The sequence below is a fragment of the Terrisporobacter mayombei genome (genome assembly GCF_020748465.1).
GTDB lineage: Bacteria > Bacillota > Clostridia > Peptostreptococcales > Peptostreptococcaceae > Terrisporobacter > Terrisporobacter mayombei.
Window position 1 is genome coordinate 230,686 of the sequence record NZ_JAHZMP010000004.1, and the last position, 56,630, is coordinate 287,315.

Genomic DNA, 56,630 nt, shown 5'->3' on the forward strand with positions numbered 1-56,630 from the left:
TAGCTATTTTTTTCATTTCTGCTTCAAGTTTTGCAAGATCTTCCATAGTTAATCTTTCTTCTAAATCTATATCATAGTAGAATCCATTTTCTATGCTTGGTCCTATAGCAAATTTAGCCTTAGGATATAATCTTTTTATAGCTTGTGCTAACATATGTGCAGAAGTATGTCTAAAAACATCTTTTCCTTCTGCATCATCAAACTTAAATAAGTTTAATGTACAATCTTCCTTAACCACATGGTCAAGTCCTACTACTTCATCATTAACAGATGCTGAAACAACGGCTCTTGCTAAGCCTTCACTTATTGATTTCGCAATTTCTAAGACAGAAAGTTCATTTTCAAATTCTTTTACTGATCCGTCTTTTAATGTAACTTTTATCATAATTTTTCCTCCTAAAATATATTATTTTAACAATAAAAAAACTCGTCCCATAAAAATTGGGACGAGTTATATCTCGTGGTTCCACCCAAGTTGATATATATAATATACATATCCTCTTGATGACTATAAGGTTGTCAACCGAATACTTTCGCATATACATGCTACTAAATTCTGCTCCAAGTTAGTTTTCAAATAGGATTATTTTGGACGAGCTCACAGCCAAGGCTCATCTTCTCTGTAAAACAATTTATCTATTTTACTTTGTCTCTTCATCGCACTATTTTTAATTAATTTTAATTATATCAGATAGGTATTTATCATTCAACCATAATATAATAATTAATTACTATATATTACCGTTACCTTTCCTTCAAATAATAAGTTCACCATTTCTATAATATCTTTTGACTTATTATTGTTTGAATTATCAAGTATTTCTATTTTCTTAGGGCATAATGTCATTATTGCACTTATTAAAATATCTTCGTTATTTAAATCTTCTGATTTAGCAAGATTCATAATCTCTTCATTATTAAGGTTTTCAACCTCTCTTCCATTTTCATCACTTAGTACAAAGTTACCATCTTTCATAATTGTAATTCTAAGTAGTTCCATCTTTTCTTCTTGTATATCGATAAAATATCTTAAAGAATCTAGAAATTCTTTTTTATCCCTTTTTATTAAATGTTCTTCCATTGCAATATCACTTAATATAGAAATATAACTAATAAAATCTTTCATTCTGAATTTAACAAATCCTTCTAAATTTAAATCGTTATTTTCTATAATAAATTCATTTACTTTACTATATATAGTTTCTTTTATAAAATCTTCTTTTTTGTCAAATAAATTTACAGCTTCTATATATACACTTTTTTTATCCTCTTCACTTATATTAGTGTAAGTTTTCCATATGTATTCTTTTAAATCTCTTTCTTTTATTAAACTTATTATTAAATCTGTAATACCAGAGCAAAGTGTGTCACAACTTTTCATTTTAGACATATCTACATATGCACTGTCTAAAGTTTTATCATAACTAATCATTTTAGAGTAATTCTTTCCATGGAAAAATTCTTTAATTAGTCCTATATCTTGGGGTAAAAAACTTATTTGCATCATTCTGTCTGTCATTGTATCGCCCCTTCCAAATAATTAAAAGAAACTTATTCTAGTTTAATACATTGTTTTTTTATTGTATTGTCATGGTTTTAATACACTTTACCCCGATAAATTATTTATAATTTTACCGATAGTTATATTATTAAACATTTTTTAAAATTTTATAAGTTGAAATTAAATATATTTTTCTATACATAAAAAAGCTATGAAAATTTAATTTTCATAGCTTTAAATTAATTATCTTTCACCTTTTTTGTAAGGATTACCTAAAGCTGAAGGAGCCTTAGAACTCTTAACAAACAATACTAATATTATTAATGTTACAACATAAGGTATCATAGATAATAAGTTTTCATTTATTGTAAACGGTAATGTTGGACTTCCGAAGTATACAGATAACGCTGTTGAGAAACCAAATAATAAGCAAGCAAGTGCTGCCCATTGAGGTCTCCATTTTCCGAATATAACAGCCGCCATAGCTATATACCCTTGTCCAGATACTAATGTAGGTCTAAATGAAGAAACTAATGCAAGTGACATTGAAGCTCCACCAAGCCCTGCTAAAAATCCAGATATTAAAACTCCACTATATCTTACTCTAGAAACATTTATTCCTAATGTATCTGCAGCACCTGGATGCTCACCAACTGATCTTATCCTAAGACCAAATTTAGTTTTATATAAAACATAGTATGCTACTATTACTAATATAAATGCAAGGTATACAGTTGCGTAGTTATTAAATATTGTATCTAATACACTACCTGCTGGAAATGTACCATTAAATATTCTTGGTATTTTATTTTCCATTGGTATTGTTGGAGTTGTAGTTGCTCCATCAAACATTATTTTAGATATAAATAAAGCAAAACCTGGAGCTAATAAGTTTATTGCAACACCTGATATTGTATGGTCTGCATTAAAGTTAATAGTTGCAAAAGCATGTATTAAAGCAAATAATGCTCCGGCTAATCCTCCTACTAAGAAAGCTAACCAAGGATTACCTGTTAGAAAGCCAGCTGCTGCCCCTGCAAATGCTCCTATTGTCATCATACCTTCTAAACCTATATTAACTATACCTGAGTTTTCAGAGAATACTCCGCCTAGTGCTGTATATATAAGGGGAGTTGAATACATTAACGTTGTACTAATTATAATCGCTAAATCTTGCATTATGCGTTACCCCCTTTTGCTTTCTTTTGTTTCATTTTTATATATAACATTCTTAATCCATTACTTAATGCGATAAAGAACACTATGGATCCTATAACTATATTTATTACTTCTGATGGTGCTCCAACAGATTGCATTTTTATTCCACCGTATTTGAATGCACCAAATAATAGTCCTGAGAATATTACTCCTATTGGATTACTGTTTGCTATTAAGGCAACAGCTATACCATCAAATCCATATCCTTCTTGTGCTGCAAGAACTGTTATATTATGAGTTACACCCATAACTTGTATTGCACCTGCAACTCCAGCTAATAAACCTGCTATAGCCATTGACTTTAATATTGATTTACCAACATCTATCCCAGCATATTCTGCTGCATCTTTATTGTGACCAACTGCTCTAAGCTCAAAACCTAAAGTAGTTTTTGTTAATATAAACCATATTACAAATACTAATACTATTGATATAATTATACCCCAGTTAACACTAGTAGCTGGTCCAACTATACCTTTTAACCAATCTATACCTATGCTTGCACTATCTTGTATATTTACTGAAGCTTCACTGTTTGGCACTGATATAAACGAATTTGATACCATGAAGTTACTTAAATAAAAAGCAATCCAGTTTAACATTATTGTTGCTATAACCTCGTTTATTCCAAACTTAGATTTTAGGAAACCTGCTATTGAACCCCAAAGCCCTCCTGCAAGACCTGCTAAAATTATTGTTAATGGAATATGAATTACAGCTGGTAAATTAATGCTATATCCTACCACTGTTGCAACTAATGCGCCTATTATAAACTGACCTTCTGCACCTATGTTAAATAATCCTGTTTTAAAAGCAAACGCTATAGAAAGACCTGTAAGAATATATGGTGTCGCCTTTATTATAGTCCATGCTATATATTTTGGCTTTCCAATTATACCTTCTATCATAGCTCCATAAGCTTCTATAGGGTTGTTTCCTGAAATAATAAGAACTATTGCTCCAACAAGCAAACCTAGAAGGATTGATAAGAATGAAAACTTAACAGCATCATCTATAAAAGATTTTTTCTTAGTTTTTAAGCTATTTTCCATTACAGTCACCTCCTGCCATCATCATTCCAAGTGTATTTTCATCTGCATTTTTTGCATCTAATATACCCACTATTTGTCCTTCGTAAATAACTGCTATTCTATCAGAAACATTCATAACTTCATCAAGTTCTAAAGATACTAAAAGAACTCCATTTCCAGCATCTCTTTGGTCAACTAATGATTTATGAACGAACTCTATAGCACCTACATCTAATCCTCTTGTTGGTTGAGTAGCTATTAATAATTGTGGTTCATGACTGTTTTCTCTAGAAGCTTCTATATTTGTTACTTCTCTACCTATAATTACCTTTTGTTGGTTACCACCTGATAATCCTCTTGCTTTAGCATTAAGATCATTTGGTCTAACATCAAACCTTTTAATTATTTCTTCAGCTTTTTTATTAATTGCTTCTGTATTTAATATTCCATTTTTAGAGTATTTATTTTCCTTGTAATTTTGTAAAACAACATTTTCCGCAACTGTATAATCTAAAACAAGACCTCTCTTTTGTCTATCCTCAGGGATGTTCTTTATTCCCTTTTTGAAGATTTGCTTTGGTTTGTTATTTACTACTGCCTGTCCATTTATTTCTATAAGACCAGACTCAACGTTTCTAAGACCAGTAAGTGCTTCAACTAATTCCGATTGACCATTTCCGTCTATACCAGCTATTCCAAGTATTTCTCCAGCTTTTACTTCTAAAGATAACCCATCAACAACTCTTATTCTTCTATTGTCTTTTACTACTAAGTCTCTAATCGATAAAACTGTTTTAGTTGGATTTGCTTCTTTTTTGTCAACCTTGAAATTAACTTCTCTACCTACCATTTTTTCTGCTAAGTCATTTTCAGTTACATCTGATACTTTTACAGTGTCTATGTATCTACCTCTTCTAATTACAGTACAGTGATCAGCTATAGATTTTATTTCTTTAAGTTTATGAGTGATTATTATTACTGACTTACCTTCTTTTGTTAGATTTCTAATAATATTAATAAGCTCTATTATTTCTTGTGGAGTTAAAACTGCTGTGGGCTCATCAAGAATTAAAGTTTCTGCACCTCTATATAATGCCTTTAATATTTCAACTCTTTGTTGCATACCTACTGTTATATCTTCAATTCTAGCCATAGGATCAACGAATAATCCATACTTTGCCGATATTTCTTTAACATCATCTATGGCTTTTTTTATATCTAGAGCACCTACATTTTTTGTTGGTTCTGTTCCTAGTACTATATTTTCAGCTACTGTAAATGGTTGAACAAGCATAAAATGTTGATGAACCATACCTATACCTTTTGATATTGCTACATTTGGGTTGCTTATATCTACTAATTCACCATTAATATAAATCTCTCCTGATGTAGGATTATAAAGTCCATATAATATATTCATAAGAGTAGACTTACCTGCTCCATTTTCTCCTAAAAGCGCATGTACTTCTCCTTTATGCACAGTCAAATTAATGTTGTCATTTGCTATGAAGTCGCCGAATTTTTTAGTTATATTTTTCATTTCAACAACTTTTTGACTGTAGTCGATGCTATTGTTATTCATAGCTTTTTTTGCCCTCCTTGTCTGACCATATTTTTCATAATAAAAAAACGGATAATATATCTATATATTATCCATAAATCATATAATCTATTTGTTAAGCCAAATTAATTTTTATAGATTTCATATTTATCAGATAAAATATTATATGATTTTTAACCATTTCTATTGTTAATTAGTGTATCACTTAAACATTATATTGTAATTAGTGTATAATATTTAACTAAACAATTATATCATTTTATATACTTTATGCCAACAATTATAAGAATTTAATATATTTTCATTATATGTATTACATTATTTATTGTAGTTGAATATTATATAAAAAAAATATTCCACCAGAGAATATATATTCTTTGGTGGAATATGTATTTTAAGAATTTATACCCTAGGATTTTTATTTTTCGTATAATTCTTTGTATTCTTTATCAGTTGCTGGAACTTTTATTTTTCCGTCAACTATTTCTTTAGTTTTAGCATCAACATATTCTAATACGTCAGCTGGAACATTTTTGTCTGAAGTTGGAGCTATACCAACTCCTCCTGTTGCTAATGAACCTATTATAACTTCACCTGATTTATAAGATCCATCAACAAATGATTTTGCTAAGTTACCAACAGCAACATCTATATTTTTCATAGCTGAAGTTATTACGTTATCTGGAGCTAATCCATTTTGGTCTCTATCAACACCTATAGCCATTTTTCCATTTTCTTTAACTGATTCTATAGCACCAGTTCCAACAGCACCTGCAGCTGGGAATACTACGTCTACACCATTTTTAATCATTGAATTCGCTATAGATTTTCCTAAAGCTTGATCAGAGAAGCTATTTGCATATTGTACTGATATTTTTGCTTTTGGGTTAGCATCTTTAACACCAGCTTTAAATCCATTTTCGAATTTAGATATAACTACTCCTTTCATACCACCTATAAAACCAACTTTGTTAGTCTTTGTCATTTTACCAGCTATTAATCCTGTTAAGTAAGAAGAAGCGTTATCTTCAAATAATAAAGAAGTTACATTTTCTGGTTGTTTTTCGTAAGCGTAATCTATTATTGCAAATTGTTGATCTGGATAAGCTTTAGATGCCTTTTCTATAGCTTTATCTAATTTATATCCAACACCTATTATTAAGTCCATTTCTTGATCTATAAATTGATCTATATTTGAGTCGTAATCTGAGTCTTGTTTTGATTCTAAAACTTTAACTTCAATTTTATCTTTTCCTAACTCTTTTTCAACTGCTTGCAAACCTTCCCATGAAGATTGGTTGAATGATTCATCATGCACCCCACCAACATCAGTTATCATACCTATTTTTACTACCTTCTTTGATGCTTCGTCTTTATTAGATCCACATCCAACTAATAATCCTACAGACATTACCATTGTTAGTGATAAAGCTACTAATTTTTTTAATTTCATAAGTCCCTCCTGAAAATATAAGTATTTCGTCTCTTATGTTTTTTATTTTATACTATTTTTGATATTTTATCTATACTATTTTAAAGTTTTTTTACATTTTTCATCAAATTATTGGTTATTTTTCTAAATATGCTATACTATATTATAATTTATTTACATATTAATATTTTGTTTCCAGAATATTTTTACATTTTATTACATATTTATACATATTTAACTGAATATTTTTACATAAAAAAAGAGGTATTAATACCTCCTTAATTTATCTACTTTTTAAATACCAATATTCCACCTACACCAGGACCCGAATGTGCTCCGACACAAGTTCCTATTATAAAATATCCTATTTTCTTAGGTTTAAATAATTCCTTAGCTATTTCAGTAAGTTTTTCTCTTTCTTTTAAATCGTCACTATATCCTATGTAAACTTCTTCTTGCTCTAAATCGTCTCCTAATCTCTCTTTAATACATTCAATCATTTTACTTAATACATTTTTCTTTCCTCTAACTTGACCTACTTGAGAAACTAGCCCGTCCTTAACCTCTAATATAGGTTTTATATTTAATAAACTACCTACAGTTGCTTTAGTAGAAGATATTCTTCCACCTTTTTTTAGATATTCTAAAGTATCTACTGAAAACATAAGAATATATTTTTCTTTAATTTCATCTAAAACTTTAAACACTTCTTCTATTGTTTTACCTTCATTTATCATTTCAGCTGCTTTAACGACAAAGAAACCTGCTCCAAAAGTTAAATTATTACTATCATATATATATATTTCTCCTTCAGTATCATTTTTAGCCATTATAGCGCTTTGATATGTACCTGTAGCGGCTGCTGATCCCGATATATATAATATTTTCTTCCCATCTTTTGTATATTTATCAAAAGTTTCTTTAAACTGAGCATAAGTAGCTTGAGAAGTTTTTGGATATACATTTTCCTCCCTTAAAACCTTATAAAATTCCTCTGGTTGCATATCTATACTATCTCTATATTCTTTTCCATTAAGTATAAGTGTTAGTGGTACCACATCTATATCGTACTTTTCTAAGTACTCTTTGTTAACATCAGATAAACTATCACATATTATTTTAATATCATTCATCCCGTTAATCTCCTTTCTTTGTCATTATAATTATATTTATAATTATCTCATATTCGGATAACCAATTTGTCTTAAAGCTTCATAAACAACTATCGCAACTGAATTTGATAAATTTAAAGATCTTGCCTTTTCTAATTTTACCATAGGTATTCTCATACATGTTTCTTTATTTTCTGCTAATAAAGTTTCTGGTAATCCCTTTGTTTCTTTTCCAAAAACTAAAAAGCAACCATCCTCAAATTTCATGTCTGAATGAGATTGATTCGTTTTCGTCGTAGAATAGAAATACTTTCCTTCAGGGTATTTTTCAAATAGTTCCTCTAAGCTGTCATAGTATCTTATGTCAGATATATCCCAATAATCTAATCCACTTCTTTTTAAATATTTATCTTCCAATGAAAAACCTAGAGGTTTTATTAAGTGTAAAGTTGCACCTGTATTAGCGCAAGTTCTTATTATATTGCCTGTATTTTGAGGTATTTCAGGTTCTACTAATACTACGTTTATTGACATAACGCTCCTCCGTTTAAATTAACTAATCTATCAATTTTGCTTAATTTTAAGCAACTTCAATATTTTCCTAAATACATTATAACAGAAAATCCCCCTAATTAAAGTTGCTTTTTTGCTCTTTACTTTCTTAGCTCTCTTGTTCCATATACAATAATTCTATCCTGAGGTGGATAATAGCTTTCACCTATATATTCTGTTTTGTTTCCCAATGTACTTTTGTACACCCTGTAAGTTTGAACTTTATATCCTTTTCTACCTTCTTGTTCAATAGTTTTTATGCCTAATTCATATTTTTCACTATTTTTTCTAATTATCCTATTATGAAGTATATCAGTAGTTTCTGTTGTAACTTCAATATCTTTATCATCTTTTTTATTTCCATAAATAGTACAAACAATCTTATTACCTATAATCTGATTGTGTATTAAAATAGGACTATCAAATTTATTTGAAAATTTTAAGTCTATAGTTCCACCTGATACAGTAGCATCTCTTCCCTTTTCAATATAAGGACTTGGTATAGAATGATTTCTCACATTAATGATTTTCATGCCAGAATATAAAGCTGCATTATAAATGGTACTCGATACTTGACACATACCTCCTCCTATTCCTTTTTCTTGTTTTCCATTTATTATTACAGGAGCTTCCTTTAAATACTTATTAATATGAGATTTTTGTATATATGAATTAAAAGAAAATATTTCTCCCTTGTCTAATAATATATTGCTAGTTGCGTTTGCTGCTAATTTAATATTATTTGATCTATTATAATTGTTGGCATTAAAATAAGTTTCAAAACTTCCTAAAGACGTATTAATTTTACTTAAATCACTATAAGAATAAAATGGCTTAACTGATAAAGTGGGTATAATTTCATCTTCATTATCTAAGTCTTTTATTTTTTTAATTATTGTATTTTTTAATTCGCCTTTATTTAATTCATATCCATATTTTTCTTTAGTTACAATGATTTTACCATTTGCTATTCTTATAGTTGCATTTTTGGGTTTTATATATATTTTTTTATTCAACTCTTTTAAATATTTATCTAATTTTTTTTCATCATAAGCAATACTATAATCTAGTATTACCTTTTTCCCCATAGTCAAACTACTTTTAGTCTTTATATTAGCTATAATGCCTTTATCTCTGCCAATACTATATGCTTTCTCAACTACTTCTTTTACATTATAATCTGTTCCTATATCATTTTTAGAAAAAACATATTTTTCCCCATTAAAATTTAACGAAAAAGAATTATTATCATTAAGTATTTTATTGATTTTTTCCTCAGCTTCTTCTTTTGTTAAATTAGATAAATCAATATCTCTAACATAAATATTTTTGTGTATTTTTCCTTCCAGTTCAATTGCATTACTTAAGACTACATTGCTTAAGGATACAATTAATAATGATAAAAATATTGCAATCTTAAGTTTTTTCAAGAGTATCATTCCTTTCCTTGATAAAAATTACAATCATCTTTTATTGGGCATAACTCGCATTCTGGTTTTCTTGCTTTGCACATTCTTCTACCATGAAATATTAATACATGATGAGAATGAGACCACCTGTGTTTTGGTATAACATCCATGAGTGCAAACTCAGTTTTTTCCGGAGTTTTTGTATGAACAATACCTATCCTATTTGAAACTCTAAAAACATGCGTATCTACTGCTATAGCATCTTTATTAAATGCATTGCTTAGCACTACATCCGCTGTTTTCCTTCCCACACCAGGAAGTTTTGTTAATTCCTCTAAAGTATCTGGAACTTCACCACTATAATCTCTACATATCATTTCTGATGTAGCCTTAATTTTTTTGCCTTTACTTTTGTAGAGACCACAAGTTTTTATTTCTTCCATTATTTCCTCTTCAGATAAATTTACAAAATCCTCTGGCTTATTGTACTTCTTAAAAAGTTCCCTTGTTACCATATTAACTCTAACATCAGTACACTGCGCAGATAATATAGTAGCTATTAATAATTCAAAAGCTGTAGTATGCTCTAATTCACAATGAGCATCTGGATAAATTTCCTCTAACTTATCTAATATTTTATTTACATCTTTCATTTATTTTCCCCCTTATTTTATCTTTTACTTTTATTATCTATCAAATTAGTCAATCTATAACAAAGTAATAACTCTCAATTTTTTGATTTTTTGTATTAAAAAAGCAAAAACTTATTAAGTTCTTGCTTTTTATTATATCAATTTATTTATTCCTTTTTTGGTTCTCTTAACTTATTATAACTATCTAGTTTTTCTTTTACCAAATTTTTGATGTCCTCAAACATTTTATTCGTTAAAATTTCTACACTTTCTTCTATTTTGCTCACAGGATAAATTTTAAAACATCCATCTTTTATTGTTTTTTCCATTTCATCCGAAAGAATTAGATTATCCATATTATCTTTTGGCAAAATCACACCATACACTTTATCTTTAAATCCCCTTTTTTTACATACATTATAAAATCCCTCAATTTTTTCTGTTATTCCACCAACAACTTGTATTTCTCCCTTTTGGTTTAAAGATCCTGTAATTGCTATATTTTGTTTTATTGGTATTTCACTTAAAGAAGATAGTAATGCACATAGTTCTGCTAAGGTAGCACTATCACCATCTATTCCCCCATAATTTTGTTCAAAACAAATGTATGCATTTACTGATAAAGGGTATTCCTGTGCAAATTGTTCTGCTAAATAACCTTGCAAAATAAGTACTCCTTTATTGTGTATTGCTCCACTCATTTTTACTTCTCTTTCTATATTTACTATACCTTTATTTCCCATACTAGTAGTTACACTAATTCTTGACGGTCTTCCAAATGAATATTCTCCCATACCAAGAACTGATAATCCATTTATCACTCCAACTCTACTACCTTCAGTATCAATCATTATTGTATTATCTTCAATAAATTCATCAATCTTGTTTTCTATTTTATTTAAACGCTTACGCTTTTCTAAGATAGCTATTTCCACATGTTTCTTTTCCACAAAGTCTTTATTTTCTAGTTTCGCAAAAATATCTGCTTCTGTTATTATCTCAAGTAATTTATTAAAATCTGTTGATAGCTTTTTCTTACTTCCTACTAATCTAGTACTATGTTTTATAACATCCTCCACAGCTTCATAAGTAAAATGCTTCAATTTGTTTTTTTCACATTGAAATGCTATGAATTTTGCCATTCCATATTCTGTAACTTCACTTCTATCCATTTCATTATCAAAATCTACAAACATTTTAAAACATTTACTAAATTCACTATCATATCTATAAAGTACATCATAAATATAGTTACTTCCAATTAATATAATTTTCAAATTTAATGGTATTTCTTCAGGTTCTATTGATACTTTTGTCTCCATAGGAATTTTTTGCGACTGTATAGCTTTTTTTAAAAGTTCCCATGATAGAGGATAAGATAAAAGTTGTTGAGCGTACAGAACTAAATATCCTCCGTTAGATTTTTGCAAAGATCCAGAAAAGACTTTCGTAAAATCAGTTTTTATATTACCACTATTATAATCATACTCAACCTTACCAAATAAATTTGATGGACTTGGATTTGATTCAACAATAATAGGTGCTGTTTCATTATTTTCATTATCTACAAATAAATTTACTGCATATTTTAAGAAAGAATCCTTATTATAATATTCCCTAAGTTCCTCATCATCTAAGTAAAATAGTTCTAAATTTTTTAATATATCTTCTCTAACTTTATTAATATAATTTACAATTTTATCATAGTTTTCATATTTTGCTTTTAGCTCTTGAATATGCGGATCCACAACTAATTTCCCAACTTCATCTTCTATTTCAATCATTATAGTTTTTATATTTTCCTCAATTTCTCTTATCTGATAAACTACCTTTATTGCCATATTTTCTAGTTCTTTTTTTATTTTAAAAAATTCTTCAGAAGATACTTCATCTTCAAAATTCTCATTTAAAGGAACAAAAACCATCCCCACTTTACTACTTTTAAGCTTAAATCCTTTTTCTTCACCATAAGTTTTTATCTTTTTAATTAAATCTTCCTTTTGCATTTCATATTCTTCCAATAATGTATTTTTATTTACCTCATATTCTTCACTATCAAATGCTTCTTTTATTTCTTCAAACAATTTATCTATCATTTCTTCTATATCATCTTTAAATATTTTTCCCATGCCTCTTTCTAAACTTATTACAATAGGCTCTCTTGGATTATCGAAATTATATACATAACACCAATCTTTATGGCTATTTTTATCTTTAGAACATTCATCTAATATTTTCATGGTATAAGTGCTTTTTCCTGTTCCAGGGTCACCTGCTATATATATGTTATAAGCAGGATTATTTATTTTTAAACCCAGTTCCATAGCTGTTACTGCTCTATCTTGACCTAAAAAATCTTTTAAAGGTTCTATTTCTGACGTATTGTTAAATTTTTGCATATTATTCCCCTTTCCATCCCCTATTTATATGAACTAAGATTATACTCTCTTATAAACTTAATTAATTATATGTATTAGCATTCTTTTATTTGACTTAATAATTTTCAAAAAATAAAAAGCCTATGATTTATCACTTCATAGGCTTTTCTTTTAATATATCCATATTTCTTTTTATAATATTTCTTCCTCTCCAACTAAAGGCTCTATCCTTGTATCTTCTCTTAAATTCTTTATTTGATATATTTTTAATTTCTTCTTCATTTAAATTAGTTATTAAATTAATGGTAAATTCTTCAATATTGCTTTCACATATATCCTTATTGTGAGGACAAACTTGTTGACATATATCACATCCAAATATTGATTTATTCTTTTTTATTTTTGCTATTTCTTCTAAAGTAAGTTCTTCTTTCTTTTGAGTTATAAATGAAACACATTTTTTAGGATCCATTTTATAATTTCCCTCTAAAGCATTTCCCGGACAATATTTTACACATTTATTGCACTTTATACATGTTTTATTTGTAGGTTTATCAGGTTCAAGGTCATAATTATTTACTATATATCCAATAAACACGTAAGAACCATATTTATCTGTAATAATATTATTGTTAATTCCATAATATCCAATACCTGCTAAATAAGCTAAATACCTATCTACTAAAGGTCCGTTATCAGCAAAAATTTTATAATTAAAACTTTCATCTATTTTTTTTATTTCCTGACATATATTATTAAGTCTCTCTTCTATTACTAAATGATAATCTAGTCCATAGCAATATTTTGATATATTTGATTCCTGACTTTGTTCTATATAATAAGGAAATGCACATACTATAATTGATGATGCATCCTCCATAATTAATTTAGGATTTATTCTTTTTTCTATATCAGGTTCTTCCATACCTGTTACAAGATTTGCATTAATTTTTTCTTCTAAGGTTTTTCTTAATTCATCATATGGACCTACAGGGGCGACTCCCACAACATCTAGTCCTTTACTATAAAAAAGTTTTTTAATTTCATCTTTATTCATAAAATGTCCTTTCTTTAAATCCTCTTTAGTTTTATAATAAACTAATGATAAGGAAGTGATAATTTGATTAAACTAACAATCCCAGGAAGACCTATTAGTAAATCTAATTTTAAACTGCATAACGTTCATGGTCAAGCTTGGATGCCATCAAAAGGAAAATATTCTAAATACGTAGCTTATGAAAACATGATTGCTGGATACATAAACACACAGTATGATGGTGAAGTTATAGAAGAAGACCTAATAACTGTTATGAAGTTATATTTCCCTAATAAAAGAATGGGAGATTTACATAACTACCCAAAAAGTATTTGTGACGGAATAGAAAAAAGCGGTATTATAAAAAATGACAAACAATTAAAACCTGTTTTATTATTTGATTATATTGATAAAGAAAATCCAAGGGTTGAAATTGAACTTTATCCAGTTTCAAAGTATAATGTTACATACGACATTATTTCAAAGTAATTTGTTTTATAACAAAATGATTAAAATTTAATATTATTTTATATTTTTTAAAGATAATTTTTTATTAAAATATGAATATATGGAGGACTCTTAATATGCAAAATATATTGAATGATATAATTCTATCAAATAAAAAGTGTACAGCTAACGGAAAAGTTGCTAGTTATATTCCTGAATTAAAAAATGCAAATATTGATGATTTGGGTATATGTGTAATAGATAAAGATAATAACATTTACTGCGCTGGTGATTATAAGAAAAAATTTACTATCCAAAGTATATCAAAGCCTATAATCTTAGCTATGGCTTTAATGGATAATGAATGGCATCACGTTTTTTCTAAGGTAGGTATGGAACCAAGTGGAGATCCTTTTAACTCTATAATGAAATTAGAAACTAACGATACTAAAAAACCTTGCAATCCAATGATAAATGCTGGAGCTATAGTAACTACAGCTCTAATTAAAGGGAAAAATCTACAAGAAAAGGAAGAACGTATGTTATCTTTCTTCAGAAAACTTGCTAAAAACAATTCTCTTGAAATAAATAAATCTATTTATGAATCTGAAAAATTAACTGGTGATAGAAATAGAGCTATGGGCTATTTATTAAAAAATGATGGATTTATAGAAGGAGATGTGGAAGAAACACTTGATTTATACTTTAAGCAATGTTCCATTGAAGTTGATGTAGTTGATTTAGCTAGAATTGGTTTGCTATTCTCAAACTATGGTATTGATATAGAAACTGGTGAACGTGTAATAAGCGAAAATATATCTAGAATGGTAAAAACATTTATGGTTACTTGTGGAATGTACGATGCTTCTGGAGAATTTGCTCTTAGAGTCGGAATCCCTGCTAAATCTGGTGTAGGCGGAGGAATAATGGCATCTGTTCCAAGGAAAATGGGTATAGGTGTATTTGGACCTGCATTAGACGAAAAAGGAAATAGTATTGGAGGATTAAACATACTTGAAGATTTATCAAATAAATTAGAATTAAATATTTTCTAAAAAAAAGCAGCTAAAACATCTAAGATGTAATTGCTGCTTTTTAGTTTATTTATTTTCCAATTTATCACATACATTCTTTAGCATACTTCTAATTGGTAAATTATAAGGACATTTTTCTTCACAAATACCACATTCTATACATTTACTAGCCTTAGCATCACCTAGTGATTCATATCTTTCTAATGCCCATTCTTTCAAATTATATCTTGTATAGTATCCTTCCAATAAAAAGTTTTGCGGTATATTTATGTTTTTAGGACATGGAAGACAGTATTCACACCTTCTACAGAAATTTCCATTTAAATCTTTTCTAATTTTTTCAATCTTTAACTCATCTTCATGAGTAAGCTCCTTATCATTTATAACTGAGACATTTTCCTTAACTTGTTCAATTGTATTCATCCCTGGAATAGCTACATCAATATATTCTTTTGATAATATATATTTTATAGCTAAAGGTCCGTCATCAATAGCTCCTCCAGCTAAAGGCTTCATAGTAATTGTTCCTATTCCTTTTTCATAAGCTTTTCTAAAAACTTCATCTGCTTGATCTTCAACAATATTGTATGGAAATTGTATAGTAGCAAATTTACCATCTTCCACAGCTTTTGATATCGTTTCCAAACTATGACTAGTTATTCCTATATGTTTTATTTTTCCTTCTTCTTTTGCTTCTAATAAAGCTCTATATGCTTTATCTTCATTAAATATAGTATTGTATTCTTCTACTTTAAGGTTATGTATTTGATACAAATCAATATAATCAGTTTTTAGATTCTTTAAACTTGTATCTATATCTCTTTTCATATCATCATAATTTCTAGACATACTTTTAGTTGCAATATAAAATTTTTCTCTTCTACCTTCAATGGCATTTCCAATATATTCTTCACTTACGGTATATCCCCTTGCTGTATCTATAAAATTAACACCTTGATTTATTAATTCTTCAATAACTTTATTTGTTTCCCCTTGAGTAATTCTCTGTATAGGTATTCCCCCAAATCCAACTTCTTTGATCATTATATTTGTATTTCCAAGACTCCTCAACTCTCCAGCCTCCTTATTCTATATATTATATATACTATATTATCTTCATATAACCTGTCACTATTATGTATGAATTTACAAGTGTCATTTTTTTAACAAAAAAAAGTATCAACATAGAATTGATACTTTTATAATCTACTTATTTTATTTGTGAAGGAATTGCGAACATTACTACATCATGTTTCTTTTCATTTTCTCTATCACTATTATCTCTTTTTGCAATTATTTCATTAACTTTAACTTTGAATGCACTTCTTAGTTCAGATATTTCTTCTTCTGTTAATAATACATTGTCATATTCTAAAATGCTGTCCCCATTTAAAGCTCCCGCTTCAGCTGCATCATAGAAAGATTCTATAGTATCTTCAAAATCTGATATAGATACAAAGTCTGTATCTATTTCTTGCTCTAAAGTATAATCTATTATTTTTCTACTAATAACTATATTATTTGCAGTTGGATAGTAATATTTTTCTACAATACCTGACTTAATCTTCTCTTCAACTAATTCTAAAATCCCCACATTATAAAGTGTTTTGATATGATAGTTAATTTTTGCATGTGGCTCATCTAATATTTCTGATAACTGTTTTGCTGATAAGGGTTCCTTATCAAACGTTTTCAAAATATCTACTCTACGAGGATGAGCAATTGCTTTTATACAATCTAAATCTCTCAATACTAATACATCTTTCATATATTCCACCCCTAAAACATTTTTATTTAATATAATCCCATTATATATTAAGTGTATATAATTGTCAAAAGCTTATACATATTTAAACTTATTTTTTTATTTTTTTTATATTTTTTTATCCTATTTTTTATTTATATATAAAATGACATACTTTTTGTCATAATATCACTTATTTTTTGTTATATTAATATATAAATTACCAATTGCATATAGAGTTTATGTACACTATTTTTATTATATAATAATTTATTATAATATTTTAAAACATATAGTTAATAAAATTTAACAAAAAAACGAACTATAAAGTTCGTTTTAATCTACTATTTTACTTCCACCTATAAATTCTCTAATTATTGATGTAGGTGGCAAATCTGATGTATCTTTAAGCTCCACAAAATATTGAAGGAATTTTAATAACCTATTTGCTTCACTATAAGCTTTGCTACTAGAGTCTATCTCTTCCAATAATGGTTTAACATAAGCTTTTAAAATTGCCAACTCATATACACAAGATGAGTTAAAAATCATATCAGATTCTTCTTGATAAGGAAATATGTTTTGCTTTTCTCCTCTTCTTACAGAATCCCAAGTTAATATTGTTCTTGTAGCATTATGACCTCTAAACTGATTATCCCTTACAATACGTCTTATTAGTCTTAAGTCTGTAGTAGGTATTCTATTATGCTCATCTAAATTTAGCTGTGTTAATACACTAAGATAAATTTTAAATTTTTCCTTATCAGGTATTGATGAAGTTAAAATTGGATTTAAACCATGAATACCTTCTAGTATTATTGGTTGATTTTTTTCTATTTTAAGTTTTTTACCTTCTTCACTTATACCTTTTTTAAAGTTAAATCTTGGAATAGTCACTTCTTTTCCTTCTAGTAAATCACTTAAATCTTTATTAAATCTATCTAAATTTATTGCATATATAGATTCAAAATCATAATTGCCAAATTCATCTAATGGTGTTTTATCTCTATCTACGAAATAATCATCTAATGAGATTGATATCGGCTGTAAATTATTTACTTTCAAATGTATTGATAGCCTGTGAGCAAAACTAGTTTTTCCAGAAGATGATGGTGCTGCAATTAATATTATTCTTTTGTTTTCTTGTTTTATTATATCTGCTATTTGTCCCAATTTTTTTTCTTGTAAAGCTTCAACTATTCTTATTAATTCTCCATATGTTCCATTCTCTACTATCTTATTTAAAGATAATACTGTATCTACACCCATTAGCTTAGACCAATTTTCCATTTCCAAATAAATGTTTGATAGTTTTGGTTGAGGAATAAACTCTCTAACTTTAAACTTTTCTTCTTCTCTAGGTCCAAGTAATATAAATCCACTTCCATACTTTAAAACATCAAATGTTTTTAAGTAACCTGTAGATGGCAACATATGCCCATAAAAATGCTCCACATGATTATTACATTTATAAATTTTTATATCATCATGTTCCTTATATTTTAATAATTCTGCTTTATTTTTCTTATTATGCTTATCGAAAAAATTAATTGCTTCCTTCTTAGTTACAATTGTTTTTTCAATTTTATAGTCTTCATCTATAATTTCTTGCATTTTTAGTTTAATGGCTTCTCTATCTTTTTCATTTAATGTTGTATCCGTGCTAACTTCACAGTACAAACCATTTGATAAAGAGTGCTCTATACTTACTTTACAATTTTCATAAAGTTCTTCACAAGCCATTATAAACACAAGTGTCAAAGATCTAGAATATACTCTATATCCATCAGTATTATTAGTATCTAAAAATTTAATATTACAATCATCTGATACTAGCGTTGTTAATTCTTTTAATTTATTATTTATAGATGCTAAAGCTATATAGCCAGTATAATTTTCTTCAATTTCACAAGCAATGTCTTCTAATTTTATGCCTGTTGAGTTATCTTCAATTAAAATTTTTTTTTCTTCATCTTCTATAGTTAAATTTAATTGCTTCATTTTAACTACCCCTTTACGATTATTATTCTCCTAGTAAACCTATCTTGTTAAAAGGATATAACCTAACAAAAACTTTACCTAATATGTCTGAGTCATCAATAAAGCCTACGCTATCATATCTACTATCTAAACTTATTTCTCTGTTATCTCCCAATACAAATACGGAATTTTTTGGGACAACAGTATCTATATCACCTTCTGTAACTTCATCATGAATATAAGGTTCAACTAATTCTTCTCCATTAACATATACTTTTGAATTTTCTATCTTAACTTTATCTCCGCTTACACCTATAACTCTTTTTACCAGATCTTTGCTACTTCCATCTTCTTGTTGTAAGTCAGATTCAAATACGATAATATCTCCACGTTTAGGTTCCTTAAATTTATAAGACATCCTATTTATAATTAAGTAATCTCCTTCTTCCAAAGTAGAGTACATAGAATCTCCTCTTACTAATGTTGGTTTTATAAACTGTGTTATGATAAAAGCAAAAACTATTGCTAATACAAATACCTTAACCCACTCAAATATTTCTTTTTTTACTTTTGCACTCAAAATATCATCTCCTCAATAATATGTAATTATTTATAATATGTTACACTTACAACAATTTAAGTATAGTTAATTCTAAGACCTTTTGGATAGTGATTTTTCAAAATTCCATTAGATTCTTTTCCCCATCCCAAAGGTATGCCTTCTATTGCTACTAAGACCCATCCTCTACTATTATCTGTTTTTATAGTATTACCTCTTAAGTATTCCTTTGTTCTATCATCTTTTATACTTAAATCTTCAATATTTTGAACATCATCTATTGTAAGACAATGAGAAAAAGCATGAGATGGCTCAAATCTATCTTTCTTAAGTAAACCTAAATGTAGACCGTTTCTTAATACCTTGAGTTTTTTTGTATCTGGACAATTTTCCGGTAATAAGTATAAGTTTTCTCCTTTTATATAGAAATTTCCTTTTATCTCTATATTTAAAAATTTCTTTTCAAATTTTTTGTAATCATTTAATTCTTTTCCTAAAGGCTTTACTTTTATTTTTTTAGTAGAACATTTCTCTTCTGAAACTTTCTTTATCTTAGCCACAAAATGTCCTTCACCTTTTACTTCATGAGGCCATAATCTTTCCATAAACACAAGATTAGCACCTTCATTTTCATTTATAAATTCATTAATGACATCTTCATTTTCTTCTTTAGCAAAAGTACATGTGGAATATACTAAAATCCCATCTCTTTTTAACATTTCAAATCCGTCTCTTATTATGTCCCTTTGTATTGATTGACATTCTAGTACTTTATTATAGCTCCAATCATCTATTGCCACTTGATCTTTTCTGAACATTCCTTGACCAGAACAAGGTGCATCAATTATTATTTTATCAAAATATCCTGTAAATACTTTTTTTAAATTTGTAGAATCTGTATTAGTTATGATACAATTTTTTGCACCAAATCTTTCCAAATTTTCTCCTAATGCTTTTATTCTAGTTGGATTTATTTCATTAGAAACCAAAAGCCCTGTATTATTTAATTTTGATAATATATATGTAGATTTTCCTCCTGGAGCCGCACAAATATCTAAAACCTTGTCTTCTTCTTTAACTTCTAGTTTTGGGACAACACTCATGGCAGAAGGCTCTTGTAAGTAATAAGCTCCACTTTCATGAAGAGGATTTTTACCTGGCCGATTTACTTTTTCATCATAGTAGAATCCTTCCTCTGCCCAAGGAATATTTGTCAATTGAAATAAATTTAAATCCAATAATTTATCTTTATTTATTTTCATTGTATTCAATCTTAGCCCTGTAGTTTTAGGCTGCTCATAACTTTTTAGAAAATCATCAAATTCACTTCCTAAAATATCTTTCATTTCATCTAAAAATTGCTTTGGTAGATTAGTCAATTTTATCTCCCTTTCTACTTTTATTTTTTCTTTTGTAAAATCTTATTTTTGAGTATAGTGCATATCTATCCAACTTATCTAAATTAACTTTCCATAAGAATATTATATACACTATAAAGACTATAATAGCCCATCTATATCCTATCATCAAGATAAAATCGAAAACTCCATGAAGTAATATAGGAATAATTACAGCATAAATTAAATATTTATTTCTTCCATTATCATCTTCTTTTGAAAATTTATACTTTGAAATATAATATCCCATAGTAATTGCAAACATTATATGAGATGGTACAGAAATTAACCCTCTAGTTACTGCCAATTCAAAAGATAGGTCTAACCTTTCTCTCATTAAGTATATAATATTTTCTATTGTAGCAAATCCTAAGGATAAAAAAATAGAGTAAATTATTCCATCTAATTTTTCATTGAAATTTTTGTCTTTTAGTAAAACAGGTATTAGTATTATAGACTTTAATCCCTCTTCTGTAAATGCTGCCACAAAAAAAGCTATATATAAAGTTCCCATTATACCAGAAAATATATTCAATTTACTAAAATAGAACTCTAAAAGTATAGCCAATATACTTACCAAAATTCCCAACAAAAAATATTCTATTAATTTAAGTGGTGGTTCTTTTTCATATCTGTCTTTAAAATAAATCCATCCTACAAAAAAAATTACTGGTAATACAGCTAATGCTAATATGTAAATTTTCATATTTTAATATAACCTTTCTTTGCATATATATTAATATTTAGATATTTAAATTTAATACTTATTATCTCCATTAGTAAAAAATTTTAATATTTACTTTTTAACACTTTATTATTTAACAAAATAAAATATATTTCATAGAATAAACTAGAGTATTTATAGCCTAGTTAATTTAAAAGGGGTGATTATATGCAAGATGGTTTTTTGACTGTTAGTGTTATAAATTTTTCAACTAATACGCCAATAAAAGATGCCACTATAAATATATACGGTATGGATGATGAACAAAATAACACAGGCACTATATTTGAAAATTTAAAAACTGATATATCTGGTCAGGTAAGAAATTTAACCTTATCCGCACCTAATATTGAATATTCTCTTGAACCATCAAACGTGAAGCCTTATAGCGAGTATATGGTAGAAGTTATGGCTGATGGTTTTGAGACAGTCTTAATAAAGGGTACTCAAATCTTACCTGTTGTAGAAGCATTACAAAACGTTCCTGTAGGTACACCAACAAGAAAAAGTATGAAAAGACAAAACGAAGTAATTTATAATATTCCTGAACATACACTTTGGGGGAACTTCCCTCCTAAAATACCTGAAAGTAGTTTAAAACCATTACCTCCTCCAACAGGTTTCGTTGTTTTAGACGAACCAGTAGTACCAGAGTTTATTGTAGTTCATGATGGTTTACCTGAGAATACTAGTGCACCAAATTATTGGGTTCCTTTTAGAGATTATATAAAAAATGTTGCATCTTCAGAAATTTATTCCACATGGCCTGAGCAAACTATTTATGCAAACGTAATAGCCATAATATCATTCACACTAAACAGAGTTTTCACAGAATGGTACAGAAACAAAGGATATGAATTTACAATAACTTCATCTACTGCCTATGATCACAAATACGTTCATAACAGAAATGTATTTGATAATATAAGCATAATTGTAGATGAAATATTTAATACATTTATCAGAAGACCTCCTACATCAAGACAGCCACTACTTGCACAGTATTGTGACGGTCAAAAATCTCAATGTCCTGACCAAATGACACAATGGGGAAGTAAAGATTTGGGTGATCAGGGCAAGAGCTACGAAGAAATTTTAAGATACTTTTATGGTGATAATATAGTTTTTGCAGAAGCCAAGGTCGTCAGCGGTGTACCTGTTTCTTTTCCTGGTTTTACATTGCAATTAGGTTCTAACAATTCTTATGTTAAAACCATACAAAATCAATTAAATGCTATCTCCAACTCTTATCCAGCTATAGAAAAAGTTGCTGAAGATGGTATATTCGGAGAACAAACAGAAAAATCTGTGAAAAAATTCCAAGAAGTTTTTAACTTACCTCAAACAGGTGTTGTTGATTTTAAAACTTGGTATGCCATTTCTAGAATATACGTGGCAACTACAAAAATAGCTTCTTTAAATCCTGTGATTTAGCAAATAAAAATACTATCAGAATTTTTCTGATAGTATTTTTATTTAACCACTTCTAAATATTCTTCTTTAATTTGATTTTTTATATCGTCTATGTTTATCGGGAATTCTGGTATTCCTGCAGCATAAGGTGCTATATCATATAAATCAAAATATATTACTATTTTTCCATCTTCTAAATAAAACTTTTGATTTTCTTTTATTCCATAAAAATCATAAACCTTATCTAAGTCCTTCTCTTTTTTACCTAATTCTTTAATTTGATTTTCTATTTCTTTATCTATAATCTCTTTATAGTCCACATCTTTCTTGAAAATTTCTTTAAGGCTTAGATTATTTCCACTTCTTAAATCAATATTGTATGGCACATATTCATAGTATCCATGTGCTCCACCACTATATTTATAATATTTAATAAGAATACTAATTACATTCCCCGTATTCTTTTTCACTTCATAGGATGCGTCAGCAACAAAATTACTTTCATCTAATTCAAAATCCTCTAAAAAACTTTGTGCTTCTTTTAGGGCCTGTTCATAAAAATTTAAAATATCTTCTTTTATTTTTTCATTAACTTTATCATCTATCTTTGAATTTCCACTATTTATAATGGGTATTTCAAGAGTACTTTTTAAATATTTATTTTGTTTTTTTAATACTTCGCTGTTAACAGAAATTAAAAAAAAAAATTATTAAATGCTTCTATTTTATTTTTAAATACATCATAAGGTATTTTAAACTCATATTGAGTATCATCTTGACTTTGTTTATACGGATTAAAATAAATATTAATATATCTATCCTCTATATAATAATTTGTATTTTTATCAATATTTAAATTGCCATATAGGGGGTGTTTTTTATTTATTACCTTTTGAATTGTTTCAGTTATTATTCTACTATAGTCATCATTTCCTTTTAAAAACTCATCTAAATAGACTCTTTCTCCTGTTTTTAAGTTGAAAACATAACTATCTTTTTCTAACTTATAATCTTTTTCTCCCCAAGTTGTATTTTTTTCTATAATTATATTTATTATATTTTCATCTTCAAATACCACACTATAAGTAATATTTATAGCCTTCTTCTCCCCATATGTATTCATTTTGTTTATTTGTCTTTGAACATTAATATATTCTTTTATATTTTTTTTGATATAAGAGTTTATGCTCTTCTCCACATCTTTATTATCATAATGTATGCTAGGTACCTTAAACTTAATAATTAAGTTTTCGTCATTAATTTGTGACTTTTCATCTGTAACTTTTACAACTTTTAATCCCTCTTGAATATTATTTTGTATTCTTGTCATCATAGATGTAAAATCAACATTTCTCACTAATGATAATAGCAGTAATCCTAGAGTTAAAAATATAATTGGTTTTATAAAATTTTTTAAGTCCTTCATTAAAGTTCCTCCTAAATATAATTCCTTATTATATTTAGGAATTTTATAAATTTTATCCATTTATTTTACAAAAAAATACTTATAGACACTAGCCTATAAGTATTTTGCCTTACTCTCTGAATAATTTATATTGAGATTCTTCCACTTTTGAATCAATTTTTTTAGTGTATATTATATCTATTATAAACAGAACTATAGATAAATACACATTTATCCCAAATATCAAGCCAAAACCTCCATATATATATAGCTTTATAAAGAAGTCCCCAGCAAAAGATTTAAATAATTCATGAATTTCTTTGGGGTGCATTTTATCTACTTCTTCTAAAGTTATACTTTGAAGATCTAAGCTCTTTAACATTGGTATTATATTTTTTTCTATTGTATTGAATCCTGCATCTATAATGTTATTTATTATATAAAGTTTAAATTCTTCTGTAATAGAGTTTAATTTATCATCTAGTAATCTATCTATAATCGATTCAACAACTACTCTATTTTTATGATTAAGGTCTTTATTTTCTATAATTAAATTTAAATTGTCATGCATATCACTTTCTAAAATATCCTTATCTATCACAGAACTTAATTTACTGTTTCTTATTGATGAAACATAAGTACTTCTGCATATTTGTAATACATGGTAATTTACAACTTCACTACTATTAATTCTCTCTAAAAGATTATCTACAACATATGCTAAATCATCCTTATTTAATTCCCATGATATTTCCACCAAGTTAATGGAATAAAAATGTTTAAGAACTTTTTCTTCTATCAATTCTCTTACGAATTCATCAGCCACTTCTTTATTACTATTTAAGTTGTAAATAATTTTATTTGATGCCATATTAATTACTTCTTTATATTTATCATAAGTTTCTTGTAAATTATTTACTCCAACTATTTTGCTTATGTTTTTAGCTTTTATTTCACAGATATTATTAATAACTAAATCTGACGCACTATGCATATTATTTTTAAAATCTTCATTTTGTTTCATTGCAAAAACTAGTCTATCAAGCAATAAACTTGTATTAATTTCTGTGGATTTTAATCCTAAATCTTTAACTTTACTTGGATATATTTCTTTTCCCAAATAATCATTTAAGATTATAGACAACTTATCTTTATCTTCTAATATTAATTTCTCTATTTTATTATTTATTACTATATTGACAACATCTTTAACAAGGCCATCTCCATCAGCAAAATCATATGCCATTTTAACAAAGAAATTAAGATTTTTTCTTACAATTTTTATTACTGTTGAGGATATTAATTCATCATTAATTTTTATATAACTTATTAATTTTTCACTAGCCATATCTGTAAGATTATATATATTGTTATCTAGTTTTTCTTTTACTTTACCATCAAATAACTCATCAAATTTCTTTTCTTCTGTAAATTCTGTTGCTAAGTAATCTTGTAAATAGTTATTTAATTGCTCTTTTAAACTTAAAAGAGTAATATTTATAAATTTATCTGTTTTAACGCTATTTTGTATACTTAAAAGAGATTTTTCACTTATTATATCTTTTATTGATTTATCCATCATATAATTATAAGCTTTTTCATTGGTAAAGATTATATTTTTTATCACATCTTCGACATAGGAATTTTCTAGATTTTTATTTATATAATCATTAACTTGTTCTTCTATTTTATTATTAACAGTTGTAATTAATTCTTCTGGCAATACTTCTTGTAAAGATTTATTTGTTTTTAATTTTTCTTCTAAATACTCTATTATTTTATCTTCTTTTTGACTTATAATCTCTATTAGATCATTTGCTTTGTTACTTATAAAATCTATGGATACAAATCTTCCACATTCTATATCTAAAAGTCTGTTTCCTATACTATTACACATTTTATTATTATTTTTCTTTAATAATTTTAAAATAGTGCCATATGTTTTTTTAGCTAAACTATGTTTTCTATTTCTAACAAAATCTAGCATAGCCATATAATTACTATCTTTTATATTAGATATAATATAATTCTTAAAATTATTTTTTTGTGACTCAAATGAATCTACTACTCTATTCCCGCTTAATAATTCATTATCAATAAAATACGCCATTCCTGATGCAAAACTATTTTTATGAGAAGGTATATATCCTATAGAAAATACTCTAAATAAAGGTATTTTTGAAACAAATTTATTTTTTTCATAAGGGCAGAATATCATCCAAAGAGCTACAACATTTGTCATAATACCTACTACACCCATAAGGAAACATGCCATTAATGTATTAGTAACATTATTATAAAAACCATAAGCTCCATTAATATTAGTCATAGTAATACCAAATATTAATCCCACGATAGTTCCTAAAAAAGCACCAAACATTGATAGTGGTTTCAATTGTTTACCCATAAAACTTTGAGCTATATTACATATTTCTTCTTCATCCAATTTTATAAGATTGTCATATATAAGCTTTTTTACTCTTTTATCTACTATAGTTGGTAAATTATCTTTTATATTCTCATATAGTTTATTGCTAATTTCTTCAGGTAAATCTTCTTTGCTATTTATTTTATTAAGTAAGTCTTTAACTTCATAAGATTTATATTTATTAGCTTCTTTTTTAGTAAAATCTACAGTCTTTTCAGTTATTGAGTTTATTATTTTTTCCTCATTCTCACTTAATAAATCTTGTATTTTTATATTTTTAATGTAATCACTTATTTCCTTATTGATGATTTTCTTATAATTAATATGATTTTTATTTAAAATATTAACTATTTTATTAGACAGTAGAGATGATAATCCATCAACCTTATCTTTATTAAATAAATTTTTTATTTTGCTGTTTAACAAGACCTCTATTTTATCATGCACCAAATTAAATATAGTTTTATCTAAATAAGAAATTATTTTAGCTTTATTGTTCATTATCAAATCATAAAGTTTTGGCTTAATATTTTTATTAAATAATTTATTTAGATCTTGATCTACTAACTTATTTAAATTTTTTGAAGTTTGTCTTTTTAAGAAAAGCTTAGATAATTCTTTTCCTTCAGTATCCCATTTTTCTAAAATAATATTTATTACTCTTTCTTCATTAATTAAATTATTTTCTTCCAGTAAAACTACTAAATCTTTGATTTTAGTTTCTTCTAAAAACTTAATTATTTTAGAATATAACTTATAAGAATCTTCTTCACTTATTTTATATTCTTCTAAAAAGCTCACAATTTTATCTACTATTTGATTTTTAGAAGCAAAATCCAAAAGCATAGAATCCTTCACTTTTGAAATCATTGATTTTCTTAACTCATCATCAATATCATCTATACTTTCTAATATGGATTCATCTATTACGTTTTCTATTTTTGTTTTATTCTCACCTATCCATGATGATAAATAAGGTATAGCTTTTTTAATTAAATCTGCTACATACTCACTAGAAATTCTTCCAAAATGAATTGGCAATATCTCAAAAACTGTTAAATCTATATCCTTTGCTAAAGCAAATACTTCTTCAACTATATCTTCTAACTTTTCCTGACCTTCTTCAGATTTTGTTAGTTCATCTAATTTTTCATATACGATTAAACTTAGTTTCTCAAATTCCTCTTCACTTAAAATATCATCTATAGTTTTAGTTCCTATAGTTTTTTGAAGGTCTTTTAATAATGTTTTTATATCTATTAATGATAAAGACTTGTCTACTAACAATTTCGTTTCCTTCTTATTGTCTAACAGTCCATCAATAGAATTCATTATTTCACAACTAATTATTCTCGTTACCTTTTCTCCACTGTCTTTACTTATTAATTGGCTTAAATATATCTCACCTTGTTCTTCATATAAATCACTTAATAAATGCTTTAATTCATCATTATATCCAATATTTATAATAATTTCTTTGTATGCACAATTAACTATATGAGATCTTTGTTTTTCACTTAATAGTTTTTCTAATTTTATATTTTCCCCAATATTAGTTATTAATCGTGGTAATACTTCTTTTAAGCTATCTCTTAAAAACTCTTCTCCACTTATTAATGTTTCATTCCAGCTAGGTATTTCTTCTATTTTTTTATTTTCAAAAACTTCACATAAAGATTCTTTGAAAAAATCTTCACCCACATCTTGCATCGCAAGTTTGAAATTTTCTCCTAACACCTTATCTCTCAAAGTTTCTGAATTTATTATGTCTCTTTCTACTAAATCACTTATTTCTTCTATAAATTTCTCTTTATTTTTCTTTACTACTCCACCAATCTTTAATGGCGTATATTCTTTAAAAATCATATTAACAGCATATTTATTTGTAATATAACCTGCTACACCACTGGAAAAAGCCTGTAGTAATAGAAACAATCCATTTTCTAATGTAATCATACTTACCACCTATCTATCTTTTTATTTTTTCTCTTTATATTATCTTGCATAATTATCTTTTAGCATTTGTAGTATGCTTTGAACCTTCTTATCTTTCACAAAATAAGTTATATTTAAGCCATCCTTATTACTATCTAATAGCTCATGCGCTTTTAATATAGATAAATGCTGAGATAATCCTGACTGAGTTATATTACTTAATTTTTTATTTAATTCTCCTACTGTCATTGGTTTTTCAAGTAAATAATATAAAATCAGCAATCTATTTTCATTAGCTAACACTTTTAATTGCCTTGCTAACATTTTTGCCTTTTTTTCCACTATTAAGCTTCCTCTCTATTTATTTATGTATGTTGTTATAGTATTTCCATTATTAAATTTAAGTATATTAGCAATAACTAATATACTTAAATTTAATAATTATGTCAATATTTTACATATTACTATAATTTCCACCAATAAAAAACTATAAGATTTAATCTTATAGCTCTATAAATTCAGTATTATGTTATAGATTGTTCTTAAGGAATAAGAAAAAATATCTTCATTAAAATCAAATTTACTATTGTGTAAAGGATAATTTATTTCATTTTCTTTTTCAGCAAAAAATACAATTCTTAAACCTGGTATTTGTTGAAAATAATAAGCTGCATTATCACCTGCTAAATAAGGTTTTTCACCTAATATAAATTTATCCTTAAAAATTTCATCTCCTATTGCTGATCCTAATTTAACTAAATGTTTATTGTTTATAGCACTTGGTAAATGAGATTCTAAATTAAATTTTATTTTTGCTCCCGTATCTTCTGCTAAAAATCTCATTTTTTCTTCTAGTTAATTAATTAAATATTTAAAAGTATTATCGTCTATTGCTCTTAAAGTTCCCTCTAGTCGAACTTTTTCTGCCATAATATTATTTTTTACTCCTCCTTTTATCATGCCTATGCCTAATATAAATGGAGATTTATCACTTAAATTCCTATTCATTTCATCTATAATATTTATTATTTTTCCACTTACAGATATGGCATTTATACCTTTATCTGTATCACCCCAATGAGATGATTTTCCTAAAATATCAATAGATACTCTTCCTATAGTGGCTGTGGATACATCCTTTTGAATTTCCATACCAATAGGCTGAGAGTTGGCAAAATGAAAAATTATCATTTTATCTACTTTAGGATTTTCCAATACTTTTTCTTTAATTAGTTTTTTAGCACCGTTGCAACTATTCCATCATGTCCACAAGCATGCATTACGCCTTTATTTTTAGACTTATATTCAAACGTATTTTTTTCATCTATTGGAAGAGCATCAATTTCAGCACGCAATGCTATAGTTTGGTAATTTAAGTCATTAATTAAAGTTGCAACTACTCCCGTCTCTCCAATTATTTTATTCTCAATACCTATATCATCTAAATATTTGCCTATAAGCTTGGAAGTATTATATTCTTTTTCACTAATTTCTGGGTATTGATGTAAATATCGTCTTACTTTTATTACTTCTCTTATTAATGAATTATCTATTTCATTGCATTTTATCATTTATAAATTCTCCTAAATTTATAATTCAAAGTATTCTTTTATAGCATGTACTACGCCATCATCATCATTTGATTTAGCTCTATAGTTACATATTCCTTTTAATTGTGGGTGAGCATTTTCCATTGCATAACTATATTTACAACTTTGCATCATTTCATAGTCATTTAAATAATCACCAAAAGCCATTGTTTCATCATAAGAAACATTATAATTTTCTTGAAGAATTTTTATAGCTTCACCTTTATTCACTCCTGGATTCATTAAATCTACCCAGTTATGTCCTGATAAACAAACCATTAAGTTCTTATTATACTTTTCTAGTAATTCAAATGCATTATTTTCTGCATCAACTTCATCGAAAACAGCTAATTTGCATATTTTGTCTGTATATAATACATCCATTAAATCTTCTACCATTTCAAGTTTTGCATAATACATTCTTGCATTTTCTAAAAATACTTCATTATCATTTTCCACATATGCAGATTCAACACCACATAAAATAGGATACATGCCTTCCCCTTGTCTCACATCCTTCAAAGCTTTTTTAACTTCTTCTGTGTTGATTTCATCCACATAAATAGATTGGCCATTATCATATACAATAGATCCATTATCACTAATATAAACAAGGTCTCCCTTTATATCTTCAAAGTTTTCAAGTAAATTAAAATATTGTCTTCCACTAGCAATAGCAAATTTAACCTCTTTTTCTTTTAATTTTTTTACTAAATCAAATAAATATGGTGATAAGTTCTTATTACTGTCTAATAATGTGCCATCCATATCTGCTGCAATTAATTTTACTGTCATATTCTATTCTCCCTATAATATTTTTCTGTTATTATATCATTAAATTTTTTTATATATTTCTTAATCTAATATTTTTATAAATAAATTAATTAATCAAGTATGAACATTAATTCATAATATTTATCATATATTTCCTTATTAAAACACACAAGGTATATCATCTCAAGTTCTTGAGATGAATATTTGTTTAGCATATCTCTAATTGCCTTACATGCTACAATACATGCTTTTTCATATGGATATCCATAAACTCCTGTACTTATTGCTGGAAAAGCTACAGTTCTGCAATTATTTTTTATAGCTTCTTCTATGGAATTTATATAGCAAGAGTATAAAAGACTATCTTCATTTGTATTTCCTCCATGCCATATTGGCCCAACAGTATGAATTACATTTTTACATGGAAGGTTATAGGCATTTGTTGTTTTTGCTTCTCCTGTTTTACAACCATTCAAAGTTCTACATTCCATTAGAAGTTTTGGTCCTGCTGCTCTATGGATGGCTCCGTCAACCCCACCACCACCAAGAAGTGAATTATTGGCAGCATTAACTATTGCATCAACTTTTAACTTTGTAATATCTTCATTTATAATTTCTACTCTTTCTTTTAATTTCTCTTTTTTAAAATCAATCTTATTTATTAATTTGTATACTTCATCTTTCCCCCTTAGTATCTCAAACCATCTCTTTGGAATACTTTCAAAACCATATAAAACCCCTGCTATTCCCCCTGTTACTGCAGCTGTTGTATCTGTATCATTTCCAAGAGCTATAGCTTTTTTTATAGCATCTTCATAAGAATTACTTTCTCTAATAACTTTAATACTACTCTTTAAACAGTCTATCACATGTCCTGTACCGCTTTCTTCTACTGCATCTTCTGGTAAGATATCATTTATTAACCCTTCTAGATAGTTTTTATCGTGTTCATATATTTCTTTCAATTTCCTTATACTTATTTCATAAGCACCATTAAAATCATTTCCTTTTAAAATATTTCTAATTATAAGAGAATATAATGCGCAGCATATTTGATTATTAACATGACCATGTGTGATTAATGACTGAGTATGAGCATCTTCTACTAGATCTTCATCACTACCATCATGTAATAAAGGAATACCTAGTACTCTCATCAATGATCCATTTCCTTGGCCTTTTTTTATAGTAAATCCACTTTCATAAGGTGATGTCCCTGCACTATATTTCATCAATGATTGCATGGTTTGGCCACCTACATCAAATACATTATTATCTACAGCTAAATAGCCCCACGTCCACCAATCAAGTAGTTTATCCGCTAAATTTTTAATATCCAACTTCTTACATTCTAAAAAACTTTCTAATACACATAAGAATTGCGCTCCATCATCAGAATAAGTTCCAAAAGGTATATCTTTATAGGTTTTCTTAAATCCATTTGGTGGAATCATATCTATTTGCTCAAAAGGTGGAATTTGGTTAGGTGGATAAAATTCATAAGATACTCCTGTTGCATCTCCTATTAACAATCCCCATAATCCTCCTAAGACTTTATTGTTGGAATAATATAATTTATACACTGTATCTCCTCCTATTACATGAGTTTTATCATATATAGATATATGGTAACAGAAACTTATTCATTTATGTTTGATTTTGAACAAAATAAAAAGAAATGTTTTCACATTCCTTTTATTAAGTAAATTTATATGCATTCATTTAATACTTCTAAGCTACATGCTTTTCTATGTGGGTTAAATCTATTGTTAAATTCTTCGTATTTTTCGTCATATACAAACTCATTACCTAACTTATTAATCTCCTTTAACAAATTAACCTCATCCTTTACAATTGGGCCTGGTAAATCTTTTACTGATAAATAAAAATCTCTCATTTTATTTTTGTATTCTTTAAAATCATACATATAGAAAATTATTGGTCTGCTTAAATTTGCATAGTCGAAGAATACACTTGAATAATCTGTTATTAACATATCACTGACAATATATAAGTCATTTATATCATCATAATTGGATACATTTACTATAAACCCATTATATTTTTCAAAGTTAAAAGCATTACTAATGAAATAATGAGCTCTAAACAAAATTACATATTCATCCTCTAGTTCTTTCTGTAAGATATCAAAATTCAAACCTAAATCATAAGTATACCCAACTCCTGGCTCATGTTGATTTTCCCTCCAGGTAGGAGCATACAATATTATTTTTTTATTTCTTGGAATATTTAAATTTTCTTTTATTCTGTCACAATCATCTTCTGTAAATTCATACAGAAAATCATTTCTTGGATAGCCTTTTTCAATAAAAATATTATCTTTTCCTATATCTTTTAATCCAAATGCTGAAGTTATTTTCTCATTAAAAAATTTTGATGGTGATACTAAGTAGCTATATCTTTGTGCATCTACTTTATAATTGTGATGTAAGTCCTTTGTAGAAATTTTAGTACCTGTATAGTTTTCAATATCTAATCCTAGTTTTTTCAATGGTGTTCCATGCCAACATTGGATATATATTTGATCAGGGTGCTTTTTAATTTCATTAGGTATTCTTGAATTAGTTACCCAATATTTTGCTGTAGAATAGTATTTATAGTATTCTTTACTCTTATATTTAACAATTATTGTATTATCATACTTTAATAAATCTTCATGTTCTTTAGGATTTTTAAATGCCCAAATTTTTATGAAATCTTTATATTTTTCGTCTTCTGACATTGCCTTATAAAGCGATTTGGGGCTACAACTATACTGTCTTCCCATATATGCCTCAAATACTATTAATTTATCATTAATAATCTCTTTATTATAAAATGTTTTTAAGTACTTTCTTTTTTTATCCCAAGCAGATAAATTTACAGCTATTTGCTTAGTAATTGGCGTTATACTTAAAATTTTTATAATTATTTTTTTAATTTCTTTTTTCATTTGTATATCTCCTATTTTACCGTCTGAAGATCCTTTTTTATTTGAGTAGTTGATATTTCAGGAGTCCTAGGTAAATATACCACCTCACAGTACTCACTCAAAAAGTCAAATTTACCCTTCCAGTCATCCCCCATTACAAATGTATCTATTTTAAATTCATTAACGTCACTTATCTTTTGATCCCAACTATTCTCTGGTATCACTAAATCTACATAACGTATTGCCTCTAATAATCTTTTTCTTTCTTCATAACTGAAATAACATTTTTTATTCTTTTGCTCCCAGTTAAACTCATCACTTGATAAAACAACTACTAAATAGTCACCTAATGCTTTTGCTCTTTCTAATAAATTTACATGACCATAATGTAATAAATCAAATGTTCCATAAGTAATTACCTTTTTCATCGTTAATCCCCCCCATTTATTTACTTTTTTCCTAATTCACCTATATCATTTTTAATGTATGAACAGATTTTTTCTGAACATGGTTCCTTTATATCATTAAATATGCTATTTATTAATTTTCTTTCTTGTTCAAATATATCTTTATTTTCAAATATCGTATTTAGTGATTCTAAAAATTCTTTCATACTTTTTGGTTTATATCCTGGTGTAACTTTATCATATTCAAAATTTATCCCTCTTTTAGTTAGATACTCTTCCTTATCATAGGGTAAAAATACTATTGGCTTTTCTAATAATAGATAATCAATATAAATGCTTGAGTAATCTGTAATTAGTATATCAAATATATTAAGTATCTCCATGACATCATCAACTATTTCTTCATCCAACACCCTCACTCTATCATCTATGTATTTACATATATTAGCGGTTTCGGCAATATGTGTTCTTATAAATACGATAGCATTGTTATTTTCTAAAAACACATTCAACTCATTTTTATTGTAATCATCAAATGGAAATAATAGAGTATCTTTATACTCTCTATACGTTGGTGCATACAATATTATTCTTTCATATTTATTTATATCAGGGCATAATGACTGAATTATTTTTTTATTTTGTTTCCTAAATAGAATATCATTTCTAGGCTGTCCCCAAACTTTGATTTTATTTTCATTTACCCCAAAACTGTTTTTCATTATAGTAATTAATTTATTTGAAGTGGTTGAAATATATCTGTAATTATTAGAAAAAATACTTTTAAAATAAATTTTTTTAATAATTCCGTAATTATTCTCCATTAAAGCAATTCTTTTCAGCGGAACTCCGTGCCATAAATTCACAATAATTCTTCTCTTTCCTAAACCAAATCCATATAATGGTAGTCCTGCAGATGTTAACCATACCCTAGCTGATAATACTTTTAATATTCCATTTATATCTTTTGTATTGATAAAATACTCGTCCCCGTACCTTTCTTGCATTTGTTTCCTTAACATATCATCATTAATTACATAGTACGGTTTAATATTATGTTCATAACTTAAAACATATTCAAACATATATTTCGAATTATAATTAAATTTTTCATTATCTATAGATGAAAATATCCATATATCATCTTCTATTTTATAATCAAATATCACTCTACAGATTTGAGTTTTTATTAAATTTAAAAGTTTTCCCAGCATAACTCATTTCCTAATCTATACATATATTATCCTTTCAATTTATTTCGGATTATTCGTCTAATTATTATTTGAATCTCATTTTTTACGTACTATAAACAATTATAAACTATCTTTAAAGCAATTTGTAGGAAATATTTTACATTTTTTTGTTTAGTTGGTATAATTTGTATATTATACTATAATACAAATACTTAATATTAGACATTTTTCGAGGGAGGAAATATGATAAAAAAACTCAAAAAAAAATATAAAAAACTACGTAAGTGTTTTAAGAAGCTATCTTTCAATAAAATGAAATATCGTAAATATATAAAAGATTTACCTATAAATGAAAAGTCTATCTTATTAGAGTCACAACATGGTAGAACTTCTAACGGTAATATGTACTATATCTTAAAAGAACTTTTGACTAATCCTTCATATAAAGATTATGATATTTATTTTACAGTTAAAGAGTGCAATAAAAATAATATTTTTAAAGCTTTAGAAAAATATAATTTAGATAACTTCAAAACTGTATCAATTTATTCTAAAGAATATTATAAAGTTGTAGCTACTTCTAAGTACTTATTTAATGATACAACTTTTTTACCTTTCTTTATTAAAAGAAATGGACAAGTATATACTAATACATGGCATGGAACACCACTTAAGTGTCTCGGTAAGAATAGTAATGCTGATGCACATCTTCTTGGAAATGTTCAAAGAAACTTTATTTTATCAGATTATTTGCTTTATCCTAATAAATTTACTATGGATCATATTATCAATGACTACATGCTTGAAAACATTTGTAATTCCAGGCCAATATTAGGAGGTTATCCTAGAAATTCGGTTTTCTTTAATGATGACATCCGTTCACAAGTTCGCGAATATTATGAAATTAATGATGATATACAAGTAATTGCATATATGCCTACTTATCGTAATCATAGTGTTCCTCAAGGTAAAACTATAGAAAATACTTATGTACTATATCATTTACTTGAACTTGATAAGCGATTAACAGATAAGCAAATAATGTATGTTAATATTCATCCATTGGCAAGTTCTAGAATAGATTATAAAATGTTTAAACATATAAAACCTATGCCTAAGTATTTTGAAACATATGAATTTTTAGCTGCAACAGACTGTTTGATAACTGATTATTCAAGTGTAATGTTCGATTATGCATTAACTAAAAATAAAATAATTCTATTCACGTATGATGAAGAAGAATATTTAAATAGCCGTGGTACATACTTAGATATTAATACTTTACCATTTCCTCTAGTAAAGGATGTTGATGAATTATTAAATGAAATTATAACTGATAAAAGTTACAACGATAGTGAATTTATTAATAATTACTGTTCATATGATAGTAAATATTCATGTAAAAATCTTTGTGATACTGTAATATTAAATAAAAAAAATATAATGCCTACATTTGAAATTCCTAAAAACAATAAGGAAAATGTTTTAATTTATGTAGGTAATATGGCTAAAAATGGTATTACTACTTCTATAAAAAATTTACTACTTAATTTAGACTTAGATAAAAAAAATTATTATATTAATTATATCCCAAGAAAAATAAAACGTAACTTATCTCAATTTGAAGACCTAAAATCAATAGTTAATTATATTCCCATACAAGGAAAAATGGTTCTAACATTGAAAGAGGAAATTATATATCATTTATATAATAATAAGTTTATTTCAGCTTCTACTATGGCCAAACACCTTGACACAGCTTATGATCTTGAACTTAAACGTTCATTTGGTGATATTAATTTTTCTCATGCAATACAATTTTGTGGGTATGAAGCTAGTCCTATTATGAAGTATTCTAAGTTTAAATGTAATAATATTATTTATGTTCACAATAATATGGTTGAAGAAATAAGAACTAAAAATAATCAACGTAAAGATGTGTTATCATATGCTTATAATACATATGATAAAGTTGCAATGGTTACTGTTGACATGTCTGAATCAGTAAATCATTTCTGCGAAACATCTAATAAATTAGTTGCAAATAATATTATTGATTATAATAGAGTTATTACAATGTCTATGGATGAATTATTTATAGACAATAATACAATTATTAATACAGGTTTAGAAAAAATGAAAACAATTCTAAATAGTAATTCTAAAAAATTTATTACAATAGGAAGATTTTCGCAAGAAAAAGGACATCTAAGACTTATTGATGCATTTGAGAAAGTATGGTTAGAAGATAATGATACTTACTTATTTATTATTGGCGGTTATGGTAAATTATATAATTCTACTTTAGAGTATGCAAAATCAAAAATATGCAGTGAAAATATTATAATTATTAAATCAATGTCAAACCCATATACTGTTTTGAAAAAATGTAACTATTTTGTTTTGTCTTCATATTACGAAGGATTTGGTCTCGTTATAGCTGAAGCCGATATGCTAGGATTACCTGTTATTTCAACAGATATTGATGGTCCTAGACAATTTATGTTGAAAAATAACGGCGCACTTGTAGAAAACTCAACAAATGGTATTTATACTGGAATGATTGATTTGTTAAATAATAAAGTGAAATGTATGAATGTTGATTATAAGAAATATAACGAAAATGCAGTAAAACAATTTGAGAACCTTCTAGCTTAGAGACTTTTAAAGTTATAGGTTGTAAGCTAAGTATTCTATCTCCAAACATTATTGTGAGTTGCCCTAAAATAGACACCCAATTTTGGTTTGGAGATGCCTATTTCTCCATAATTTTTATTGTAAATAAATACACACAGTTTTGATAACCTAAGGAATACCTTTTATACTATCAATGCATACAATTAAAATGTGAACGAGTATAAAATAACTTTTTTAATATTATATATAAAAAAAGAGAGATTAAACAAAATTTATTTAATCTCTCTTTTTTTATATATTTTTTAATAGTTTTAAATAACAAATTTTCTATTAAGTTTTACTATTCCTTATTAATCGTTAGCATTTAACCATTCAGTTAAAACTTCCACATATCTTTCATGTTCTTCCACAAAAGGCATATGTCTTGAATATTGGAATAACTCCCATTTACTATTTGGAATTCTATCATGCATAGTTTTTGCAATATATGGTGAGCATAAATCTATTGCTCCATTAGTTATTAAACAAGGTTCTTCTATTTCATGTAATCTATCTGTGAACTCATATCCAGCTAGTGTTCCTGATGGAGAGAACTCGTTGTGTCCCCATCCTACAACATATGCTTCAGTCCCTGATTTTTTAGGTCTTCTTAAGCATTCTGGGTCATTTTCAGTTACTTCACCTGCGCAGTACATTTTCATAAATTTATCTAATGCTTTGCTATATTCTTCACTAGAATAATCTCCAGTATTTACTGCATCAAGTAAAGCTTTTTGATCAGCTTCGTCCATGTATGATATTTTTCTTTTTTGCTCTACTTCCCAAAGACTTGCAGAAGAAAGAGTAGATGAAAGAATATATGACTTAATTCCTTTTGGTTTATACTCAAGAGCGTACCAGATAGCCTGCATTCCACCCCAAGATTGTCCTAATAAATGAATTTCATCAAGCCCTAAGTGTTCTCTTAATGCCATAAGCTCTTCTATCCAAGTATCAGCATTAAATAATTCTGGATGACCTTCAACAAATGAATTACCACAACCTATTTGATCATACATTATTACTTGTCTACCACTTTCAGCTATTTGGTCTAAAACTTCAAAATAGTTATGTGTAGAACCTGGCCCTCCATGAAGTAGTACTAATGGTGCCTTACCTTCAGTTGCTTCTCCTACTACACGATAATAAGTTTTAAAGCCTTTAAAAGGCATGTATCCTTCAGTTATTTTCATGTTTAACTCCCCCTATTTGTCATTAGAAACCAGAATTAGTTCCTAGGTAATACTTTTAAAAAATTTAGCACTTTTATTTAGTATAACATGAAAGTAAAAGGTTTTCACTACTATATGATCATGAAAATTTTATGCATACATATAATTTTGTTTTTACATTCTTAGATATATAAAAAAGAACTAAGCATTATACGACTTAGTTCTTTATTGTATTATTTTTTTAATTTTACTACTGTTTCACAATGTGGTGTATTTGGGAACATGTCCATACATTTAACTTTCTCAACCTTATATCCATAAGCTTCAAATCCTTTTATATCTAAAACTAAAGTCTTAGGATTACATGATATATAAACTATTTCATTTGCTCCAAATCCAGATATATCTCTTATAGCATCTTTGTGAACACCAGGTCTTGGTGGGTCAACTATAATTAAATCTGGCTTTTCAGATAGATTCTTAACAACTTTAGCCACATCTCCTGCTATAAATTCACAGTTATCAAGTCCATTTAACTTTGTATTTTCGTTAGCTGCAACAACTGCTTCTTCGATTATTTCTATACCATAAACTTGTTTAGCTGCACTTGCCATAACTTGTCCTATAGTTCCTGTTCCACTGTACAAGTCAAATAATACTTTTCCTTCATGATCTCCCACAAATTCTCTAGCTATACTGTATAATTTTTCAGCGCCTTTAGTGTTTGTTTGGAAGAATGAGAATGGAGATATTTTAAATCTTAGTCCTAGAACTACTTCTTCTATATAGTCTCTTCCATGTAAAACTCTTAATTCATCACAGTTAACTGCATCAGCAAGTCCATCGTTTATAGTGTGTAATATACTTACTACTTCTGCTTTTGTCCCAAGATTTAATATCATATCTTTATACTCAGTCATGTCAAAGTTTTCTTGAGTAGTTGTAACTATGTTAACCATTAATTCCTTAGTATTAACACCTTTTCTAACAACTAAGTTTCTTAAATAACCTTGATGAGAATTTATTCTATAATAAGGAAGATTTTTCTCTCCAAAATATTCAACTGTAGAAGTTAATACTTTTATAAAATCTTCATCTACTAATCTACAATCATCAACTGTTATAATATCTAAATGTCTTCCTTTTTTGTGCATTCCTAAAGTAAGGGGTCCACCTTTTACTTCATCTCCAAAAGTATATTCCATTTTATTTCTGTATAATCTTTCAACTGGACTTCCTTCTATTCCTAAAAATTCAAATCCGTCTATTCCTTGCTCTTCAAATAATTTTAAAACTTGTTCACCTTTTATTTCTAATTGCTTTTCATAAGGTACTGATAATATGGAACAACCTCCACATGCACCGAAATGATTACATACTGGTAAAGTTTCTATTGGTGAATTTTCTACTACTTCAAGTAATTTTACTTCTGCCTTTTCACTTCTTGCCTTTTTAACAACAGCTTTTACTTTTTGACCAGTAATTCCGCCCTTCATTTTTACTTTTCTTTTTCCTATTAAAGTTGAAGACTCTCCTCCAAATTCCATAGAACCTACTTCAAACTCAATTATGTCTTTTCTTTTCACTATAATTTCCTCCGCTCTTTTATCTTTCTTCTATTAGTTTAACTTCTTCATCAGTTAATTCTCTATATTCACCTATATCTAATGTTTCATCTAGTTTTAATTTGCCCATAGAAAGTCTTTTCAAGTATACTACTTTTTTGCCTACACTCTCAAACATTCTTTTTACTTGGTGAAATTTACCTTCATGTATAGTAAGTTCTATCTCAGATATCTCTCCACTTTCTAAAATTTTAAGCTGAGAAGGCATAGTTTCATATCCATCATCTAAGGTTACACCTTTTTCAAAAGCCTTTACATCTTCCACTGTTACTATACCATCAATTTTTGCATAATAAGTCTTGGGTACATGCTTTTTAGGTGATAACACTCTATGAGCCAATTGACCATCATTAGTTAAAACTAAAAGTCCCTCTGTATCTTTGTCCAATCTTCCAACAGGAAAAGGTTCAAATGTCAAATAAGATGCATCTATTAAATCTAAAACTATTGGATCTCTCTTATCAAAAGTTGCTGATAAATATCCATCTGGTTTGTTCATCATTATATAAACAAATTCTCTGTATCTTACCACTTCATTATTAAATTCAATTTTATCATCATCAATATCAACTTGCGTTCCAGGATTTGATATTACTTTATCATTTACTTTAACTATTCCTTTTTTACAATAAATTTTTATTTCTGCTCTACTTCCATATCCTAAGTTAGAAAGAATTTTATCTATTCTTAATTTTTTTGCCATTTTATTTACCTCCTTAAGAAGTATTTTTATATAAATCATTTATTTCCATATTAAAATAACATAATCACTATTATATATTATAATTTAAATTTTTGCTTATTATAATTTAGTCTATACTCTTTTTTATTTTAGTTATATAATATATTTGATGGGTAGGTTTTATAAATTTTAAACTTAATTAAAATTTGGAGGTTTAAATATGTTAGTTTCTGCAAGAGAAATGCTAGTTAAAGCTAGAAAAGGAAAATATGCAGTAGGTCAATTCAATATAAATAACTTAGAATGGACAAAAGCAATATTATTAACTGCACAAGAAAATAATTCACCAGTTATTTTAGGAGTATCTGAAGGTGCTGGAAAATACATGGGTGGATACGATACAATAGTTGGAATGGTAAACGGTTTAATAAAAGGATTAAACATAACAGTTCCAGTTGCTCTACACTTAGACCACGGTTCTTATGAAGGAGCTAAACAAACTATAGAAGCAGGATTCTCTTCTGTAATGTTCGATGGTTCTCATTATCCATTTGAAGAAAACGTAGCTAAAACTAAAGAATTAGTTGAAATAGCTCATTCAAAAGGTATATCTGTAGAAGCTGAAGTAGGTTCTATAGGTGGAGAAGAAGACGGTGTTGTTGGAGCTGGTGAAGTTGCTGATCCTCAAGAATGTAAAGCTATATCTGAATTAGGAATAGACTTCCTTGCTGCTGGTATAGGAAATATCCATGGTAAATATCCTGAAAACTGGACTGGATTAAACTTCGAAGTTTTAGGAAAAATAAACCAAGCTACAGGTTCTATGCCTTTAGTATTACACGGCGGAAGTGGAATACCAGAAGAAATGATAAAAGAAGCTATATCTTTAGGTGTTGCTAAAATAAATGTTAATACTGAGTGTCAAGTTGTATTTGCTGAAGCTACTCGTAAATATATAGAAGAAGGAAAAGATTTACAAGGTAAAGGATTTGATCCTCGTAAGATATTAGCTCCAGGCGTTGATGCTATAAAAGCATGCGTTAAAGAAAAAATGGAACTATTCGGTTCTGTAAACCAAGCATAATTTTAATAGTTTAATTTAAAATTCCTCAAAGATAGATGTGATTTTTATTACATCTATCTTTTTTTAATCTCAACTACTTCAAGTAGAAGCAATTCTGACATCCATTAACCACATGATTAAAACGAATTCTCAAATTAAGGAATAATCAATTTATTAACATTATATACATATATATATAACTACTTACTTTTATCATTTGAGTTCTTTTGTCAATTTTTATTTATTAAAATTCATATTTTCATATATTTCATTACTTATTTTTGTAATTTTCGACATTTATTTTTATTTTCACTGTTTTCATTCATGATGGTTTAAATATATTAGGTTATTATTAATGTTATTTTTTTAACAATTATTTACGATTAATTTATCCATTTATAATAAAAACAAATAATTTATTACTTTGGACAATCTATTGTTATCATATTTATTTTATTTTTTCAGAATATTTAAATTATTCTTTAATATTTAATTTATTTATTATAGTCCACTTATTTTTTTAATCTAATGACTAATTTTTTTTAGATTTTTCTTTATTTTTTTAAAAGAAACCCTAAATTTCTTCATTTTTTTATAATTATTCTATATTTGAATTATAATTTTTCATTAGCTTTTTAATATATTCTTATACTATAATATAAAGTAGAATTACAAATTTTTCTATATTGGTATTTTTCATATATTTTTATAGAAATTTTAAAATGTTAAATTTTTAACTCTATAAATTTTTAGTTAGCTAATTTTATAAATACATCCTCTCAAAATTTATAGAATGTATTTTAAGTTTTTGCTGTTAATTATTTACTATGACTAACTTCGAAATGAAAAGGGGGAATTTGCATGTGCAATTTTGTTTCACAAAACAAAAAATTATTTGATGAATTAGATAGCTTAATCGCTGCTCTTCCTGAGACTGATGAGAGTGCATTAATATATGTACTTAAAGAAGCTCAAGGTATATTTGGCTATCTACCAAAAGAAGTTCAACTTTATATAGCAGGAAAATTAAGTCTCTCTCCTGCCAAAGTATATGGCGTTGTTAGCTTCTATTCTTATTTCTCTACTACTCCAGTTGGAGAACACAAAATTAATGTATGTCTAGGAACTGCTTGCTTCGTTAAAGGAGCAAATGCTGTTCTTGAAGAATTCGAAAAACAATTAGGAATTAAATCTGGAGAAACTACTCCTGATCTTAAATTTACTATTGAATGTTTAAGATGCGTAGGTGCTTGTGGACTTGCTCCTGTTGTTGTTGTTGATGGTAGAGTATATAGTCGAGTTACACCTGATGATGTTACAGGTATAATAAACGACTATAAAGAAGTAGAAATGAGCTGTTAGGGGGGATAATACATGAAAAGAATTAATTCTTATACTGAGTTAAAAGCTGCTGTTGAAGGGTACAAACCTCTTCTTGATTTAAGAAAAAAAGACGGCGTTGATAGTGTTCCTGCAAAAAGAGAAATATTAGTTTGTGGTGATACTGGATGTGCTTCTTCTGGTAGTATAAAAGTTTTAGAAGCTTTGCAAGATGAAATAAAAAAAGCTGGCCTTGAAGATGTTGCTAAAGTTGAATTAACTGGATGTTTTGGTTTCTGTGCTGTTGGCCCTATAGTAAAAGTTTATCCTGATAATGTTTTCTATGTACATCTTTCTCCAGAAGATGCTAAGGAAATTGTTGAAAGTCATATAAAAAACAATGTAGTTGTTGAAAGATTATTATTTGAAGAGCCTTCATTAGATAACTTAAGAGTTAATAACGAAAAAGATATGTCTTTTTATAAAAAACAAGAGAAAATAGCTTTAAGAAATCTTGGTGTTATACATCCAGAACGTCTTGAAGAATATTTAGCTAACGATGGATATTTAGGTCTTGGAAAAGCTTTAAATGAAATGACCCCTGAGCAAGTTGTCGACGAAGTAAAAACTTCAGGGCTTAGAGGTAGAGGTGGAGCTGGATTCCCTACAGGGGTAAAATGGGAAGCATCTGCGAAAAACCCTCCTGTTAACGGTAGAAAATTCGTTGTATGTAATGCTGATGAAGGTGACCCGGGTGCCTTTATGGATAGATCTTTATTAGAAGGTGACCCTCATAATGTATTGGAGGCTATGGCAATCTGTGGATATGCTATTGGTTCTGATATAGGGTATATCTACATAAGAGCTGAATACCCTCGTGTTATAGAAAGATTAAAAATAGCTATAGCTGCAGCTGAAGAAGCTGGGCTATTAGGTGAAAACATAATGGGTAGCGGTTTTAACTTCAAACTTGAATTAAAATATGGTGCTGGTGCTTTCGTTTGTGGTGAAGGTACTGCTTTAATGCACTCTATAGAAGGTAAACGTGGTGAGCCTAGAATGAAGACTTTCTCTTCTTCTAAACACGGTTTATGGAATGCTCCTACTTGCTTAAATAACGTTGAAACATTCGGTAATGTTCCAGCTATAATAACTAAGGGTTCTGATTGGTTTACTTCTTATGGTACTGAAGATTCTAAAGGTACTAAAGTTTTCGCATTAGGCGGAAAAATAAACAATGTTGGGCTTGTTGAAGTTCCTATGGGTACTACACTTAGAGAGATCGTTTATGAAATAGGAGGCGGTATCTTACATGATAAAGAGTTTAAAGCTGTTCAAACTGGTGGACCATCTGGTGGATGTATTTCTACTAAAGATTTAGATACTCCTATAGATTATAAGTCTTTAGCTTCTATAGGCTCTATGATGGGTTCTGGTGGTATGCTTGTTCTTGATGAAACTGACTGTATGGTTGAAATAGCTAGATTCTTCTTAGACTTCTCTGTTGAGGAATCTTGTGGTAAATGCACTCCTTGTCGTATAGGTACAAAGAGATTATATGAATTATTAAACAAAATCTGTGAAGGTAAAGGATGCGAACAAGACTTAGTTGATTTAAAAGATTTAGCATTAACTGTGAAAAACACTGCTTTATGCGGTCTAGGAAAATGCGCTCCTAACCCTGTACTAAGTACTATGGATTGTTTCTATGATGAATACGTAGCTCACGTTAAAGATCATAAATGTCCAGCAGGAAAATGTAGTTCTATGTTAGACTTTGTGATTACTGATGATTGTATTGGTTGTGGACTATGTTCTAAAAACTGTCCAGTTGATGCAATAAGCGGTGAAAAGAAAGAAAAACATATAATAGATACTGCTGTATGTATTAAATGTGGTACTTGTATAGAAAAATGTAAGAAGGGTGCAATTGTTAAAAGATAATTACGCTAAGGAGGGGTTTATTAATGAGTTTAGTTAATTTAACTATAAATGGCAAAGCTGTTTCAGTTCCTTCTGATACAAAAATATTAGAAGCTGCAAAACAAGTAAATGTTAAAATACCAAGCCTATGTCATTTACATATGGATGATATAAAATTTGATAATCATTGTGCATCTTGTCGTGTATGTATGGTTAGTGCTGGAAGAGGATTAGTTCCTGCTTGTGGTACATTAGTTAGAGAAGGTATGGTTGTAAACACTAATTCACCAGAAGCATTAAAATATAGAAAAAATGTTGTTGAATTAATGTTATCAGACCACCCAAAAGATTGTTTATCTTGTATTAAGAGCGGAAATTGTGAATTACAAGATATTGCTGCAGATTTAGGAATAAGAAGTGTCAGATTCTCTGATGGAGATCAATCTTATGTTCCTGTTGATACTTCTACTAAATCTATAGTTAAAGATCATGCAAAATGTATACTATGTAGAAGATGTGAAACTATGTGTAACGAAGTTCAAACAGTTGGTGTATTATCTGGCATCAACCGTGGATTTGGTACAGAAGTTTCTACTTTCTACGGTGTTGATTTAGTTGATACTAACTGCACTTTCTGTGGACAATGTATAAGCGTATGTCCAACAGGTGCTTTAATAGAAAAAGATAATACTGCTGAAGCTTGGACTGCTTTAGGTCAAAAAGAAAAACCAGTTATGGTTCAAACTGCTCCAGCTGTAAGAGTTGGCTTAGGTGAAGAATTTGGATTAGATCCAGGTTCTATATCTACTGGTAAAATGGTTGCTGCATTAAAAGCTTTAGGATTCGATTATGTATTCGATACTAACTTTGCAGCTGACTTAACTATAATGGAAGAAGCTAATGAATTTGTAAATAGATTTGTTAAAGGTGAAAAACTGCCTATATTAACTAGCTGTTGTCCAGCTTGGGTTAACTTTATGGAACATGAATATGCAGATTTATTAGGTTACTTATCTACTTGTAAATCTCCACAAAGTATGTTCTCTCCAATAGCTAGACACTACTTTGCTGAAAAAGCTTTAGATAAAAAACCTGATGAAGTTATAGTTATGTCTATAATGCCTTGTGTTGCTAAGAAATACGAAGTTTCAAGAGAAGAATTAGGTCAAGATGGATATTTAGATACTGATTTATCATTAACTACTAGAGAATTAGCTAGAATGATAAAAGAAGCTGGTATAGATTTAGCTAACTTAGAAGAAGCTGAATTTGATAGCCCTCTTGGATACTCTACAGGAGCTGCTGATATATTCGGTGCTACTGGTGGTGTTCTTGAAGCTGCACTTAGAACTGCTTATCATGATATAACTAAAGAAGAAGCTCCATCTCTAGACTTTACAGTTGTTAGAGGTATGGACGGTATAAAAGAAGCTTCTTTGGAGATAGCTGGTCATACAGTAAATGTAGCTGCTGCAAGTAGTTTAGGAAATGCAAGAAAATTAATGGATGAATTAAGAGCTGGAACTTGCAAGTATCATGTAATAGAAATCATGGCTTGTCCTGGTGGATGTGTTGCTGGTGCTGGTCAACCTTATAATGGTGGAGACTATGATAAAGTTAAGGCAAGAGCTAAAGCTTTATATGAAATAGATGCGAATAAACCACAGCGTCTTTCTCATGCTAACCCAGATATCATCAAATTATATGATGATTTCCTAGGTGAAAGAGGCGGACACAAGTCTCATGAATTACTTCACACTGAGTATTATGATAAAAGTAATGTATATGCAGATGCTGAGTGTTAATAATTAATATTTTTCCTATTAATTGAAACTAAAAGAGAGTTATGAAATTTACAAAATCTCATAACTCCCTTTTTTATTTATTTATCAATTACATTAGATAATTTTTGTGTAAATTCTTGAGCCGCATCTATACCCATTCCCTTTTGTCTAAAGTTCATAGCTGCAACTTCAATTATCATAGAAGTATTTCTTCCTGGTTTAACAGGTATTACTAGTTTTTCAACTTGTCTTCCTAGTATTTCTTCATATTCTCTGTCTAAACCTAATCTATCATAATACTTTTGTTGATTCCAATTTTCTAGTTCAATTACTATATCAATAGCTTTTTGATTTTTTATGGCTCCAACACCATATAAACTTTTTACATCTATTATGCCTATTCCTCTGATTTCCATATAGTGTTTTAATATTTCAGGTGCTTGTCCTACTAATCTACTGTCATCCACCTTTCTAATTTCAACAGCATCATCAGCTACAAGCCTATGACCTTTTTGTATCAGCTCTAAAGCAGTTTCTGATTTACCTATGCTACTCTCACCTTTTATCAGTACACCTATACCATATACATCTACTAAAACTCCATGCATCGTAACATGGGGAGCCAGCTTATTATCTAAATAATTAGATAATCTATTAATAAATCGAGTTGTATTACATTTACTGCTTAAAACAACTCTGTTGTATTTTTTAGCACTTGCTATTATGTCTTCATCTATATCTAAGTCCCTTGTAACTATTAGCACAGGAATTTCATAAGAGAAAAACTTATCTAGTACTTTTTCTCTTTTTTCTTTTTTTATATTTTGAAAATAAGTATATTCTGTTCTTCCTATTATTTGAATTCTCTCATATGGAAAATACTCAAAATATCCAGCTAGTGGCAGACCTGTTCTATTTACATCTTCTGACTCCACGTAGTATTCCTTACCTTTTGGCATATATACTACTTCTAAATTTAAATCCTCAATTAATTGAGATATAGATACTATGTCTTTTACTGTTTCTATCAATTATTTACTCTCCCTTTCTAAAATAATCATAAATATTTTCTGCTACACTTTTATTTAACCCTTCTACCTTAGATAATTCTTCTACTGATGCGTTTTTTATATCTTCAATACTTTTAAAATGAGATAATAAGGCTTTTTTCCTTTTTTCTCCCACACCAGGAATATCATCTAAAGAAGATTTTGTTAATGATTTATTTCTCAAGCTTCTATGATAACTTATAGCATAGTTATGAACTTCCTCTTGAATACTAGCAACAAATCTATATAAATTTGATGTTTTATCAAGTTCAATTTCCTTAGAAGCACATATTAATCCTTTTGTTCTATGTTTGTCATCTTTATACATTCCCCATAAAGGAATATCTATTCCATATTTATCAAAAACCTTTTGTACAGCACTAACTTGACCTTTTCCACCGTCTAATAATATTAAATCAGCAAAATCCCCTTTTTTCAATCGTCTATCTACAATTTCTGCCATAGAATCATAGTCATTGGGACCTTCTACAGTTTTTATTTTATATCTTCTATATTCTTTTTTATCTTTAAGTCCATTTGTAAAAACAACCATAACACCTATGGAGTCTACTCCTTGTATGTTAGATATATCGTAGGATTCTATTCTTCTTGGTGGTTCTTCCAAGCCTAAAACTTCCGCCAGCTCTATTAAAGCGCCTTCACTTCTTTCATATTTTCTTTTGTTTAAATTAGAGAATTTTTCTAAATATTCCATAGCATTTTTCTTAACCATAGATATCAAGCTTTTTTTATCTCCTTTTTGTGGAACCCTTATAAATACTTTTTGACCTTTAATATTTGATAACCACTCTTCAAGAACTACCTGGTCTTCTATTCCACATTCAATTATAATTTCTTTTGGAATGTATTCTGCTTTCATATAGAATTGTTTTACAAAAGAGCTAAGTATAGATTCCTTGTCAGAATCTTTTGTTCCTTCTAATATGAAGTGCTCTCTTCCAACAATTTTCCCATGTCTAATGAAGAAAGATTGCACACAAGCCTCTTCATCATTATAAGCCATAGCAATAATATCTTGATTAACATCCTCTGTAGATACATCAATTTTTTGTTTTTGCATCATATCTTGAAGATTTATTATTTTATCTCTATATAGAGCCGCTTCTTCAAAATTAAATTCCATAGAGCATTTATTCATTTTTTCTTTTAAAATCTCTATTAAAGTTTCTTCTTTTCCAGATAAAAACAATATTATTTCTTCTATCATTTTATTATATTCTTCTTTTGAAACATTTCCAGTACAAGGTCCCACACATCTTTTTATATGAAGATTTAGGCAAGGCCTCATATTACTTTTTATAGCTCTTTCAATATCTACATTACAAGTTCTTATGGGATAAATATTTCTTATAACATCTAAAGTATCATTAACTGCTTCCACATTTGTATATGGCCCAAAATATTTTGCTTTATCTCTAAGGACTCTTCTAACTTTTAATACCCTTGGAAAATCTTCATTTACTGTTACTTTTATATAAGGATAAGTCTTGTCATCCCTTAGTAAAACATTATACTTTGGTCTATATTTTTTAATTAAATTACATTCTAAAATTAAAGCTTCTAGCTCTGAATCAGTGATTATATATTCAAATGATTTTATATTTTTAACCATTGATTTTACTTTAGAAGAATGATTTTTTGATGATTGAAAATACTGTCTTACTCTATTTTTCAATGAGACTGCTTTTCCAACATATATTATTTTATCATTTTCATCTTTCATTAAATATACTCCAGGTTCAGCTGGTAGTTTTTTTAATTGTTCTTGTATATCAAACACTTATATTCCTCCGAAATCAAAATTTGCTTCACCTGATCCATTACGTAAGCAAATCATTTTTGTTACTGCTTCAGGTACTACTTTGCTCAAAATTTTTATCCATAATTCATTCTATAATAAAACTTCTAATCTTTATATACATAAAAATTAGAAGTTTATATTTAGTCTTTGAGAATATTTAAATTTAAAACTTATTCAAAGTATTTTTTTAGAAATTGGCCAGTATAAGAACCCTCCACCTTAGATACTTCTTTAGGAGTTCCGGTAGCGATTATTTTTCCACCTTTATCTCCACCTTCAGGTCCTAAATCTATAATATAATCACTAGTTTTTATAACATCTAAGTTATGTTCTATAACAACTATAGTATTTCCTGTATCAGCTAACTTTTGTAAAACATGAATCAATTTATCAACATCCGCCATATGAAGTCCTGTTGTAGGCTCATCAAGTATATATAAAGTTTTTCCTGTTGGTCTTTTGCTTAATTCTGTTGCTAATTTAATTCTTTGCGCTTCTCCTCCTGATAACTGAGTTGAAGGTTGACCAAGTTTAATATAAGAAAGTCCCACATCCATTAATGTTTCAAGCTTTCTTTTTATATTTGGTATATTTTCAAAGAACTTTAAAGCTTCCTCTACATTCATATCAAGAACATCTGCTATAGTTTTATCTTTATACTTAACTTGTAGAGTTTCTCTATTGTATCTTTCTCCTTTACATACTTCACAAGGTACATAAACATCTGGTAAGAAATGCATTTCTATTTTTATTATACCATCACCTTTACAGGCTTCACATCTACCACCCTTAACATTGAAACTAAATCTTCCTTTTTTGTATCCTCTAGCCTTAGCTTCGTTTGTTGTGGCAAATAAGTCTCTTATTTGATCAAATACACCTGTATAAGTTGCAGGGTTTGATCTAGGAGTTCTTCCTATTGGGCTTTGGTCTATATTTATTATTTTATCTATATTTTCAATACCTTTAATTTCTTTGTGTTTTCCAGGTCTTTGTCTTAATCTATTAACTTTACTTGCTACACCTTTGTACAAAATAGAGTTGATTAATGAACTTTTTCCTGATCCTGATACACCAGTTATGCATACAAATTTTCCAAGAGGTATCTTTGCATTAATGTTTTTTAAATTATTTTCTGTGGCACCTTTAATTTCTATAAAGTTTCCATTACCTTCTCTTGTACTATCAGGTATTTCTATTACTTTTTTACCACTTAAATATAATCCAGTCATTGAATTCGGATTTTCTAAGATTTCATCTAAAGTACCTTGAGCTACTATTTCTCCGCCATGAATTCCTGCCCCTGGACCAATATCTACTACGTAGTCAGCTTCTCTCATAGTGTCTTCATCGTGTTCAACTACAATTAATGTATTTCCAAGGTCAGTTAAATGTCTCAAAGTTCCTATTAATTTTTCATTGTCTCTTTGATGAAGTCCTATACTTGGCTCATCAAGTACATATAAAACTCCAACTAAAGCAGAACCTATTTGAGTTGCAAGCCTAATTCGTTGTGCTTCTCCTCCTGATAAAGTTCCCGCTTTTCTTGATAAAGTTAAATATTCAAGTCCAACATCTTTTAAGAAAGATGCTCTTTCATTTATTTCCTTTAAAATTTCATGCGCTATAAATTTATTTTTTTCACTTAATTCTAAGTTTTGAACGAAATTTAATAATTCTTTTACAGATAAATCTGTAACCTCCATTATGTTTTTTTCGCCTATCAAAACAGATAGCACTTCTTTTTTAAGCCTATTACCTTTACATTTTGGACAAGGTGTTTCAGCCATATATTCTTCAATTTTATCTCTTGAATACTCTGAATTAGTTTCTCTATATCTTCTTTCAAGATTTACTATTACACCTTCAAAAGGAGCTTTATATTCTCTTCTTCCTCCAAATTTTGAATCAAATATAAATTGAACCATTACATTATTTTCACCATAAAGTAATTCTTGAACAAAATCTTCTGGTAAGTCTTTAAATGGTGTGTCTAGAGATACATTAAAATGTTCTGCTAAGCTTTGCACCATTTTACTATAATATGTATCATCACTTGTACTTACACTTCCCCAAGCTGCTATGGCTCCTTGTTTAATACTTAATTCCTTGTTTGGTATAACAAGATCTGGATCAACTTCTCTACTTTCTCCTAAACCTTTACATACATCACAAGCACCAAAAGGAGCATTGAATGAGAACATTCTTGGTGATAGTTCTTCAATTCCTATTCCATGTTCTGGACAAGCAAATTTAGTAGAGAATAAGATTTCTTCTCCATCTATTATTTGAGCTATAACAAGTCCATCAGATAATTTAACAGCTGTTTCTATGGAATCAGCAAGTCTTCCTTCTATTCCATCTTTCACAACTATTCTATCTACAACAACCTCTATATTGTGTTTTTTATTTTTCTCTAAATTAATCTCATCAGTTACTTCCTGATTTTCTCCATTAACCCTTATTCTTACGAAACCATCTTTAGCAATACTCTCTATAAGTTTTTTGTGCGTTCCTTTTTGACCTCTTACTACAGGAGATAAAATTTGAATCTTAGTTCTTTCAGGTAATTCAATTATTTTATCTACTATTTCTTGTATAGTCATTTGAGATATTGGTTCACCACATGTAGGACAATGTACATCTCCAACTCTTGCAAATAAAAGTCTTAAATAATCATAAATTTCTGTTACAGTACCAACTGTAGAACGAGGATTTTTTGATGTTGTCTTTTGATCTATAGATATTGCCGGTGATAATCCTTCTATATATTCCACATTTGGTTTTTCCATTTGACCTAAAAACTGTCTAGCATAAGCTGATAAGCTTTCCACATATCTTCTTTGACCTTCTGCATAAATAGTATCAAAAGCTAAAGATGATTTTCCAGAGCCCGATAGACCTGTGAAAACTATAAACTTATTTCTAGGAAGTTCTATACTGACATTTTTAAGGTTATGTTCTTTTGCACCTTTTACAATGATTTTATCTTCCATTAATTCTTTATCCTTTCTTCCAACTCTTTTATCTTATCTCTTAACTGAGCTGCCCTTTCAAATTGTAAGTTTTGTGCAGCTTCCATCATTTCTTTCTGTAGCGTTTCTATATTATTTTGAACTTCATATTCATCTTCGCTTTCAGCAATTCCAAATACAACTTCTTCATCAGCCGGTTTAAGTGTTTCTATGCTATTTCTAACTTCTTTAACAATAGTTTTAGGAATAATTCCATTTTCTTCGTTATACTGAGATTGTATTTCTCTTCTTCTCTTTGTTTCTTCAATAGTTGCTGCCATAGAACGTGTAATCTTATCAGCGTACATTATTACTCTACCTTCTGAGTTTCTAGCTGCACGTCCAACTGTTTGTATTAGTGAAGTTTCAGACCTTAAGAAGCCTTCTTTATCTGCATCTAATATGGCAACTAAAGAAACTTCAGGTATATCCAAACCTTCTCTAAGTAAGTTTATACCTACTAATACATCAAATTTACCCAGTCTTAGATCTCTAATTATTTCGGTTCTTTCCAGTGTATCTATATCTGAATGTAAATATTTAACCCTTATTCCTATTTCTTTTAAATAGTTCGTTAAATCTTCACTCATTTTCTTAGTTAAAGTTGTAATTAATACTCTTTCTTTCTTTTCAACTACCTTATTTATTTCGCCAACTAAATTATCTATTTGATTTTCAATTGGTCTTACTTCTATAACCGGATCAAGTAGACCGGTTGGTCTTATTATTTGCTGTGCCACAGTTGTAGAACGCTCTATTTCATAAGGTCCTGGTGTTGCAGAAACAAACAGTACTTGATTTATATTTTCTTCAAATTCAGAGAAGTTTAAAGGCCTGTTGTCATAAGCAGAAGGTAATCTAAATCCATTTTCTATTAATGATTGTTTCCTTGAACGGTCTCCTGCATACATTCCTCTGACCTGAGGAATAGTAACATGCGACTCATCCACTATTAATAAAAAATCATCTGGGAAGAAACTCATTAATGTATAAGGTTTTTCACCTTCTTCTCTTCCTGTTATATGTCTTGAATAGTTTTCTATTCCCTGGCAAGTACCTATTTCATTAAGCATCTCTATATCATATTTAGTTCTTTGTTCAATTCTCTGAGCTTCTATTAATTTATCATTTTCTTTAAAATATTGAACTCTTTCTAATAGCTCTTTTTCAATAGCTTCCACTGCATGAGCAACTTTTTCTGGAGTGGTAACATAATGCGATGCTGGAAATACTGCTATATAACTTCTCGTTCCCAAAATTTTTCCTGTGACATAGTCAATTTCCACTATTCTATCTATCTCATCCCCAAAGAATTCTATTCTTATAGCCTTTTCATCATCGCTTGCTGGGAATAATTCTAAAATATCTCCTCTAACTCTAAAAGTTCCTCTAACAAAGTTAATATCATTTCTTTCATATTGTATGTCTACTAATTTTCTTATAAGGGTATCTCTATCAATTTCCATTCCTGTTCTAATGGATAGCATAAGTTTTTTATAATCATCAGGATCCCCAATACCATAAATACAAGAAACAGAAGATACTACTATTACATCATCTCTTTCTAATATGGATGCTGTGGCTGAGTGTCTTAATTTATCTATTTCATCATTTATACTTGCATCTTTTTCTATGTATGTATCACTAGATGCCACATAAGCTTCTGGTTGATAGTAATCATAATAACTTACAAAATATTCAACTGCATTATTAGGGAAGAACTCCTTAAACTCACTATATAACTGAGCGGCTAAAGTTTTATTATGAGCTAGGATTAAGGTTGGTTTCTTTACCTCTCTAATTATATTTGCCATAGTAAAAGTTTTACCCGAACCTGTCACCCCTAGTAATGTTTGAAATTTTTCATCCTTATTAATTGAAGTAACAATCTCTTTTATTGCTTCTGGCTGATCCCCTGTTGGTTTAAAAGCTGATTGAATTTCAAAATCCATATCTCCTCACTCCTTTAGAACATCCGTTCCGTATAATTACAATAATAATTATACCATAATAATTCTATTATTGACCTTTTGTATAAACATTTATTATAAAATTTATTCATTAATATATTACCCATTTAAAATAATTTAAATAATTTATAATATAATGTTTTAGTAAGAAAAATTTCCTTCTCTCATATAGCCAACAGATTATAGATGATTTATAATTCCTTAGTACATAAAAATGGAGCTTATTTTTATATAAGCTCCATTTAACATAATATCTTCTATATATAGTTAAAACAAAAAACCATGTATAAATTTATACATGGTTTCTATGAATAATTGGTGACCCATCGGAGATTCGAACTCCGGACACCTTGATTAAAAGTCAAGTGCTCTACCGACTGAGCTAATGAGTCATTATGGCGACCTGGAAGGGGTTCGAACCCTCGACCTCCAGCGTGACAGGCTGGCATTCTAACCAACTGAACTACCAGGCCGCATTATATATTTTAATGGTGGGACCAACAGGGCTCGAACCTGTGACCCCCTGCTTGTAAGGCAGGTGCTCTCCCAGCTGAGCTATGGTCCCGGGAATTAATTAAATTGGAGCGGGTGAAGGGGATCGAACCCTCACAGCCGGCTTGGAAGGCCGGAACTCTACCATTGAGCTACACCCGCATGGTGACTCATAGGGGAATCGAACCCCTGTTACCGCCGTGAAAGGGCGGTGT

The 56,630-nt window shown here is 28.3% G+C and carries 45 protein-coding genes, 4 tRNA genes and 1 other annotated feature (1 of these 50 running past the window's edge); of the genes, 8 read left to right on the forward strand and 41 right to left on the reverse strand.

Annotated elements, in window-relative coordinates; all coding sequences use genetic code 11:
* The 12 genes from thrS to queG form a co-directional block, all read right to left on the reverse strand.
* A protein-coding gene (gene thrS, locus K0039_RS14710) for a threonine--tRNA ligase (RefSeq protein ID WP_228105827.1) crosses the window boundary here: on the reverse strand, positions 1 to 385 show its beginning. The gene continues 1,535 nt to the left of window position 1, outside the view; 385 of the gene's 1,920 nt are visible here — the first part of the coding sequence; its start codon is at positions 383 to 385; the stop codon falls past the left edge of the window.
* Between the two features lie 54 nt (positions 386 to 439).
* Positions 440 to 667 (reverse strand) — a binding site (T-box leader).
* A 57-nt stretch (positions 668 to 724) separates the two neighbouring features.
* Complete coding sequence (locus K0039_RS14715; protein ID WP_228105828.1) at positions 725 to 1,519, reverse strand: putative sporulation protein YtxC; 795 nt, start codon at positions 1,517 to 1,519, stop codon at positions 725 to 727.
* Between the two features lie 225 nt (positions 1,520 to 1,744).
* Positions 1,745 to 2,680, reverse strand: a complete 936-nt coding sequence (locus K0039_RS14720; RefSeq protein ID WP_228105829.1) for an ABC transporter permease — start codon at positions 2,678 to 2,680, stop codon at positions 1,745 to 1,747.
* On the reverse strand, positions 2,680 to 3,771 hold the full coding sequence (locus tag K0039_RS14725) for an ABC transporter permease (protein ID WP_228105830.1): 1,092 nt from the start codon (positions 3,769 to 3,771) through the stop codon (positions 2,680 to 2,682). Before K0039_RS14725 ends, K0039_RS14720 begins: the two co-directional genes overlap by 1 nt.
* Positions 3,761 to 5,332 carry an ABC transporter ATP-binding protein gene (locus K0039_RS14730; protein ID WP_228105831.1) on the reverse strand — a complete coding sequence of 524 codons (1,572 nt, stop codon included), beginning with the start codon at positions 5,330 to 5,332 and terminating at the stop codon, positions 3,761 to 3,763. Before K0039_RS14730 ends, K0039_RS14725 begins: the two co-directional genes overlap by 11 nt.
* Before the next feature lie 397 nt (positions 5,333 to 5,729).
* Positions 5,730 to 6,764 carry a BMP family lipoprotein gene (locus K0039_RS14735; protein WP_228105832.1) on the reverse strand — a complete coding sequence of 345 codons (1,035 nt, stop codon included), beginning with the start codon at positions 6,762 to 6,764 and terminating at the stop codon, positions 5,730 to 5,732.
* A gap of 266 nt (positions 6,765 to 7,030) precedes the next feature.
* On the reverse strand, positions 7,031 to 7,876 hold the full coding sequence (locus K0039_RS14740) for a DegV family protein (RefSeq protein ID WP_228105833.1): 846 nt from the start codon (positions 7,874 to 7,876) through the stop codon (positions 7,031 to 7,033).
* Between the two features lie 42 nt (positions 7,877 to 7,918).
* On the reverse strand, positions 7,919 to 8,389 hold the full coding sequence (trmL, locus tag K0039_RS14745; RefSeq protein WP_228105834.1) for a tRNA (uridine(34)/cytosine(34)/5-carboxymethylaminomethyluridine(34)-2'-O)-methyltransferase TrmL: 471 nt from the start codon (positions 8,387 to 8,389) through the stop codon (positions 7,919 to 7,921).
* A gap of 119 nt (positions 8,390 to 8,508) precedes the next feature.
* A complete protein-coding gene (locus tag K0039_RS14750) occupies positions 8,509 to 9,837 on the reverse strand; it encodes a VanW family protein (protein ID WP_228105835.1) in 1,329 nt (442 codons plus the stop codon).
* A 5-nt stretch (positions 9,838 to 9,842) separates the two neighbouring features.
* Positions 9,843 to 10,469: an endonuclease III gene (nth, locus tag K0039_RS14755; RefSeq protein WP_228105836.1), complete on the reverse strand. Its 627-nt coding sequence runs from the start codon at positions 10,467 to 10,469 to the stop codon at positions 9,843 to 9,845.
* A 146-nt stretch (positions 10,470 to 10,615) separates the two neighbouring features.
* A complete protein-coding gene (locus K0039_RS14760; RefSeq protein ID WP_228105837.1) occupies positions 10,616 to 12,847 on the reverse strand; it encodes an ATP-binding protein in 2,232 nt (743 codons plus the stop codon).
* A gap of 130 nt (positions 12,848 to 12,977) precedes the next feature.
* A complete protein-coding gene (queG, locus tag K0039_RS14765) occupies positions 12,978 to 13,883 on the reverse strand; it encodes a tRNA epoxyqueuosine(34) reductase QueG (RefSeq protein ID WP_228105838.1) in 906 nt (301 codons plus the stop codon).
* A gap of 63 nt (positions 13,884 to 13,946) precedes the next feature.
* On the opposite strand from queG, the gene K0039_RS14770 reads away from it, so the two are divergent.
* A complete protein-coding gene (locus tag K0039_RS14770) occupies positions 13,947 to 14,351 on the forward strand; it encodes a RusA family crossover junction endodeoxyribonuclease (RefSeq protein ID WP_228105839.1) in 405 nt (134 codons plus the stop codon).
* Positions 14,352 to 14,446: 95 nt separating this feature from the next.
* Positions 14,447 to 15,364 carry a glutaminase A gene (gene glsA / locus K0039_RS14775; RefSeq protein ID WP_228105840.1) on the forward strand — a complete coding sequence of 306 codons (918 nt, stop codon included), beginning with the start codon at positions 14,447 to 14,449 and terminating at the stop codon, positions 15,362 to 15,364.
* Positions 15,365 to 15,409: 45 nt separating this feature from the next.
* Here the strand turns inward: glsA and K0039_RS14780 are convergent, their stop codons facing one another.
* From K0039_RS14780 to K0039_RS14805, 6 genes are all read right to left on the reverse strand, one after another.
* Complete coding sequence (locus tag K0039_RS14780) at positions 15,410 to 16,414, reverse strand: aldo/keto reductase (RefSeq protein ID WP_228105841.1); 1,005 nt, start codon at positions 16,412 to 16,414, stop codon at positions 15,410 to 15,412.
* Between the two features lie 139 nt (positions 16,415 to 16,553).
* Positions 16,554 to 17,111 carry an ArsR/SmtB family transcription factor gene (locus K0039_RS14785; protein ID WP_228105842.1) on the reverse strand — a complete coding sequence of 186 codons (558 nt, stop codon included), beginning with the start codon at positions 17,109 to 17,111 and terminating at the stop codon, positions 16,554 to 16,556.
* Positions 17,112 to 17,423: 312 nt separating this feature from the next.
* The gene (locus K0039_RS14790; protein ID WP_228105843.1) at positions 17,424 to 19,088 is read right to left on the reverse strand and encodes a nucleoside kinase; all 1,665 of its coding nucleotides are present in this window, start codon (positions 19,086 to 19,088) and stop codon (positions 17,424 to 17,426) included.
* Positions 19,089 to 19,110: 22 nt separating this feature from the next.
* The gene (gene lepB, locus K0039_RS14795) at positions 19,111 to 19,647 is read right to left on the reverse strand and encodes a signal peptidase I (protein ID WP_228105844.1); all 537 of its coding nucleotides are present in this window, start codon (positions 19,645 to 19,647) and stop codon (positions 19,111 to 19,113) included.
* A gap of 56 nt (positions 19,648 to 19,703) precedes the next feature.
* Entirely contained in the window at positions 19,704 to 21,005 is a 1,302-nt protein-coding gene (locus tag K0039_RS14800) for an RsmF rRNA methyltransferase first C-terminal domain-containing protein (RefSeq protein ID WP_228105845.1), read from the reverse strand.
* Positions 20,998 to 21,729 (reverse strand): PrsW family intramembrane metalloprotease, encoded by a 732-nt coding sequence (locus K0039_RS14805; RefSeq protein WP_228105846.1) that lies wholly within the window; start codon positions 21,727 to 21,729, stop codon positions 20,998 to 21,000. Before K0039_RS14805 ends, K0039_RS14800 begins: the two co-directional genes overlap by 8 nt.
* A gap of 186 nt (positions 21,730 to 21,915) precedes the next feature.
* Here K0039_RS14805 and sleC point away from each other — a divergent pair, with 186 nt between their 5' ends.
* Positions 21,916 to 23,181, forward strand: a complete 1,266-nt coding sequence (sleC, locus tag K0039_RS14810) for a spore cortex-lytic germination protein SleC (protein WP_228105847.1) — start codon at positions 21,916 to 21,918, stop codon at positions 23,179 to 23,181.
* A 38-nt stretch (positions 23,182 to 23,219) separates the two neighbouring features.
* Here the strand turns inward: sleC and K0039_RS14815 are convergent, their stop codons facing one another.
* The 12 genes from K0039_RS14815 to K0039_RS14875 form a co-directional block, all read right to left on the reverse strand.
* The gene (locus tag K0039_RS14815; protein WP_228105874.1) at positions 23,220 to 23,855 is read right to left on the reverse strand and encodes a DUF3298 and DUF4163 domain-containing protein; all 636 of its coding nucleotides are present in this window, start codon (positions 23,853 to 23,855) and stop codon (positions 23,220 to 23,222) included.
* Positions 23,855 to 24,586 (reverse strand): hypothetical protein, encoded by a 732-nt coding sequence (locus tag K0039_RS14820; RefSeq protein WP_228105848.1) that lies wholly within the window; start codon positions 24,584 to 24,586, stop codon positions 23,855 to 23,857. Before K0039_RS14820 ends, K0039_RS14815 begins: the two co-directional genes overlap by 1 nt.
* Before the next feature lie 109 nt (positions 24,587 to 24,695).
* A complete protein-coding gene (locus K0039_RS14825) occupies positions 24,696 to 28,949 on the reverse strand; it encodes a DUF445 family protein (protein WP_228105849.1) in 4,254 nt (1,417 codons plus the stop codon).
* A 39-nt stretch (positions 28,950 to 28,988) separates the two neighbouring features.
* Positions 28,989 to 29,270, reverse strand: coding sequence for an ArsR/SmtB family transcription factor (locus K0039_RS14830; protein WP_228105850.1), 282 nt, complete (start codon positions 29,268 to 29,270; stop codon positions 28,989 to 28,991).
* 168 nt (positions 29,271 to 29,438) lie between these two features.
* Complete coding sequence (locus K0039_RS14835) at positions 29,439 to 29,771, reverse strand: zinc-binding metallopeptidase family protein (protein WP_228105851.1); 333 nt, start codon at positions 29,769 to 29,771, stop codon at positions 29,439 to 29,441.
* 12 nt (positions 29,772 to 29,783) lie between these two features.
* Entirely contained in the window at positions 29,784 to 30,143 is a 360-nt protein-coding gene (locus tag K0039_RS14840; RefSeq protein WP_228105852.1) for a peptidase dimerization domain-containing protein, read from the reverse strand.
* Positions 30,144 to 30,157: 14 nt separating this feature from the next.
* Positions 30,158 to 30,499 (reverse strand): M20/M25/M40 family metallo-hydrolase, encoded by a 342-nt coding sequence (locus K0039_RS14845; RefSeq protein WP_228105853.1) that lies wholly within the window; start codon positions 30,497 to 30,499, stop codon positions 30,158 to 30,160.
* An 18-nt stretch (positions 30,500 to 30,517) separates the two neighbouring features.
* Positions 30,518 to 31,312 (reverse strand): HAD family hydrolase, encoded by a 795-nt coding sequence (locus K0039_RS14850; RefSeq protein WP_228105854.1) that lies wholly within the window; start codon positions 31,310 to 31,312, stop codon positions 30,518 to 30,520.
* Between the two features lie 89 nt (positions 31,313 to 31,401).
* Complete coding sequence (locus K0039_RS22465) at positions 31,402 to 32,874, reverse strand: O-acetyl-ADP-ribose deacetylase (protein WP_331476763.1); 1,473 nt, start codon at positions 32,872 to 32,874, stop codon at positions 31,402 to 31,404.
* Between the two features lie 125 nt (positions 32,875 to 32,999).
* Positions 33,000 to 34,244 carry a CDP-glycerol glycerophosphotransferase family protein gene (locus tag K0039_RS14865; RefSeq protein ID WP_228105855.1) on the reverse strand — a complete coding sequence of 415 codons (1,245 nt, stop codon included), beginning with the start codon at positions 34,242 to 34,244 and terminating at the stop codon, positions 33,000 to 33,002.
* Positions 34,245 to 34,255: 11 nt separating this feature from the next.
* Complete coding sequence (gene tagD / locus K0039_RS14870; RefSeq protein ID WP_228105856.1) at positions 34,256 to 34,651, reverse strand: glycerol-3-phosphate cytidylyltransferase; 396 nt, start codon at positions 34,649 to 34,651, stop codon at positions 34,256 to 34,258.
* A gap of 20 nt (positions 34,652 to 34,671) precedes the next feature.
* A complete protein-coding gene (locus tag K0039_RS14875; protein ID WP_228105857.1) occupies positions 34,672 to 35,844 on the reverse strand; it encodes a CDP-glycerol glycerophosphotransferase family protein in 1,173 nt (390 codons plus the stop codon).
* Positions 35,845 to 36,066: 222 nt separating this feature from the next.
* Between K0039_RS14875 and K0039_RS14880 the strand changes: the two genes are divergently transcribed.
* Positions 36,067 to 38,481, forward strand: coding sequence for a CDP-glycerol glycerophosphotransferase family protein (locus K0039_RS14880; protein WP_228105858.1), 2,415 nt, complete (start codon positions 36,067 to 36,069; stop codon positions 38,479 to 38,481).
* 329 nt (positions 38,482 to 38,810) lie between these two features.
* Here K0039_RS14880 and pepI read toward each other — a convergent pair whose 3' ends face one another.
* The 3 genes from pepI to K0039_RS14895 form a co-directional block, all read right to left on the reverse strand.
* Positions 38,811 to 39,692, reverse strand: coding sequence for a proline iminopeptidase (gene pepI / locus K0039_RS14885; RefSeq protein ID WP_228105859.1), 882 nt, complete (start codon positions 39,690 to 39,692; stop codon positions 38,811 to 38,813).
* 212 nt (positions 39,693 to 39,904) lie between these two features.
* Positions 39,905 to 41,257, reverse strand: coding sequence for a 23S rRNA (uracil(1939)-C(5))-methyltransferase RlmD (gene rlmD / locus K0039_RS14890; RefSeq protein ID WP_228105860.1), 1,353 nt, complete (start codon positions 41,255 to 41,257; stop codon positions 39,905 to 39,907).
* Positions 41,258 to 41,276: 19 nt separating this feature from the next.
* A complete protein-coding gene (locus tag K0039_RS14895; RefSeq protein ID WP_228105861.1) occupies positions 41,277 to 41,999 on the reverse strand; it encodes a pseudouridine synthase in 723 nt (240 codons plus the stop codon).
* A 199-nt stretch (positions 42,000 to 42,198) separates the two neighbouring features.
* Here K0039_RS14895 and fba point away from each other — a divergent pair, with 199 nt between their 5' ends.
* From fba to K0039_RS14915, 4 genes are all read left to right on the forward strand, one after another.
* Complete coding sequence (fba, locus tag K0039_RS14900) at positions 42,199 to 43,062, forward strand: class II fructose-1,6-bisphosphate aldolase (protein WP_228105862.1); 864 nt, start codon at positions 42,199 to 42,201, stop codon at positions 43,060 to 43,062.
* A gap of 840 nt (positions 43,063 to 43,902) precedes the next feature.
* Positions 43,903 to 44,403 carry an NADH-quinone oxidoreductase subunit NuoE family protein gene (locus tag K0039_RS14905; RefSeq protein WP_228105863.1) on the forward strand — a complete coding sequence of 167 codons (501 nt, stop codon included), beginning with the start codon at positions 43,903 to 43,905 and terminating at the stop codon, positions 44,401 to 44,403.
* 12 nt (positions 44,404 to 44,415) lie between these two features.
* Positions 44,416 to 46,305 carry an NADH-quinone oxidoreductase subunit NuoF gene (locus tag K0039_RS14910; protein WP_228105864.1) on the forward strand — a complete coding sequence of 630 codons (1,890 nt, stop codon included), beginning with the start codon at positions 44,416 to 44,418 and terminating at the stop codon, positions 46,303 to 46,305.
* Between the two features lie 23 nt (positions 46,306 to 46,328).
* A complete protein-coding gene (locus K0039_RS14915) occupies positions 46,329 to 48,089 on the forward strand; it encodes an NADH-dependent [FeFe] hydrogenase, group A6 (RefSeq protein WP_228105865.1) in 1,761 nt (586 codons plus the stop codon).
* Between the two features lie 77 nt (positions 48,090 to 48,166).
* On the opposite strand, the gene hprK is transcribed toward K0039_RS14915, so the two are convergent.
* The 8 genes from hprK to K0039_RS14955 form a co-directional block, all read right to left on the reverse strand.
* Positions 48,167 to 49,027, reverse strand: coding sequence for an HPr(Ser) kinase/phosphatase (gene hprK / locus K0039_RS14920; protein WP_416390116.1), 861 nt, complete (start codon positions 49,025 to 49,027; stop codon positions 48,167 to 48,169).
* Between the two features lie 76 nt (positions 49,028 to 49,103).
* A complete protein-coding gene (uvrC, locus tag K0039_RS14925; RefSeq protein ID WP_228105866.1) occupies positions 49,104 to 50,918 on the reverse strand; it encodes an excinuclease ABC subunit UvrC in 1,815 nt (604 codons plus the stop codon).
* Between the two features lie 191 nt (positions 50,919 to 51,109).
* The gene (gene uvrA / locus K0039_RS14930) at positions 51,110 to 53,935 is read right to left on the reverse strand and encodes an excinuclease ABC subunit UvrA (RefSeq protein WP_228105867.1); all 2,826 of its coding nucleotides are present in this window, start codon (positions 53,933 to 53,935) and stop codon (positions 51,110 to 51,112) included.
* Positions 53,935 to 55,905, reverse strand: coding sequence for an excinuclease ABC subunit UvrB (gene uvrB / locus K0039_RS14935; protein ID WP_228105868.1), 1,971 nt, complete (start codon positions 55,903 to 55,905; stop codon positions 53,935 to 53,937). Before uvrB ends, uvrA begins: the two co-directional genes overlap by 1 nt.
* A gap of 334 nt (positions 55,906 to 56,239) precedes the next feature.
* Positions 56,240 to 56,315 (reverse strand) — tRNA-Lys (locus K0039_RS14940).
* 4 nt (positions 56,316 to 56,319) lie between these two features.
* Positions 56,320 to 56,396 (reverse strand) — tRNA-Asp (locus K0039_RS14945).
* Between the two features lie 16 nt (positions 56,397 to 56,412).
* A tRNA-Val gene (locus K0039_RS14950) sits at positions 56,413 to 56,488 on the reverse strand.
* A gap of 15 nt (positions 56,489 to 56,503) precedes the next feature.
* Positions 56,504 to 56,577: transfer RNA gene (locus K0039_RS14955), tRNA-Gly, on the reverse strand.
* Between the last annotated feature and the right edge of the window lie 53 nt (positions 56,578 to 56,630).

What these genes read in the sequence shown, in the direction of transcription:
- K0039_RS14730 (WP_228105831.1), bottom strand. Translation starts at nt 5,332, where the DNA reads ATGAATAACAATAGCATCGACTACAGTCAAAAAGTTGTTGAAATGAAA.
- K0039_RS14865 (WP_228105855.1), bottom strand. Translation starts at nt 34,244, where the DNA reads ATGAAAAAAGAAATTAAAAAAATAATTATAAAAATTTTAAGTATAACG.
- K0039_RS14725 (WP_228105830.1), bottom strand. Translation starts at nt 3,771, where the DNA reads ATGGAAAATAGCTTAAAAACTAAGAAAAAATCTTTTATAGATGATGCT.
- pepI (WP_228105859.1), bottom strand. Translation starts at nt 39,692, where the DNA reads ATGAAAATAACTGAAGGATACATGCCTTTTAAAGGCTTTAAAACTTAT.
- K0039_RS14760 (WP_228105837.1), bottom strand. Translation starts at nt 12,847, where the DNA reads ATGCAAAAATTTAACAATACGTCAGAAATAGAACCTTTAAAAGATTTT.
- K0039_RS14790 (WP_228105843.1), bottom strand. Translation starts at nt 19,088, where the DNA reads ATGAAGCAATTAAATTTAACTATAGAAGATGAAGAAAAAAAAATTTTA.
- K0039_RS14715 (WP_228105828.1), bottom strand. Translation starts at nt 1,519, where the DNA reads ATGACAGACAGAATGATGCAAATAAGTTTTTTACCCCAAGATATAGGA.
- K0039_RS14740 (WP_228105833.1), bottom strand. Translation starts at nt 7,876, where the DNA reads ATGAATGATATTAAAATAATATGTGATAGTTTATCTGATGTTAACAAA.
- K0039_RS14845 (WP_228105853.1), bottom strand. Translation starts at nt 30,499, where the DNA reads ATGATAAAATGCAATGAAATAGATAATTCATTAATAAGAGAAGTAATA.
- queG (WP_228105838.1), bottom strand. Translation starts at nt 13,883, where the DNA reads ATGAATAAAGATGAAATTAAAAAACTTTTTTATAGTAAAGGACTAGAT.
- K0039_RS14850 (WP_228105854.1), bottom strand. Translation starts at nt 31,312, where the DNA reads ATGACAGTAAAATTAATTGCAGCAGATATGGATGGCACATTATTAGAC.
- K0039_RS14875 (WP_228105857.1), bottom strand. Translation starts at nt 35,844, where the DNA reads ATGCTGGGAAAACTTTTAAATTTAATAAAAACTCAAATCTGTAGAGTG.
- K0039_RS14905 (WP_228105863.1), top strand. Translation starts at nt 43,903, where the DNA reads ATGTGCAATTTTGTTTCACAAAACAAAAAATTATTTGATGAATTAGAT.
- uvrB (WP_228105868.1), bottom strand. Translation starts at nt 55,905, where the DNA reads ATGGATTTTGAAATTCAATCAGCTTTTAAACCAACAGGGGATCAGCCA.
- sleC (WP_228105847.1), top strand. Translation starts at nt 21,916, where the DNA reads ATGCAAGATGGTTTTTTGACTGTTAGTGTTATAAATTTTTCAACTAAT.
- K0039_RS14910 (WP_228105864.1), top strand. Translation starts at nt 44,416, where the DNA reads ATGAAAAGAATTAATTCTTATACTGAGTTAAAAGCTGCTGTTGAAGGG.
- uvrA (WP_228105867.1), bottom strand. Translation starts at nt 53,935, where the DNA reads ATGGAAGATAAAATCATTGTAAAAGGTGCAAAAGAACATAACCTTAAA.
- trmL (WP_228105834.1), bottom strand. Translation starts at nt 8,389, where the DNA reads ATGTCAATAAACGTAGTATTAGTAGAACCTGAAATACCTCAAAATACA.
- K0039_RS14735 (WP_228105832.1), bottom strand. Translation starts at nt 6,764, where the DNA reads ATGAAATTAAAAAAATTAGTAGCTTTATCACTAACAATGGTAATGTCT.
- K0039_RS14835 (WP_228105851.1), bottom strand. Translation starts at nt 29,771, where the DNA reads ATGAGATTTTTAGCAGAAGATACGGGAGCAAAAATAAAATTTAATTTA.
- tagD (WP_228105856.1), bottom strand. Translation starts at nt 34,651, where the DNA reads ATGAAAAAGGTAATTACTTATGGAACATTTGATTTATTACATTATGGT.
- K0039_RS14720 (WP_228105829.1), bottom strand. Translation starts at nt 2,680, where the DNA reads ATGCAAGATTTAGCGATTATAATTAGTACAACGTTAATGTATTCAACT.
- glsA (WP_228105840.1), top strand. Translation starts at nt 14,447, where the DNA reads ATGCAAAATATATTGAATGATATAATTCTATCAAATAAAAAGTGTACA.
- fba (WP_228105862.1), top strand. Translation starts at nt 42,199, where the DNA reads ATGTTAGTTTCTGCAAGAGAAATGCTAGTTAAAGCTAGAAAAGGAAAA.
- K0039_RS14880 (WP_228105858.1), top strand. Translation starts at nt 36,067, where the DNA reads ATGATAAAAAAACTCAAAAAAAAATATAAAAAACTACGTAAGTGTTTT.
- K0039_RS14785 (WP_228105842.1), bottom strand. Translation starts at nt 17,111, where the DNA reads ATGAAAGATGTATTAGTATTGAGAGATTTAGATTGTATAAAAGCAATT.
- K0039_RS14825 (WP_228105849.1), bottom strand. Translation starts at nt 28,949, where the DNA reads ATGATTACATTAGAAAATGGATTGTTTCTATTACTACAGGCTTTTTCC.
- hprK (WP_416390116.1), bottom strand. Translation starts at nt 49,027, where the DNA reads ATGCCAAAAGGTAAGGAATACTACGTGGAGTCAGAAGATGTAAATAGA.
- K0039_RS14915 (WP_228105865.1), top strand. Translation starts at nt 46,329, where the DNA reads ATGAGTTTAGTTAATTTAACTATAAATGGCAAAGCTGTTTCAGTTCCT.
- nth (WP_228105836.1), bottom strand. Translation starts at nt 10,469, where the DNA reads ATGAAAGATGTAAATAAAATATTAGATAAGTTAGAGGAAATTTATCCA.
- K0039_RS14895 (WP_228105861.1), bottom strand. Translation starts at nt 41,999, where the DNA reads ATGGCAAAAAAATTAAGAATAGATAAAATTCTTTCTAACTTAGGATAT.
- K0039_RS14820 (WP_228105848.1), bottom strand. Translation starts at nt 24,586, where the DNA reads ATGAAGGACTTAAAAAATTTTATAAAACCAATTATATTTTTAACTCTA.
- K0039_RS14805 (WP_228105846.1), bottom strand. Translation starts at nt 21,729, where the DNA reads ATGAAAATTTACATATTAGCATTAGCTGTATTACCAGTAATTTTTTTT.